The organism is Candidatus Glassbacteria bacterium (assembly GCA_019456185.1).
Lineage (GTDB): Bacteria > Gemmatimonadota > Glassbacteria > GWA2-58-10 > GWA2-58-10 > JAJRTS01.
Genome location: VRUH01000011.1, coordinates 52,098 through 98,516, shown reverse-complemented (window position 1 = coordinate 98,516; position 46,419 = coordinate 52,098). Strand labels below are relative to the sequence as shown.

Below are 46,419 nucleotides of genomic sequence, written 5' to 3'. Positions count from 1 at the left end.
GAGCCGGAAGAGGCGGCGGAAGAGGCTGAGGCTGTGGAGGAAGAAGCAGCCGCGGAGGAACCGGCGGCAGGGGAAGAAGAAGCTGAGCCGGAAGAAGCGGCGGAAGAGGCTGAGGTTGTGGAGAAAGAAGCAGCCGCGGAGGAACCGGCGGCAGGCAAAACTGATAAAAAAGTGAAAGAGGAAAAACCCTCGTCCGGGAAAAAAAAGGAAGACGATGACGGCGACGTGAGTATCAGCCAGGACGAAATCGACAAGCTGTTCGAATGAGACGTATAATTTATTGACAGTACTTGACTTTTGTGGCTCATAATAGTATTTTGAATTCACTTTGGCCCTTAATATTTTGTTAAACCCTATGGCGGGGAGGTATCTGCGTGCCTGAGGTGTATATCGATGAAGGTGATAATTTTGAAAAGGCGTTAAAGAGGTTCAAGAAAAAATGCGAAAAAGCAGGAATTCTCTCCGACCTGCGAAAGCACCGTCACTTTGAGAAGCCCAGCGAAAAACGCAAGCGTAAACTGAACTCCGCCAAAAGAAAAATGAGAAAGGACATGACCCGCAGGTAGTACTGCTGCCGGGAGCAGGGTCCGGGATACACGAATGTACGGATCTGTTCAGACTGTCCTGATAGATTAGCTCTTAACATACTTTTGTTAGGGGCTTTTTTTATTTCGGCCGTATCAACGGCTCTAGAACCCGGAGAAAAACAGAGGATGGTAGTTTCACAGCGAGTAAAGGATATGCTCGAATTCGAGCGGGTGCTGGAGTCGATTGCCGCTCAGGCGGTCAGCGTGCTTGGGCGCCGCATGGTTATGGCCCTGGAGCCGACCGACCGGGAGGAAGAGCTGGCCGCTGAACTCGACCGTCTGGCCGAGATGTGCTCGATCACCTCCGGAGACGCAACCTTCTCGCCGCCTGAGATCCCGGTGTTGGCGGAACAGATCGCACGGCTGGCCAAGACCGGAGTCGTGCTCGAGGCCGATGAGATAGTCGCGTTCAGCCGCCTGTTCGACGGCGCCCAGTCAGTGCGGAGCTATATCCTGCGCCGCGAGGATTCCCTGCCCTCGCTCTGTGCGCTCGCCGGCCGCCTCGAGGGCTTCGAGCAGCTGCACGCCGAAATCAGCCGCACTTTCGACGAGAACAACGACGTGCGCAGCAGCGCCTCGCCGCTGCTGCGCCGCCTGCGCAAGGACGCCCGCAATCTGCGCGAGCACCTGGAAAAACGACTCAATGATATCGCGGACAAGCTTAGCGCCGAAGGGTCGTCCGGGGAGAATTTCGTCACCCTGCGCCAGGAACGCTACGTTATCGCCGTGCTGCGCAACGAGATGAGTTCATGTCCCGGGATTATCCAGGGGGAGAGCGGCAGCGGCAATACGCTCTTTATCGAGCCGGAACAGGTGGTCGGACCCAACAACCGCCTGCGCGAGGTCGAACTCGATATCCGCCGGGAAATCTACCGGATTCTCGCCTCGCTGAGCGCCGAACTGGCCCCGGTCCGCGAGCAGTTGCGCACTGATATCGAGGTGCTCGCCGAGCTGGACAGTCTCTACGCCCGCGCCCGTTACGCCGATATTTTCCGCTGCCACAGACCGGCGATTGGCCGTACGGAACAGCTCAAAATCGTCCGGGCGCGCCATCCCCTGCTGGCCGCCCGCGACGATAAATCGGTGCCGCTGACTCTCGAAATGGATGATGGCGAGCGCACCCTGCTGGTCAGCGGACCCAACGCCGGCGGTAAAACCGTGATGCTCAAAACGGTCGGCCTGACGGCTCTGATGGCCCAGAGCGGAATTTTCCCCCTGCTGGACGAGGGCTCCAGTCTGCCGCTGTTCGGCAACGTGATTGCCGCGATCGGCGATGAGCAGTCGATTGACAAGAACCTCTCGAGTTTCAGCGGGCACGTGATCGAACTCAAGGAAGCCCTGGAGCGGGGGGACAGGCACAGCCTGCTGCTGCTCGATGAGATCGGCGTGGGTACCGATCCGGCCGAGGGCGCCGCGGTGGCTGCCGCAGTGCTGGAGCACCTGACCTGCCGCGGCTGCCTGACCCTGTCGACCACGCACTATGGAGAATTGAAATTACTTTTCGAGCAGGTGCCGGGCCTGGTCAACGGCTCGCTGGAGTTCGACCTGGAAAAACTGCGGCCCACTTTCGAGTTCTGCAAGGGAATCCCCGGCCGCAGCTACGGCCTGGAAATCGCCAGCAATATGGGTCTCAGCCCGGAGGTGCTCGAGCGGGCGCGGGAGTTCATGGGCGGCGAGACTCTGGACAGGGAGTCTTTCCTGGCCGGGCTGGAGGACCAGCAGAAAAAGCTCAGCGAACTGGTTAATTCAGCCCGCGATCGGGACCGTCGCTCAACCGAGCGCGAACGGGAACTGAAACAGCGCCAGGCCGACTGGAACCGTCGCACCCTCAGACTCGAGGAGCAGGAAAAGAGTTTCGAGCGCCGGATGGAGCAAAAGGTCCGCGAGGAGCTGCTGGAGTCGCGCAAGGAGGTGGAAGGAGTTATCGCGCGGCTGGAGGCCGAGTACGAGCGGGATGGCCGGAAGGCCGCGCGGCGCGCCCGTAAAGAGCTGGAAGACAAAATCCGTGATCTGAACCTGGCAGGGGTTGCAGACCAGGAAGCGCCGCCGGTTGAGGCCGCCGGTGTCGATCCCTCGGAGCTTGCCGCAGGCGACCGGGTGCGCGTACCCGGCCTGGGGCTGACCGGAGAGATTGCCGGCGGCCCGGACAGCGGCGGCAGGTTCACCGTCGTGGCCGGCAGGGTGAAAATCAGTGTCGTGCCAACGGAAATGGAGAAACTGGAAAACGCCGGAACTGAAAAGAGGACAGGTTTCGAGTATCTTTCCCCGGATGACGATGCCGCCGGCGGTGAATTGACCCGCCTGGATATCCGCGGGATTCGCGCCGATGAGGTGGGTCTCGAACTCGACCGGTTCATCTCGGGCGCCGTGCTGGAGGGCCTGACCGAAGTCGTGGTCCTGCACGGCAAGGGCACAGGCGTGCTGCGCGCCCGCGTGACGCAGCTGCTGAGCGATGACCGCCGGGTCGAAAGTTACCGCGCCGGTGAGTGGAGCGAGGGCGGCACCGGGGTTACAGTTGTCCGTCTCGCCGACTGAGATTATAGTTAAGCGAAAAGAAATCCTCGTAACAGATGGTTTTACTGCTTTTGACGAACTAAAGGCAGAAAGAAAAATACTAGAAGCTATTTCATAACTTTAAACGGGACAACCCCCGCCTGCTTCGCAGGCACCCCCTTTGTTAAGGGGGAATTGTCCGGTCTCAGGCTTTTTCGCACGGTGGCTGGGGTTAGACGGTTTTAGTCCCCCTTAGAAAAGGGGGAAACAGGGGGTTGTGTTTTTGGGAGTACCTGCCAATGGGCGAAAGTTTGAAATAAAACTCCAGTTGTGAAACAACTTCTAATGAATTAAGAATTACAGGTACCCGACCGGCTGCAACTTGTGAATCAAATGAATTTAAACGGATTCCTCGCGGGCCTCGCCGCGGGCCGGTTCATTCGATACCCGTGTCACTTCCCCTTAACCGCGACCCGATTATGCCCGGCTACCTTCCCGACGAATTTATCGATAATCTCCGCGAGCAGACAGACATTGTCGAGGTGATCGGCCAGCATGTGGAACTTCGCCGCCGGGGGCAGAACTGGGTCGGTCTCTGTCCGTTCCACACTGAAAAGACACCCTCGTTCACGGTCACGCCCTCAAAGGACATTTTCAAGTGCTTCGGCTGCGGCAAGGGCGGCGATGTGTATTCTTTTCTGATGGATCACCAGCAGCTCTCGTTCACCCAGGCGGTGGAGCAGCTTGCCGAGCGGGCCGGCCTGCCCATGCCCCGTCCTACCGGCGAGGTCCGCGAGGACTCCGGCCGCAAACGCCTGTTCTATGCCAATGAGTTCGCCAGGAGTTTCTATCACGAACAGCTCACCGGAAACGAGAGCGGAGCGAAAGCGCTCCAGTACCTGAAACAGCGCGGCCTGAGCGACGAGCTGATCGCCGAGTTCTCGCTCGGCTGGGCGCCCGAGGGCCGTGAACGGGATACGTTCTGCTCCGCGGCGCTGAACCACGGGATCGAACAGGAGGACCTGATCGCCGCCGGCCTGGTCAGTGTCGCGCAGGAAGGTGGCAGGAAATACGACCGGTTCCGCGGCCGCGTGCTGTTCCCGATCAGCGACACCCGGAGCCGGACAGTAGGTTTCGGCGGGCGGGTGCTGGACGACTCGCTGCCCAAGTACCTCAATACCTCCGATACCGATCTGTTCCACAAGGGCGAGGTCCTGTTCGGGCTGGACAAGGCCCGCGGCGCGATCAGCCGGGCGGAGAGCGCGCTGGTGGTCGAGGGCTACATGGACCTACTCAGCCTCTGGCAGTTCGGGGTTCAGAACGCAGTCGCTCCACTGGGCACAGCGCTCACCGCCGGCCAGGCCCGCCTGCTGGGACGCTATGCCAGGGAGGTGTTCCTGCTCTACGACGCTGACCGGGCGGGACTCAAGGCCACTTTCCGCGGCGGCGACGAACTGCTGGCCGCCGGAGTCAATGTCCGGGTGGCGACTCTGCCGGGAGGCCAGGACCCCGATGACTTCATCCGCAGCAACGGGCCGGAGAAATTCGAGGACCTGCTGAGCGGGGCAGTCGACCTGCTGGACCGCAAGATCGAAATCATGCGCGGCAAACTGAATTTGGAGGTTGTCAGTCAGCGGGAGCTGGCCGCGGACAAGTGCCTGGAAACGGTCGCCAGGGTCAGTGACGAGCTGGTACGGGAGCTTTACCTCCAGAAAACCGCCGAGTTTATCGGCGTGCCGGAAAACGTGGTCGCCGGGCGCATGCGCAGAATCTCGGCCGGAGGCCGCCGTAATCGTGCAGGGCAGGCTGCCGCTGCATCTCAAAAACTCACACCGGCTGATTATCTGCTCGCAATCTGCATGCGTAATCCTGAGTTTATCGAAAGGGTGCAGGAGAAACTCGGCCGCGACCCGTTCGAGCGCGAAAACCACGAGCGGGTGTTTGAGGCCATGCTGGCTGCCTGGGAGGACGGTGTGCGCAATATCGGTGAGGCGCTCTATGTCAACCTGCCCGAGGAACTGCACTCCGAGATCGCCAGGCTCCGTGAACTCGAACACTTCGAACCCGCGGAGGAAGTGTTCGACAGGTGCTGGCGCAAAATCGAGATCGGCAGGGTTGACAGCAGGATGAGCGAGATTTTTTATTCCACTGGCTCCGAGGGCACTGGTGCGGCCGATGAGTTGGAGGAACTCCACGCACGCAAGCATCATTTGCAACATGAAATGCCCGGAGCGTTCTGGTTGACAAAAAAGTGATCATACGTTGACAATTACCTGCCGGGTACTTACATTAAACGTGATACGAAAAATTTGCAAAATAGCTGATGCCGTTTAATTTTTACGGTATAAAGAAATCGATCCGGCAGAAACGCCGACCCGGATGGAAGGGGGGCGGTCTGTCGTTAACTTTGCCGGACCAATCCGGGATACACTGTTGACAGCCGGTGCGGCGTGTCTTGTATCCCGGCAACGGTCTTCCCCGAAAGCCGGTTTCCCGCTCAATATTTTACCCCGGTCCGGATATTTAGGGCCGGAGGCGAGTGAACCCTCCAGCAAGGATGAGCGAACCTGATGGACCGGTCGGCCTCCAGTATTCCAAGACGGCAATCAGATAAAACTGCGGAAAACGACAATCACGGAACCGTATCCGTAATCGGGCAGGATGACCTCGACGGGGATCCGCTGCCCGGTCCCAAGCTGGCTCAGCGTAAACGGTTGCTCAGGCGCAAGAACCAGATTGCCGAAAGCTCCGATCCTGTCTCCGACGACCCAGTGAGGATGTATCTTCGCGAAATGGGCAATGTGCCCCTGCTCGACCGCGAGGACGAGGTCGTCCTGGCCCAGGTGATCGAGCGCGGCCGCAAGAAAATTAAGTCCGCAGTGTTCGATTGCCAACTTGCGTTCGGGCTGATGATTGAGGAGAAGAGCAGGATCGAGCAGGAATCGCTGGCGGTGGATGACTTCCTGGACACCGAACTGAGCGACTGGAAGGGCCAGGACCTGGAGCAGAAGGAGAAGACGAAACTCCTGCGCAAGCTGCAGCGCCTCGAAAAGATCTACAACACGGTCCGCGCGCTCAACGCGAAGATCGTCGACACCCCCCCAAAAAACCGTCCCGCCCTGAACAGGGAACTGGAAAAGCAGCAGGGCAACCTCAAGCGGACATTCATGCGGATGCCGCTGACCTATTCCGAGATCAAGCGGATTTCCGATTCGATCCATGATATCAGCGCCGAGTTCGAAGACCTCTCAACCAGGGTCACCTACCTCGACAAGGTGATCGTCCGTCAGAAGCGGGCCAAACGCCCGATGAGCGCCGCCCAGATCCGCCAGTACCTGGCCCGCAAGGCCGGGATGGGCTATTTCGGCGACTCGGCTGTGGAGGACCTGGCCGGCTACCGCGACGAGATCGCCTGCCGCTGCGGCCGTCTGGAGATCGAATACGGGCTGGACAGCTCGGGGTTCACCCGCCTCTGCCGTCGCCTGGACAAGTACGACCAGGCAGTGGAGGGAGCCAAGCAGATGCTGATCAAGGCCAATGTCCGGCTGGTGATCTCGGTGGCCAAGCGCTATGTCAACAGGGGGCTTGAGTTCCTCGACCTGATCCAGGAGGGCAACAAGGGCCTGATGCGCGCCACCGATAAGTTCGACTACCGCCGCGGCTACAAGTTCAGCACCTACGCCACCTGGTGGATCCGCCAGGCGATCACCCGCGCAATCGCCGAGCAGGCGCGCGTTATCCGTGTGCCGGTGCACATGATCGAAACCCTGAACAAGGTCAACCGCGTCAGCTGGAAGTTCGTCCAGGAGTTCGGCCGCGAGCCCAAGGCCGAGGAAATCAGCGCCAAGCTGGGCCTGCCGGTGGAGAAGGTGCGCGAGGTGATGAAGATCAGCCAGGAGACAATCTCGCTCAACGACTTCATCAAGGACAGCAGCGAAAGCTCGATCGAAGACCTGATCGAGGACACCGAGACCGAGTCCCCGGCCCGCAACGCCGCGTTCAGCATGTTGCGCGACCAGATCGCCAACGCGCTCAACACGCTCACCGGCCGCGAGGAGAAAGTGATCCGCCTGCGCTTCGGTATCGATGACGGCTGCCCGCGCACGCTCGAGGAGGTCGGCAGCATCTTCAACGTCACCCGCGAGCGCGTGCGCCAGATCGAGGCCAAGGCGCTGACCAAGCTGCGCCACCCGTCCCGCTCCGGCATCCTGCGCAAGTATATGTTTTTCAGTTGACGGCCCCCGCTGTAAACCATCCGATGAGTCATTGATTTCCTAAGTTCAGCTGCTTATTGTAGTAGTGTATGCTGCTGTGAAAAAGTCCCCCTTTGCAAAAGGGGGATTCAGGGGGATTTGCCTTTAAAGAATTTTACATTACAAGACTTTATCAGGAAGGCAGCAAAACGGTGAAAACCCTGCTTTTGTTTACCGGCTGGTGTATCCTGTTCGTGCTTTCCTGGCCGGTTGCTGTCCTGGCGCTGGTGCTGTTTCCGGTTGTCTGGCTGGTGTCTTTGCCGCTGCGGCTGGTCGGGATTTCTGTCGGCGCGGTGTTCGCGCTGGTGCGGGCGCTGCTGTTCCTCCCGGCGCGGGTGCTGGGCTGGAGGTGAGGGGGGAGATGAGAGCAAGGTGTTAAGGTTAGTGGTATTTAGAAACAATAAACTTTGGATAAATAACAACTAGGTATTTGGAGTACCTTGTTATAATGAATGCACTTTGTTTTTTCCCTTGGTTTGCATTGGATGATGAAATAACAATTGGCAAGTATAGATTGATACCTTATAAAAGGGTAACCCTGCCCGCAGGAAGAGATAATGAAAAGCAAAAGATTCTTGATTCAGTGCTATCGCATTATTATGCGATTTTAAACAAACCTATTAATGAAGCTACTTTGGTATTATTAGATGGAAAGGAATTATTGGAGCAATTGAATCAAGAGGACACCGATTCTATATTTGTTTTCGCCGAATTATTTGCTTTTTCAAATTTAAGCAAAAGAAGTTTTTTTGGAATGCCGCAGTTTGACTACTGTAATAGAGATCTTTTCAGAGTTATGATCACACATTTTAAAGATGCTACCGGAGGATACAACCTAACTCAGCGAAGAAGAGACGGCACGACAAGCACTTTGTATTCAAAAGATGCCTTTAAAGTGTTTAAGTCAAAGCACATATTTAAGCCAATGGCAATACAATTTGATAGTCGATTACTAGAATCATTAACGAATGCCCAAACAAACCTTGCCCAAAATCACTGGGCTTGTATTTATGAGTCCATTGTCAATTTTAACTTTGCAAATACTGATAGCTTGGAAATAACAGAAGCAGTTGAAGTGGTTTTTACAATTGGTGCATTTGAAAGGCTTTTATGTAACAGTAAAGGGAAGATTAATGATTTGGCTAAAGCTTTTACAAAGGTTTTGACTACCAACAATGTCATAATGCCAAAGGATGTGCAAAGATTCGCTGATAATGTTGATCCGAAGAAATTGTATAAGTCAACAAGTGTAAGAGACCTTTGGATTCGTGATTTTTATAGCTTGCGAAACAACTTAGCTCACGGAAAGATTGAGCATGGGTATAATTCTATATGGGTGCTTAAGGACCACCTTTTATTATCTAGCTATATTTTTCCTTTGCTGGTAAAAGCTACTTTAACCGAGCATCAATTATACACCTTTACCGAGGAGGATCGGTTTCAAATAGATGTCTTTGAATCCTTGGCTTGTGAGGAACATTGTATTCCAAAAGAAATCAATACGACAGAAGATGATTCTATCGAGGCAGAGCAACCTTGGCAACGCATTATTAGTAAAGCATACTTTGAGAGGTATTTCTAAGCAAAGAATAGCTTTAATTCTTCAGCTAGGCGATGTATGAGTTATCGAAAAGGCAACCCCCGCCCCCGATTTCATCGGGGCCACCCCCTTTGCTAAGGGGGAATTTGGCGCGCGTCCCATTAGATAGCCACCAGCAGGCAGTCGCCAGGCAGCCGCCGCCTTTAAGTCCCCCTTAGAAAAGGGGGAAACAGGGGGTTGTCGCGCTCCGTCCTCCAGCGGTATCCCGTCGGCGGGTAATCCGCAGTCTGCAAAAAATCCTCAAATTCATAGTTGACAAAAACTCTCCGCCTGCTTAACTTAAATCTCTTGTGTAATTGAGGCACAGCGGCTCGCGAACGGAGCGGAATCACAACAGGGGCCCATAGCTCAGTTGGTTAGAGCAACGGACTCATAATCCGTCGGTCCCAGGTTCAAGTCCTGGTGGGCCCACCAATTTTGACTCGAACAGTGTGGGCGATTGGCTTAGTTGGTTAGAGCGTCCGGTTCACATCCGGAAGATCACTGGTTCAAGTCCAGTATCGCCCACCATAATTTGAAATAAAGCGCTTGTATGGACCGGTCGAAACTAAAATACCTTTACTTGCGAACTCTCGGTTTGAGCATCTAAGCCAGAGTGTACTGTCCGCCCCGGATGGTGCACTTTTTTTTTGCCCGGGCGATGAAGCTGACGGACTGAGGAGAGGAATGACCGAAACAGCAGTCAATGTAAGCGCAGGAGGCGATTGATGGTTGATATGGAGGTCCTGCTAGCGCTGCAGGCTCTGGACCTGGAACTGGACAAATTCCGCCAGGAACGCAAAGACCTTCCGGCCGAGCTGGAAGAACTCGAAGAGGCGTTCAGCCAGGCCGGCAGCGAACTTGAGACCAGGGAAACGGAACTCAAATCCCTGCAAGTGGAAATCCGCGATGCGGAAGGCAAGATTTCCCAGTTGGACGAATCCCAGAACAAGTACAAGCAGCAACTGCTGACTGTCAAAACCAACCGGGAATACTCGGCCCTGCTCACGGAAATCGAGGGCGTGAAGCGGGAGAAGGATGAGCTCGAAGAGGCGGTAATCCAGAAGATGGGCCAGGTGGAGACGGTCGAGGCCACGATTGAGGAAGGCCGCGGCAGTGCCGCTGAAATCGAGAAGCAGTTGAACTCACAGCGCAAGGAGCTCGCCGGCAGGCTGAAGAAGCTCGACGGCGAGATCGGCAAGCGCGAGAAGAAGAGCGGTAAGCTGGCCTCGAAAGTGCCCGGCAACGTGCTGGGTCTCTACCGCAGGATCATGGGTTCCAGGATGAGCCGGGCGGTGGTCAGCGTGCGCAACGGCTCGTGCGCCGGCTGTTTTGCCCATATCCCGCTGCAAAAAGTGGCCGATATCAGGATCGCCCAGCGGGTTTATACCTGCGATCATTGCGGCAGGATGCTATATTACGACGATGGCGATAACAACTGACGGCTGTACATGGACAGTGGATAGCCGCGGCCGCGGTCCGGCATGGCCCGGATCGAGGAAAGTCCGGACTCCACAGGGCAAGGTGCTGGATAACGTCCAGGCAGGGTGACCTGACGGAAAGTGCCACAGAAAACATACCGCCATCCCACGGGGGATGGTAAGGGTGAAATGGTGCGGTAAGAGCGCACCGCTCGTCCGGTGACGGACGGGGCACGGTAAACCCCACCCGGAGCAAAACCAAATAGGGGAGGAGAGACGGCCCGTCTCGCTTGACTCCCGGGTAGGTTGCGCATTCAGCCGCCGGAGTGATCCGGGGCGCAGATGAATGGCCGCTAGACCGCGCGTTTGCGCGGCGAAACAGAATCCGGCTTATGCTCCGCTGTCCTGTCAGCCTTAATCTTTCTCACCTCAGCCGGCAAGGCAGGCAAATTTGCACCGCAGCAATCTTAAGCATCGCTGGATCAGCCCGGCAGTAATTTTCAACGAGGAGATCCTGGCGCTGGAGGAAAAACTGGGCCTCCATCCGCTGGTCTGCCAGATTCTTTCCAACCGGGGATTCTCCAGCCTGGATGAAGTCGAGAAATTTCTCGATCCCAACCTCGGGGACCTCCACGACCCGTTCCTGCTCGACGGGATGGAGCGGGCGGTGGAGCGAGTGGCCTCCGCCCTGCACAACAACGAGCGGATCGTGGTCTACGGCGACTATGATGTTGACGGGATCACTTCGATCTCGCTGATGGTCCGTTATCTGAGGCAGCTGGAGGGGGATGTCGGCTACTATATCCCGCACAGGATGGTGGAGGGCTACGGGGTCAGCGAGGCCGGAATCGACCGGGTGATCGAAATGGGCGCCAGCCTCGTGGTCACTGTCGATTGCGGGATCAGCGCGTTCGATGCCATCGAATACGCCCGCGGCAAGGGCCTGGAAGTGATTATCACCGACCATCACGAGCCGGCCGAGGGCCCGCTGCCCGAGGTGGTGGCGATTCTCAATCCCAAAAAACCCGGCGACCGGTACCCGGAAAAAGAACTGGCCGGGATCGGTGTGGCGTTCAAGTTCTGCCAGGGTCTCAACGAACATCTGGGCGTGGGCCAGAGTCAGCTTTACGAGCACCTCGATCTGGTCGCAATCGGCTCGGTGGCCGATATTGTCCCGCTGCTGGGCGAGAACCGGATTCTCGCCAGCGCCGGCCTGGAAAAACTCTGTACCAGCGAAAAACCCGGAATCAAGGCCCTGATCGAACTGGCCGGAATCCGCGGCAAAAAACTGGGCAGCAGCGATATCGTCTTCGGCCTGGCGCCGCGGATCAACGCCGTGGGCCGGATGGGCGACGCCGAGCGGGGCGTGCGGCTGTTCCTGACCGATGAGATGGACGAGGCCCGGGAACTGGCCAAAATACTCGACTCCGAGAACCGCTTGCGCCGTCAGGTGGATGTCCAGACTCTCGAGGAAGCCCGCGAGGCGATCCGGCGCGATATCAATCTTGACGAGCGCTGGACGATTGTGCTCCACTCCGAGAACTGGCACCCCGGCGTGCTGGGGATTGTCGCCAGCAGGATTATCGAGGAGCACTACCGTCCCACCGTGCTGATCTCGTTCGATGAGACCGGGGAGGGCAAGGGCAGCGCCCGCAGTATAGCCAAGTTCCATATCCACGATGCGCTCAAGGGCTGCGCGGAATACCTCGATGCGTTCGGTGGACATAAGTACGCCGCCGGACTACAGGTGAAACGCGAGCAGCTCGACGGGTTTATCGAACGGTTCGACGAGGTCGCCCACGAGATGATGGATGAGAGCGACCTGGTGCCCGAAATCTCGGTCGATCTCGAAATCGACCTGCTCCAGGCCAACGACAGCCTGCTCTCCAGTATCGAGCGCTTCCGGCCCTACGGTCCCGGCAATCCAAAACCCGTCCTCGTCGCCAGCGACCTGTCGGTTGTCGGCTACCCCAAGGTTGTCGGAACCAACCATCTCAAGATGAGAGTCCGCAAGGACGGCTACCAGATCGATGTGATCGGCTTCGGCATGGCCGACAAGCTAAAGGAAATCAATACGGCGCGCGAGAAGATCAGTATCGCGTTCGTGCTCGAGGAAAATATCTGGAACAATAACCGTCAGCTCCAGGCTAACCTGAGGGATATCAAGGTCAGCGACTGATGCGGATTATCGCCGGCACGTTGCGCGGACACAGGCTCCGCTGCAGGCCCGGAGGGCAGTTGCGGCCCACCGGCGAGCGGATGCGCGAATCGCTCTTCAGCGCCCTGGGCGACACAGCCTCCGGCGCGATTGTGCTCGACCTGTTCTCCGGCAGCGGCGCGCTGGGATTCGAAACCCTGAGCCGCGGCGCGGAACATGTTACGTTTGTCGAGCGCGACCGCAAGCTGGCCGCTCTGCTGGAGCGGACCGCGCGGGACTGGGATGTCGAGGAGAACTGCACGGTCGTCTGCGCCGATGTGTCTGGTTGGCTCGCTGGCAGGGAAGCCGGCGAGTTCGACGTTGTGTTCGCCGACCCTCCATTTGACGGCAGTTTCGGGCCGCGGGTTTTCGAGTGGTGGCTTGCAAGCGCCGCGGCGGCGTCAGTCCTGGTGCTGGAACTCCCCGCCGGATCGGATGACCCGGGTGCAATCACCGGGATAACGCCGGTCAAGCAGGCTTCGTTCGGCGACAGCACCTACCGGATTTACCAGCAGGGATGAGGAGAGCTCCGACGTGAAAACAGCGATCTATCCGGGTACGTTCGACCCGATTACACTCGGTCATCTCGATATAGCCAGCCGGGGACTCAGGCTGGTGGACAAGCTGATTATTGCCGTGGCCGATCTCAGTCATAAGCAGCCGACTTTCTCCTGCAGGCAGCGGGTCGAGATGGTGCGGAGCAGCCTGGACGAGTCGGGCCTGGATCTGGAAGTGGATTCGTTCGACAGTCTGCTGATGGATTACGCCCGTCGCCGGGGAGCGCAGATGGTGATTCGCGGCCTGAGAGCCATGAGCGATTTCGAGTACGAGTTCCAGATGGCGCTGATGAACCGGAAAATGGCTCCTGAAATCGAGGAAGTCTTTCTGACCGGCGACCAGCGGTTTATTTTCCTGAGTTCGAGCATGGTCAAGGAAGTCGCTTCACTGGGAGGGAATGTCGGCGAGTTCGTGTCTCCGTCGGTGGAAAAAGTGCTGAAGGAGCATTTTGCCGCCGGCGGCTGATGACCAGAGTCGCTGGCGGAGCCGCAAGATACTTTAAGCTAAAGTTTTACTTGATTTTTTTTCGCCGCGGGTTTATCTTTAGCTGAAGAGTGGGGCTAGCCCCGCTCTTTTTTTTCAACCGCAGGGCTGTTTAAATGCAAAATAAGTTTCAATCTTTGCGGTGATACCCGGGGAGTGACAGGACCATGGACATTGACCGGCGGCTGTTCGAGTTGTGCGAGCCGGCGCTGGATCGGGAAGGCTATGAGCTTGTCTGGGTTCAGGTTACGGGGACCGGCGGCACCCGCCGTAAAGCGGTTGTCTATATCGACAGCGAACAGGGTGTGGATGTCGAGAGCTGCGCCAGGGTCAGCCGTCTGATCGATCCGCTGATCGAGGAGAGCGAAATATTCAAGGCGGCCTATCTGCTCGAGGTCTCTTCGCCCGGACTCGACCGTCCCCTGTATAAAAGCAGCGACTACGAGAAATTCGCCGGCAGCAAGGCCAGGGTTGTGCTGAAAAGGCCGCTCGAGGGCAGTCGCCGTAATTTTACCGGGATTCTCCGGGGTCTGGACAACGGTAAAATTCTAATCGAGATCGAGGGCGGAGAAACTTTCAGGCTGCCGCTGGAGGATGTGCACAAGGCGCAGCTGATTTACGAGTGGAAATGAGTGCGGCTGGTTCGTGCTGCCGGTGCGGCAACTGGGAAAATAGCTGGAATTTTTGTTATACAATCGACTTAATGATGCGGAGTTGTTCAAATGTCTGTTAATCCGATTCTGGATGCGTTTGGCGAAATCGCCCGGGAAAAGAGTATCGGGCGGGAAGAGCTGGTCGAGATGATCGAGGCCGGCCTGGTGGCCGCGGCCCGTAAGAAATACGGCCAGGGCTGCGAGGTGGATGTCGAGATCGACCCGCTGGGCGGGAGTATCGATATCCATGTCGGCCGCGAAGTGGTGGAAGAAGTGGAAGACCCGACCGGTCAGATCACGCTGGCCGAGGCCCGGGAACTGGACAGCGAACTGGAACTAGGCGATATCCACTGGGAGCAGGTCCCGTTCACCGAATTCGGCCGTAACGCCATCCAGGCCGCCAAGCAGGTCGTGATCCAGCGGATCCGCGAGTCCGAGCGTGACAAAATCCGCGCGGAATACAGCGGCAAGATCGGTGAGTTGCTCTCCGGCTCGATTCAGCAGGTAGAGCGCGGCAACTACGTCATCTTCCTCAACAAGCAGACCGAAGCTATTCTGCCGATGAAGGAAACCAACCGCAAGGACTATTTCAAGCAGGGTGATCCGATACGGGCGGTACTGATCGATATCCGCGAAACCACCAAGGGCCCACAGCTTATTCTCAGCCGTACAAACGAGGCCTTCCTCAGGGCCCTGTTCCAGATCGAGGTCCCCGAAATTTACCAGGGTATTATCGAGATCAAGGGCGTGGTGCGCGAGGCCGGCAACCGCAGCAAAATAGCGGTTTCCTCCAACGATGAGCATATCGACCCGGTGGGCGCCTGCGTGGGTCTCAAGGGCAGCCGTGTCCAGTCGGTGGTCAACGAGCTGGGCGGCGAGCGGATCGACGTGATCCCCTACAGCGATGATCCCCAGGAATTCGTGCGCAGTTCGCTCAATCCGGCCAAGCTCTACCGCACCTCGATCGACCGCGACGAGCACACGGTGACCGCCGTCATCGAGGACGAGCAGTTATCACTGGCTATCGGCCGCAACGGCCAGAACGTCCGGCTGGCCAGCCAACTCACGGGCTGGAAAATAGAGCTGATGGAGAAGAAGGAGTTCATGGCCCAGCGCGACGAGATGCTGACCGGAGTGTTCGGTAAGAGCGATGAGGGGCAGGGTGGCCAGGTGCAGGAAAAGAGCTCGGATTCGCGGGCGAAGGCGGAGGAAATGTTCAAGAAGAAACCCGCGGAGCCGGTGGAAGCCGAAAAGGCGGAAGTGAAAGCCGATGAAAAAGAAGCGGTTGAGGCGGAAACTGTTGATCTGGGCAGGCTCAGTGAGGAGCAGCAGGAGCTTATCGACGATCTCCCGGTGGAGGATTTCCCGGTCGAATTGATCGACTCTTTTACTCCCTCGCTGCGTGAAAAGCTCGAGGAGGCCGGTTACGACACGTTCTACAAGCTCGTGCTGGCCCCTGAGCAGGAATTGACCGGGATCAAAGGTATCGGCAAACAGACCGCGGCCAAGATCAAGGAAATGATCGATTTTCTGGTTGAGCATTACGAGCAGGAATACAACGAGGACGAGGACTGATTTCCGCTGCGTGGAAGCACCCCTCCGGCCCTCGGGAAATTATTTACAAAATTACGTTGAAATGCTATCTTGGTAAGAATTTGCAGTAATTCGGGACGCGGTCTGTCCGGGACGGAGGTTCGTTCCGGCCGGCGGAAAGATTTCCCGGCTTCACCATCGGATCACACAGGAGTGCAATTTGAGTGGTTTGAGAGTTTACCAGGTCGCAAAACAGTTCGATATTTCCAGTGAAGCGCTGGTGAAGTTGTTGGCCGATATCGGTCAGGAAGTCCAGAGCCACATGAGCACCATCGACGAGAAAACTGTCGAGCTGGTGTCGCAGAAGCTGGCGAGAGAAAAAGCCACTGCGCGCGAAGAGATCGAAAAAAAGAAGAAGATGAGCGGCGACCGCATGAAGGGTAAGAAGGGCCGGGATGAGGACAAGCCGCGAGGACCGGGCAGGAAAAAACGTAAAAAGAAAAAAGTCAGCCAGAAAGTTGTTGCGGAGAATATCAAGAAAACGCTGGCCAAGATCGATGCGGGCGGGGTCAGGCGCAAGAAACGCCGTCGCGGCACGGGAGGAGTCAACCAGCAGGAGGAGCCGGAGGTCGATCTCAAGCAGATCAAGGTGATGGAGTTCATTTCCCTCGCCGAACTCAGCGACATGATCGAGGTCCCCTCCAGTAAACTGGTCAGCACTTGTATCGAGTTGGGGCTGATGGTGACTGTCAACCAGCGGCTGGATTTCGACACGATCAGCCTGATCTGCGAAGAATTCGGCTTTACCGCCATCCGCGACGAGGAATACGGGCACGACATGCTCGAGAAAGCGGCCCGGGTGCAGCAGGCAAAGCACGGCGATGAGCGCGGGCGCGCCCCGATCGTGACCGTGATGGGACACGTGGACCACGGAAAAACCACTCTGCTCGACCATATCCGCAAAACGAACGTTATCGCCAGCGAGGCCGGTGGAATCACCCAGCATATCGGCGCCTACCTGGTTAAGAACGACAGCGGCCCGATCTGTTTCCTCGACACGCCCGGCCACGAGGCGTTTACCGCCATGCGTGCCCGCGGCGCCCAGGTGACGGATATTGTCATCCTGGTGGTGGCGGCCGACGACTCGGTGCAGCCGCAGACCGTCGAGGCGATCAACCACGCCAAGGCCGCCGGTGTGCCCCTGATCGTGGCGATCAACAAAATCGATCTGCCCACCGCCAACCCGGACAAGGTCAAGCAGGAGCTTTCCGCCCATGAGTTGCTGGTCGAGGACTACGGCGGCAGCGTGCTGTGCACGGAAGTCAGCGCGAAAAAAGGCGATGGGGTGGACCGCCTGCTGGAACTCGTGCTGCTCCAGGCGGAGATGATGGAACTCAAGGCGATGTTCAGCGGCCCCTCGCGCGGCGTTGTGGTCGAGGCCCGTCTGGACAGGGGCATGGGCCCGGTGGCAACCGTCCTGCTGACCGATGGCAGCCTGGCTGTCGGCGACCCGTTTATCTGCGGGCTGGTGGCCGGAAGGGTGCGGGCCATGCGCGATGAGCGGGGCGATGCGATCATTGAAGCCGGGCCGGCCATTCCCGTCCAGATTCTGGGCTTCGATGGAGTCCCCCAGGCCGGAGACAGTTTCTACGTGGTCGCCGAGGAGCGCGAGGCCAAGGATATCTCCAACATCCGCCAGCGGCTCAAGCGCGAGCAGGATTTCAGCCGTCACCGCAAGATGACGCTGAACCAGTTGTTCGAGAGAATCGAGGCCGGCGAGGTGCACAACCTCCCGCTGATTATCAAGGGTGATGTGGACGGCAGCGTGGAAGCTCTCAGCGATTCGCTGGAAAAACTTTCCACCGACCAGGTCAAGGTGGCGGTTGTCCACCAAGGCGTGGGCGCGATTACCGAGAACGACGTCATCCTGGCCTCGGCCAGCAACGCGATCATTATCGGCTTCCATGTCCGCCCCGACTCGCGCGCCCGCCAAACCGCCTCGCGCGAGGGTGTGGACATCCGTCTCTACCGCGTGATCTACGAGGCCGTGGACAATGTCCGCCTGGCGATGGAAGGCATGCTGGCGCCGGAGGAAAAAGAGAAGATCGAGAGCACTGTCGAGGTGCGCGAGCTGTACAAGATCTCCAGGATAGGCACCGTGGCCGGCTGCCATGTCACCGAGGGTAAGATCAACCGCAACCACAGGGCCCGTCTGGTCCGCGATGGTGTCGAGATCTGGGAGGGCGTGCTGGCCAGTCTCAAGCGGTTCAAGGAGGATGCCCGCGAGGTGGCCAGCGGCTACGAATGCGGTATCCTGCTCGACGCTTATCACGACATCAAGGTCGGTGACGTGATCGAGACTTATACTATCGAGGAAATCAAGCGCCAGCTCACTCCCAGCACCGGCAAGTAAACCGGATATCAGGGACTGGGGATTCAGGGCGATGATGGTAATCGGAGTCTGTACTTTCGAACTTTACCTGGGCGGCATCCACTCGCTGAAGGCAAAACGCGGGGTGCTCAAACGTCTCAAGGCTCGGATAGTCAGCAAGTTTAATGTCTCTGTGGCCGAGATCGGCTCGATGGACAGCTGGCAGCGCAGCACGATCGCGGTGGCGATTATCAGCAACGACCAGCGTTTCGCCAACCAGGTACTGTGCAAGATTGCGGCGATGGTCAACTCCAACGGCGAAGTGACGATGGTCGGCCAGGAAATGCAGTTCCTCTAATGAGGCGGTATTCGTACAAAAGAAGTGACAGGCTGGGTAGCCAGTTGCACCGCGAGGTCAGCAACGTTATCCACTACGACATAAACGATCCCCGGCTGCAGTTCGTCACTGTCACCGAGGTCCGTCTCTCCGACGACCTGAAAGACGCCACGGTGTTTATCTCCGTGATGGGCGATGACAAAGACGAGATTTTTGCCAGCCTGGTGCATGCCGGCGGTTTCATCCGCCGCCGGACCGGAGAGCGCTGCTACCTGAAATACGTGCCCCTGCTCAATTTCAAGCTGGATACGAGCAGGGAGCGCGCGGAGCGGATCGACAGTCTGCTCAACAAGATCAGGTCGGAGCACAACCCGGACTCACCGGGCGGGGAATGACGGGCGGGGAAAGGACGGGGCCGCGATGAGCCGACGAAAACACCCGGGAAGCGGATTCTGCGGAATCCTGCCGGTGAATAAACCCGCCGGCATGACCAGCCACGACGTGGTCGACCGGGTCCGCCGGATACTGGGCGAACGCAAGGTGGGGCACACAGGCACTCTCGACCCTGCCGCAGTCGGCCTGCTGCTGTTGTGTGTCGGCGATGCAACCAGGTTTGCCCGCTATCTGGGCGGCTGCGCCAAGACTTACCGGGCTGTGGTCCGCTTCGGCAGGACCACCGATTCGTGTGACGGCGACGGCGAAACGCTCAGTGTGTTCGATGGCGATCTGGCCGGAGTATTGACCGAAGACAACCTGCGCCGGTCGCTGGAGAAATACAAAGGCGAGTTCGAACAGCAGCCGCCCTCGTTCAGCGCCAAGAAAGTCGGTGGGGTGCCGGCCTACCAGCTCGCGCGCCAGGGTATCGAACCGGACTTAAAGCCGGCCGCCGTGCGGGTCGATGATATCAGGGTGAGCGGATTCGCGCCGCCCGATGTAACACTGGAGCTGGACTGCTCCGCCGGATTCTACATTCGCGCCTTCGCCCGCGATCTGGGCCGTGACCTGGGGACCGGAGCTTATCTGGAATCGCTGGTGCGGACCAGGGTCGGCGCGGTGAAGCTGGACAGGGCGTTTGACCTGGAAAAGCTGGCCGCGATGGGACCGCAGCAGGCTGTCGCCGAAGCGATGATCGGTTTTGACGAGGCGCTGGCTTTCATGCCCGCTGTCAGGCTGACGGAAACGGCGGTGGAAGACGTTTTTTTCGGAAGGCAGGTGGAGCTGACCGGCGGCAGTGGTCTCGTCGAGGGAGAGCCGTCGGGGACCGGTGTTACGGCTGTCAGGGTGCGAGACTGCGAGGGAGCCTTTCTGGGAGTCGGCGAGCTCGACAGGTTGCGCGGCAGCTCGGACGTACTGAAACCCAGGCGCTTGCTGACCGGCTCGTTCCCGGTCAAACTCCGCGCACGGAACCGGAACGAACAGGCCGATTAATTGGACCGAACGGTTTGCATAAATGACACAGGACCGAGCGCAGGTGGTTCCCGAGTTGCCCGACGGGGTGAAGACCGCGGTGACGGTTGGGACTTTCGACGGGGTGCACAGGGGCCATCTGGCAATCCTTGAACAGTTGTGCACGGCGGCGGCCGAGAGGGACCTGCGCGCGATGGTGATTACGTTCGATCCCCATCCACGCCAGGTGCTCCAACCGGAGAGCGATATCCGGCTGCTGACCTCGACCGCGGTCAAGCTGAAGCTGCTGGCCGAGGCCGGTATAGATTTCACCGCCGTGCTGGCTTTCAGCCGGGAATTCAGCCGGGTCAGCGCCGAGCGGTTCGTGATCGACTACCTGATCGGGCGGTTCAACATGGGCTGCCTGGTGATGGGTCACGACCACGCTTTCGGTAAGGACAGGGCTGGCGGCGAAAAAGTGCTGACCGGGCTGTCGAAGGTATACGATTTCGACCTGATCAAGGTGCCGCCGGTTATTTCCGACAGCCGGCCGGTATCGAGTTCATGGGTCCGCAAAGCGATCGAGGACGGCCACATGCAGCAGGCCGCCGGTCTGCTGAACCGGTTTTTCACGATCAGCGGCAAAGTTGTGCGGGGAGCCGGCCGGGGCAAGGGCCTGGGTCATCCCACCGCCAACCTCAGGCCCCTGGAGCCGGGCAAGGAACTGTTTCCCCACGGGATCTATGCCGCCGCGGTGGACCTCGGCGGCAAGATGATGCCCGGGGCGTTGCATTTCGGACCGCGCCCCACGTTCGGCGAGGAAGAGTCCACCCTGGAGCTTAACCTGTTCGACTTCCATGGCGACCTTTACGGCCGGACCCTGGAGGTGGCGATTGTCGAGCGGATCAGGCCGATCATGGATTTTAGCAGCGCCGAGGAGTTGGTGCGCCAGATGGACAGGGACGATGAGGATATCAGGAAGGTGTTCGAGCGGATCGGGCCGCAGGTGAACCCGGTCAGCCACGCGGTCTGACAAGATTCGGAAAACTTAAGCGAGAGTATCGTCATTTTAACCGCAAGTTGCTTTGGAGGAAGCTAGATGAGCATAACCAGGCAGGCCAAGGAGAAGGTGATCAAGAAATTTCAGAAGCACGACTCGGATGTCGGCAGCGCCGAGATCCAGATCGCCGTTATCACGGAACGGATCCGTAATCTGACGGAGCATTTCAAAAGCCACAAAAAGGATTTCCACTCCAGGCGCGGTCTGCTGCAGATGGTCGGCCGACGCAAAAGGCTGTTGGAATACCTGCATAAGAACGATTACAACAGCTACAAAAACGTAATCGGGAGTCTCAAGCTGCGTAAGTAAGCGCAAGCGGGAAAAGAAAAACTAATCGCCGGCATCGTGCCGGCACTCTGCGGAATTTATCTGTATGTGGAAGGGAAGATGATCCATAAGGTTGAGAAGGAATTCGCCGGCAGACAACTGAGTCTGGAGACCGGCAGGATGGCGAAGCAGGCGCACGGTTCAGTATTCCTGCAATTCGGGGAAACTTCGATTCTGGCCACCGTGGTCGAAAGCAAGGAACCTAAATCGGGCGCTAATTTCCTGCCCCTGTTTGTCGACTATCGCGAGCGCGCCTATGCCGGCGGCAAGGTCCCCGGTGGTTTTTTCAAGCGCGAGGGCCGTCCCGGCGACCGTGAAGTCCTGTGCGCCAGGCTTATCGACAGGCCGATCCGGCCGCTGTTCCCCGATGGCTATCGCAACGATATCATCGTGATGATTACCGTGCTCAGTTCGGACCAGGAAAACCCGGCCGACATGCTGGGGCTCCTTGGCGCCTCCGCTGCGCTGAGCCTGAGCAAGATTCCGGTCACCGAACGGGTGGCGGCCGTGCGTGTGGGTTATATCGATAGCCAGTACGTGCTGAACCCCACGTTCATGCAGCAGGAAGAAAGCTCGCTGAACCTGGTGGTTGCCGGGACCCGCGATGCGATCGTCATGGTTGAGGGCGGCGCCGACGAGCTGCCGGCCGATGTTGTGCTGGGCGGGCTGAAGTTCGCTCATACCGGGATCAACCAGCTGCTGGACATGGTCGAGGAACTGTCCACCGCGGCCGTGCCCAAGCGGGATTGGCAGCCGGTGGATGACGAGGACCCCGAATTGCGCAAGAAAGTTGTCGCGAAAGTCGAGGGGCCGATCGCCGAGTTGCTCAATATCGCCGACAAAGCCGAACGCGAGAGCCGCTACCACGACCTGGTTGCCGAGACCCTCGAGGAGTTCAGCGAGGAATTCCCGGAGCAGGAAGGCGCGATCGGCAAGCTGGTCCACGAGATCGAGAAAGCCAAGATACGCGCGATGATCCTGGAGGATGGCCGCCGGATCGACGGGCGCAAGCTGGACGAGATCCGGGATATCACCTGCGAGGTGCAGGTGCTGCCCCGTGTCCACGGCTCGGCGCTGTTCACCAGGGGCCAGACGCAGGCCCTGGCGGCAATCACCCTGGGTACCGCGGTCGACAGCCAGGTGATCGACAATATCGAGCAGCCCGAGTACCGCAAGAAGTTCATGCTGCACTATAATTTCCCGTCCTTCAGTGTCGGCGAGGCGGGAATCCCGCGCGGTCCCGGCCGTCGTGAGATCGGCCACGGCATGCTGGCCGAGCGGGCGATCAAGCCCGTAATCAAGATCGACGATGATTTTCCGTACACGATCAGGCTGGTCAGCGACATCCTGGAGTCCAACGGCTCCAGCTCGATGGCCTCGGTCTGCGGCGGATCGCTGGCGCTGATGGATGCCGGCGTGCCGCTCAAACGCCCGGTGGCCGGAATTGCGATGGGCCTGATTCACGAGGAAGGCAAAGGCACCGCGATCCTCAGCGATATCCTCGGCGCCGAGGACCATCTCGGCGACATGGATTTCAAAATTGCCGGCTCCAGCGAGGGAATAACCGCCTTCCAGCTCGACAGCAAAATCGGCGGCATTTCGCTGGAAGTGCTCGAGCGGGCCATGAACCAGGCGGTCCAGGGTTACCGGCACATCCTCGGTATCATGGAGCAGACACTGGCCGAAAGCCGGCCGGATATCAGCCCCTATGCCCCGCGCATCATCACGATCAAGATCGATCCGGAGAAGATCCGCGAGGTGATCGGCCCGGGCGGTAAGATGATCCGCAGTATCACCGAGGAGAGCGGCGCCAAGATCGATATCGAGGACGACGGTACCGTGACAATCGCCTCGGTCGACGAGGAAGCCTGCCGGAAGGCTATCAGCCGGATCGAGGATATCACCAAGGACCCCGAAGTCGGCCGGATTTACGAAAGCGAAGTCAAGAACGTGACCTCGTTCGGCGCGTTTGTCGAATTTCTGCCCGGCAAGGAGGGGCTGGTCCATATTTCCGAGCTGGAAGAGGGCCATGTCAAGGATATCGAGTCCGTGGTCAAGGTGGGCGACCGGTTCCCGGTCAAGCTTGTCGCTATCGACAAGCAGGGCCGCGTGCGGTTGTCCAAGGTAGCAGCCCAGCGCGAGATGAGCCATAAGGGCCAGCAGCAGGACTGAGCCATCTATCGGAACCCCGGGAGATAAATGCAGGAAGACGTCAGGCGGATAGTCGAAGACAGCGGAATGCGGATTGTCCTGGAGCATATCCCGCACGTGCGCAGTTGTTCGGTGGGCGTGTGGATCGGCCGGGGCAGCAGGCATGAACCGCCCGAGAAAGTGGGAATCAGCCATTTTCTGGAGCACATGGTGTTCAAGGGAACCGAACGCCGTAATGCCCGCGAGATCGCCAGCTCGATCGAATCGGTGGGCGGCAGTATCGATGCGTTCACCGGCCGCGAGTACACCTGCTTTCACGCCAGAGTCCTGGATGAGTATATGGACCTGGCGTTCGATGTGCTCAGCGATCTGATTTCCTCGCCTACGCTTAACGATGAGCACATGGAGCGCGAAAAGCAGGTGGTCTTCGAGGAGATCCGCAACATGGAGGATGCGCCGGACGATCTGGTGCACCAGCTTTACAGCGAAACGGTCTGGGGCGACATGCCCCTGGGCTATCCGCTGCTGGGCACCTACGAAACAGTGCGCGGCCTTCGCTCCGAAGATATCCGCAACTACCTGCACAACGAATACATCGCCCCCAATTTCGTAATCTCCGTGGCCGGCAATATCGATTACGAGGCCACACTCGACCTGATCCGCCGCAATTATGCCTTCCTGGACGGGCGCAACAACAATGCTTCCGGCGGCGGTAACGGCCGTGACGGAGAGATCAAGCTCGAAAACTGCAGCCCGGTGGTGCGCCATCTGGACCGTGACTGCCAGCAGACCCATATCTGCATGGGCACGGTCAGTTTCGCCCATTCGGACTCCCGGCGCTACGCGCTGCTGCTGTTGAGCAACATCCTGGGCGGGGGCATGAGTTCCCGCCTGTTTCAGCGGGTGCGGGAAGACGAAGGTCTGGCCTATGTGGTCTACACGTTCCAGCAGTTCTATATGGACGCCGGGCTTTACGGGGTCTATGTGGGTACCGAACCCAGCCAGCGTCACAGGGCGATCGATGTCGTCACCGAGGAGTTCGACAAGCTGCTCGCCGATGGGGTGACCGAGCAGGAGCTGGAGCACGCCAAGAACCAGCTTAAGGGCCAGCTGCTGATCGGCCTGGAAAGCACGACCACCAGGATGTTCAGGCTGGCGAATTTCGAGCTCAACGGCGAGGGGTACCAGCCGGTCGACAAAGTGATCGAGCGGATCGAAGCGGTGACGCCGGAGCAGATCTACGGCGTGGCCAGGGTGATACTCGATCCCGAAAAACAGTTTGCCGTTTCGCTGGGCCCGGAGCGCGTTTAACCCTGCCGGAAGCGAGATCAGGACAATTACGCCCCGGGATTCGTCAGCGGACGAGCCCCGGGGATTTTTTTCTCAGCGAAAGAGGCGGGGAGATGAGCCGAGGCGGGATAGCGGGCCGTGGACGAACCCGTACCCAGCGGATGGGTCAGAATTTTCTGGCCAGCCGGGAGGTGTCCTCGCGGATAGTTGACAGCCTGGGCGATCTTTCGGGGGCGCACGTGCTGGAAATCGGTCCAGGCCGGGGCGCGATTACCGGACTGCTGGCCGAGAGGTCCGCCGGACTGACCGCGGTAGAGCTGGACAGCCGGCTTGCCGCAGCGATGGCTGATTATTACGCCGCCAGTGAGAAAGTAACGATCCTCAACCGTGATATCCTGCAGTTCGATCTGGCCGGCTGGGCTCGCTCCTGCGCACCCCTGGAGCCGATCGTGGTCGGTAATATTCCATACTCGATCACCAACGATCTCCTGCACGGACTGATAGCCGTCCGCGACGATTTAGGCAGGGTGGTGCTGATGGTGCAGGAGGAAGTGGCCCGCAAGGTGACGGCAACGCCGGGCGGCAAGCCGTACGGGATGATCAGCGTGCTCTGCGCCTGCCATGCCAGCCCCGAGTACCTCTTTAGCGTCAAACGGGGAAATTTTGTCCCGCCGCCGAAGGTCGATTCGGCCGTTATCCAGCTTGATTTCAACTCGCCGTCCCGGTCCAGGCCCGCGGATTACAGCCGTTTCGACTATCTTGTCCGCCGCCTGTTCGAGGACCGCCGTAAACAGGTACAGAAAGTGCTTCGTAAAGGAAGCAGGTTCAGCTTGAGCGCGGAGGATATCGAACAGCTGGCCGTTTCAAGCGGGGTAGAGCTGAGCCGGAGGCCGGAGGAACTGTCGGTGGATGATTTCGCGCGCCTGGCGGACAGCCTGGCTCCGTTCGACACTCCAGCTTGATATTTTCCCCTAAAATCGTATATAATGGTATAGATATTGCAGTTTTACCGGTTCAATACCGGTCTTCCGGGCCGGTGAGAGCGGAGAATTGTCTCTAAATCCACGGGATTCGGACAGCCATGGACGATCAGCCCAGGATAAACAAACTTAAGCTCGATCAGTTGGGCGAGGGGAAGCGCTCGGAACGTGAGTTTGAACTCACGCAGCTCAATGACGTCAGCCTGCAGTTGAAGGCAGAGTTGGGGCGGGCCAAGATACCCCTGCGAGAAATTCTCGCCTGGAAAAAGGATGCGATAATCCAGCTCGAGAAGCTGGCCGGCGAGAATGTGGACGTCTACATCCACGGCGTCAGGTTCGCCAGCGGCGAAGTGCTGGTTGTGGAGGACAATTTCGCCATAAGGCTGACCGAAATGCTCAGTTATATCGAAAGAGTCAAACTCGGCCTGGGACGGGCTGCGGAGTAGGATTGTCCTCCCCGGCGTTCAGATCCCTGTTGTCTCCCGCCGATTTTTTCCTGTCACCTCCAGGTGGTTTGTGAAAATGGACCTTGAAATCAAAAGCCTGGTCGTAACCATCTCTTTCGCCATCGTGCTGCTGATTCTTTTTATCTGGCTGCTCCGTGCCCTGATGCCCAGTACGCGGAAAGAGGCGCATCAGGCAGCCCGTGACGAGTACGACACCGCCGGTTACGAAACCATGGACCAGATCCGGCGCAAGGAATACTCCGTACTGGGCCTGGGCGGATTCGTGATCCTGCTCAGTGTGGCAATGGTGGGCGGCCTCGGTTATCTGCTCTGGACTTCCGGGTTCTCGTCCGACCCGTCCGACCAGGAGGGGATGAACACGATCCTCGTCTTCATCCCGGCGATTGTGATGCTGGTCATGATCGTGATGGGCAGCAGGCGCTACATCCGGCATCAGGAGGGCGTGCTCCACGAATACCGGGTATTCAAATCCAAGCGGGAAAAAGCGATTCAGGAATATGAAGCCATGCGGTCGGGTAAGGATAAAGAAGATAAAAAGCCCGGCGGAAGTAAGGTGCAGACCGGGACCAGGCGGGAACGCGGCCCACAAACAACCGGTCAGCAGAAAAGGCGCGGGCCGCCGAAACGGTAAGCGGTTATTAAAAGAAAAATCGAAAGAAAGGGACGCAGGATGCACGATTTTTCGCATCCAGCGTCCCTGTTTGTTTTCCGCTGACAATCAAGTCAGTCTTTACGGTATTTTTCGATACCCTCGCCGAACAGGTCGCCGCCATGGCAGTCGTTGGCCACGACCACCTGGAAGTCTTTTACCTCCAGCCGATGGATAGCCTCGGCGCCAAGGTCCTCGTATGCGATTACCTCACAAGCTGTTATCCACCTGGCGATCAGGGCGGCAGCGCCGCCGGTGGCGGTGAAATACGCCGCCTTGTGCTTCTGCATGGCATCCAGCACGTTGCCGCCGCGGTTACCCTTGCCGATCATCCCTTTCAGGCCCAGCTCGATCAGCCTGGGGGCATAGGGGTCCATCCGGTAGCTGGTGGTCGGACCCGCCGACCCGATCACCTCTCCCGGCCTGGCCGGGGTTGGGCCAACGTAATAGATCACCGCGCCGGCAACGTCGAATGGCAGCTTTTTGCCCTTGTCGATCAGTTCCACCAGCCGTTTGTGAGCCGCGTCGCGGGCGGTATAGATCACACCGTTGAAACTGACCTGGTCGCCGATTTTCAACCCCTCGACATCATTGTCGCTCAGCGGGGGAGTGAGAGAGACAGCCTCGCTCATCGTGCATGCTCCTGGCCGGCGCACGGTGCGAGCGCGCCGGCAACAGTGGATGTTTACAAGGTAACGCTCATGTGACGGGCGCTGTGGCACTGCATGTTCAGCGCAACCGGCAGGCTGGCGATATGGCAGGGATATACCTCCACCAGCACGTCCAGCGCCGTGGTGGTGCCCCCCAGGCCCTGCGGGCCGACACCGGTGCGGTTCACCAGCTCCAGCAGTTCCTCTTCCAGCTCCGCGTAGTATTTGTCGGGGTGACGGGAACCGAGTTTACGCAACAGGGCCTTTTTGGCCAGCCAGGCGCTTTTCTCGAACGTTCCGCCGATACCCACGCCCACGATCACGGGCGGGCAGGGGTTAGCTCCTGCCCGGCGCACTGCGTCGACCACGAAATCCTTTACTCCCTGCACGCCGTCGGCCGGCTTGAGCATCGCCTGGCGGCTCATGTTCTCGCTGCCGCCGCCCTTGGCCGTGAACGTGATTTTCAGCTCGCTGCCCGGGACCTGGGTGATATGCACCACCGCAGGCGTATTGTCACCGGTGTTGATCCTGTTCAGCGGGTCGCGGACAATCGACTTGCGCAGGAACCCGCTCTGGTACCCGTCGGCAACTCCCCGGTCGATCGCCTCCTGCAGCGTGCCCTCGCTCTCGAATGCCACATCCCGGCCCAGTTCCACAAAGAACACGGCGAAACCGGTATCCTGGCACAGCGGGGCCTGCTTGCCGCGGGCGATATCCGCGTTATCCAGGATCTGCTCAAGAATCCTGCGGCCGGTGGGAGACTCCTCTTTCTCCAGCGCGTGCCTGAGCGCATCCAGGACGTCATCGCCCAGGTCCCAGTTGGCCTGCCGGCAGAGCTGGCTGACCTGCTCGGAAACCTGTCCCAGATCGATAATTTTCAACCTGAAAACTCCGGGTTGGGGTGGCTTAGAAGGCCAATTTAGCGATATTCTCCTTAACATCTGCGGCTGACTTGTGCAGCAGTTCCTGCTCCCCGGCGCTCAGCTCCAGCTCAACAATCTCTTCCACACCCTTGGCTCCGAGCTTGGCCGGCACACCCACGTAAACGTCATCGAGCCCGTACTGGCCGGTGAGATAGCAGGCGCATGGCAGCAGGCGTTTCTTATCGTAAACCACCGAATCCACCATCTCCACCGCCGCTCCGGCGGGGGCGTAGTAGGCGCTGCCGGTCTTGAGATACTGAACGATCTCGGCCCCGCCGTTCTTGGTCCGGTCGATCAGCCGGTCGATAGTATCCTGGCTCAGCAGTTCGGTGAGCACGATTCCGCTGACCGTGGTGTAGCGGGGCAGGGGCACCATCGAGTCGCCGTGGCCGCCCAGCACCATCGCGCTGATATCGCGGACCGAGACGTTCAGTTCCAGGGCGATGAAGGAGCGGAAACGGGCGGTGTCCAGCACCCCGGCCATCCCGAACACGCGCTCGGCCGGGAACCCGGTAACCTGCTTCATCGCGAAAGTCATCACGTCCAGCGGGTTGGAGACCACGATCACCGTGGCCTCGGGGCTGACCTGGCGGATATTCTCAGCCACGCTCTTGACGATCTTGAAATTGACGTCCAGCAGGTCGTCGCGGCTCATTCCCGGCTTGCGGGGCAGGCCGGCGGTGACCACGTAGATATCGCTGCGGGCGGTGTCCTGGTAGTCATTGGTTCCCGTGCAGCGGGTGTCGAACCCCTCGATCGGGGCGCTTTCCCACAGGTCCAGGGCCTTGCCCTGGGGTATGCCTTCGATGATATCCAGCAGAACGACCTCGTTACCGATACCTTTTTCCACCAGCTTCGCGGCGGTTGTGGCCCCGACATTGCCGGCGCCGATTACTGTGATTTTCATCTCGAAATCCTCCATGCATACTTGGAAATGACTCTTGCGGATTGACGTCCATCGAGTTTGAATATTACCGGATAGCGAGTCGAGATGCAAGACTTAGCGGACGAGGAATTACCAGAATTATGGAGATACGGATCGGACTGGAAAAGCAACAGTTGTTTCGCGATAATTGGCAACACAGCGGGAAGGAGCGGCTTGCGGCTCAGGTGACTTTGCCCCAGGGGTAGTTCTTCTCGAACGCCTCGGTGAAATCGAACACGTTCTTGAAATCCTGCTTGCTGTCTTCCTCGGTCTTGGTGAGCTGTTTGGCCTCGATCAGGTTGAACACGATCTCGCCGATATCATCGGTCCGGTAGATTCCCCAGTGTTCGAGCACGGTGCGGGCCAGCGGGCCGTAGAGTTCCAGGGCGCGCCTGCGGCAGCCGTCGCTCAGTTCCCGGCCCGAAACATGCCGCACCTCTTCCAGGGCCTCGATCAGGTTACGCAGGCTGTCCAGCACGAAAACGTAGGCTTCCTTGCTGTACTGCGTATCCTTGTCGACCAACTCGTCGAGGAAGTCGTATTTTTCGGGGAAATCCCACATCTTTTCGCAAGCCCGCCAAGTTGACTCGTCATGGTTCGAACCGGGCCGGATCGAGTTTCCTGCACCCGATTCCAATATTAGTCGCAAACGGTCGGCTTGTCAATGGAGTGGGTTGGCGGCAGGGGTCCGGATACCCTTGCTTGTTACTCCTCATCGCGTTCCAGAGCTATCTCCAGTGCCTGACGGACATCGTCCACGAGGCTGAATGTCAGCTCCCGGCTGACCTCCACAGGCAGATCGGACAGGTCTTTTTCGTTGTCCGCGGGCAGGATTACTTTCTTGATTCCGGCGCGATGGGCGGCGAGGACTTTCTCCTTCACTCCGCCCACGGGCAGCACCTTGCCGCGCAGGGTTATCTCGCCGGTCATCGCCACGTCGTGGCGGACCGGCACGCCGCCCAGCAGGCTGGCCAGGGAGGCGAGAATGGCCACGCCGGCCGAGGGTCCGTCCTTGGGAGTGGCCCCGCTGGGTACGTGAAGATGGACGTCGCAGGCGGCGAACGTCTCCGGGTCGATCCCCATGCTGTGCTGGTTGGCGCGAAGATAGCTGAACGCGGCCAACGCCGACTCCCGCATCACCTCGCCCAGCTGGCCGGTGAGGTCGAAATTTTTCCCGCCATCCATTTTCAGCGCCTCGACAAACAGGATCTCGCCGCCGTAGGCGGTCCAGGCAAGCGCAGTGGCCGTTCCCACTTCCGGGCTTCGTCCCGCTGTCTCGGGCAGGAACTTGGGCACTCCCAGAAACGAGTTCAGCTCCTGGGGCAGGATTTTGGAGTGGAAGCCGCCCTCCAGCAGAGTCAGTGCGGTTTTACGGCAGAGAGTGGCCAGACAGCGTTCCAGCTCCCTGACTCCGGATTCGCGGGTGTAGCTGCCGATAACTTTCAGGACCGTTTTTTCGGGCAGCTTGAGCATGTTCTCGCCGGCAAGTCCGTTTTCTTCGAGCTGACGGGGGATCAGGTGCCGCTCGGCGATCCGCCATTTTTCGGCGGGCGTGTAGCCGCTGATCTCGATTATTTCCAGGCGGTCGCGCAGGGCGTGGGGAATCTGGTGCTGGAGGTTGGCCGTGGCGATAAAGAAGACATTCGAGAGGTCGAAATTGACCTCGAGATAGTGGTCGCTGAACTGGCTGTTCTGGGCCGGATCGAGCACCTCCAGGAGCGCGCTGGCCGGGTCGCCGCGGTCGGTGCCCAGCTTGTCGATTTCGTCCAGCATCACCACCGGGTTGTTGACCCCGGCCCTGCGGATCACCTGGATCAGCCAGCCGGGCATCGAGCCGATATAGGTCCGGCGGTGACCCCTGATCTCGGCCTCGTCGCGGATGCCGCCCAGGGCGATCCGGCAGAACTTGCGGCCCAGCGCGCGGGCCACCGACTTGCCAAGCGAGGTCTTGCCCACACCCGGAGGTCCGGTGAAACAGATAATCGGACCCTTGCTGTCTGGTTTGAGCTGGCGCACGGCCAGGAACTCGATAATCCGCTCCTTGACCTCGTTCAGGCTGTAATGGTCCTCGTCAAGGATCCGGCGGGCCTCGTTGATATCGATCCGCTCCCGGCCGAATGTCTGCCAGGGGAGATTGATCAGCCAGTCGAGCCAGGTGCGCGAGACGTGGTATTCGGAGGCCGAGGGCGGGATTCTCCTCAGCCGGTCGAGTTCGCGGCGGGCCATCTCCAGTGCTTCCTCGCTCATCTCCGCGCCCTCGATCTCCTCGCTCAACTGGTCGAGTTCGCGCTTGTGCGGATCGTCCTCGCCGAGCTCGAGGCGGATCACGCGCAACTGCTCGCGGAGGTAATATTCACGCTGTTCCTTGTCCAGCTGGCTCTTGACCTTGGTCTGAATCTGACGGCTGAGTTCGATCAGGTTGCGTTCGCGCACCAGCAGGTCGATAACCATCTGGGCCCGGTCGCGGGGGTTGAGCGTGAGAAATACCTGGCGTTTTTCCTGCAGGGGCAATTCGATATTGGCCGAGACGAAATCGGCGAGGTCTCCGGCCAGGGCGATAATGTCGCTGGCCTCGCGAAGGTCCTCGCTGAGGTTGGGGTTCAGATCGATCATCTCGTAAAACAGCAGCAACAGGGCCTTGCGCAGGGCCGCCAGCTGCACCTGCGGCTCCGGGCTGAACCTGATTTCGGTGGGAGAGCAGTAATAGATTACGCCCTCGGAGCGGATATCTTTCAGCCTTATGCGCCGCACCCCCTGGATCAGCAGCCGGATCGAGTCGTCCTGCATCCGCATCATCTTCAGCACGCGGCCCAGCGTGCCAACCGGCAGGAACGGGTTTTCCGGCCGGTCGCCGTCGGCGCGGCCGGCATTGTTACCCGGGAAGCCCAGGGCGACAAGCTGCCTGTCCGAGATATTGTTTTCGACAAGCTGGGCGAACGACCCCTCAGGCACCATCACTGGCACCACGACATTGGGGAAGACAACCCGGTCGGTCAGCGGGAGAAGGGGGAGAGAATCGGGCAGGTTATCTTTGGTGTTTGCGGTCTGCTTTATCTCTGTGCTTGGCTTCATCAATCACCGTCCCTGGCGAAAGATTCCATGTTGAAAACTGCTCATTTATCGACCGCGAATACCGTGCGGTATCCCAGGCGCTCGATCCCGGCGCGCCCGGCGGTGATTTCAGCCACCGATTCGGCGAAACGCCCGGCCCGGCTCGATGAAACTGCAATATTCAGGCCGACATTGTCCGTGAACTCGCGCCCGGTCACCATCACGGGAAAACTCTCCAACAGGCGGTTTACGGCCCTCAACTGTGCGTAATCGACTGTAATCAGGAACATTTCGGCATGCATTCCTTGCCGCAGGCCGGAATTTTCTACCGCACCGGCCGCCGCCTCGCCGTAGGCCCGGGCCAGTCCGCCGGTACCGAGTTTAGTACCACCGAAATAGCGGGTAACCACCACGACGGCTCCGCGGAGCTTGGCGCTGTCCACCGCGTTCAGGATCGGCTGGCCGGCCGTGCCCGAGGGTTCCCCGTCATCGTCCCAGGCAAACGCCGCCTCGCCGGGTGCAAGCTCGCGCCAGGCCCAGCAGTGATGGGTGGCGCCGTGGTAGCGCCTGCGTTCACCGGCTACGAAATTTTCCGCGGCGCCCCTGTCGGCCGCAGCGGCGCAGATGGCGATAAACCGGCTGCCTTTTACTTTGGTTTCGCAGTGGCCGGCAGCGGCCGGAGCGACAATCCGGTCTTCGGCGGGGATCTCGATCAACGGGACGTAACCTTGCTCAGATTAAGCGAAACAGCGGGTCTGGAAACTCGGTGTCAACAAAATATAGTTGACATACCTCAGGAGCAAAACTATCTTTCTCATCCCCTTGCGGAGCAAATGAGGCGGAGTAGCTCAGTTGGTTAGAGCAGCGGAATCATAATCCGCGTGTCGGGGGTTCGAATCCCTCCTCCGCTACCAGATAAGAGGGCCGCATATTGTTGAATGTCAACAGTACGCGGCCTTTTTGCGTTGACCCGAATATCAAATGTTGCGCTCGATGACGGGCAGGGTAAATCCCGGATGTCACTGATGGAAAAAAATTGCTTTTACGACCTGACCGCGAGAAATTGATAAAACCCCGGATATATCTTCTAATTCAGCAAGGATTCAGACCATGCGCAGACTTACGCCTTTATCTTTACTGCTGGTTCTGCTCACTGCACCCGCATTCACGCCGGTAACGGCCGAAACCGGCTATGTTCCCTCCGCCGAAAACATAGAGGCGCGCGAATGGTTCCGCGATGCCGGCTACGGGATGTTCGTCCACTGGGGAGTGTACAGCGTGCTGGGCCGCGGCGAATGGGTGATGCACAACGAAGACATTCCGATCGAGGAGTACGAGAAACTGCCGGTCCGGTTCAACCCGGTCAATTTCGACCCGGACTCGTGGTGCGAACTGGTGAAAAAGGCCGGGATGCGCTATATCACGATCACCAGCAAGCACCACGACGGGTTCGCGATGTTCGGCAGCCGCCACTCGGAGTACGACGTGGTCGACGCCGCACCCTATGGCCGCGATATCCTGGAGATGCTGGCCGGGGCGTGCCGGCGGCACGGCCTCAAGCTGTTTTTCTACCACAGCCAGCTCGACTGGCACCACCCCGACTACTGGCCTCGGGGCGGAAGCTACGCCCACGGCCGTCCGGAGTCGGGGGACTGGAACAGCTACCTGGACTACATGGATTCCCAGTTGAGCGAACTGCTGACCAATTACGGTCCTGTCGGCGGGATCTGGTTCGACGGGATGTGGGAAAAGCCGGACGCCGACTGGCGCCTGGAGCGCACCTACGGCCTGATCCATCGCCTGCAGCCGGCCGCCCTGGTTGGCAGCAACCACCACGTGGCCCCCTTTCCCGGCGAGGATTTCCAGATGTTCGAGAAAGGGCTGCCGGGCCAGGACCCGTATAACAAGGGTTCGGGGATCAGCGATCTGCCGCTGGAGATGTGCCAGACGATCAATAACTCGTGGGGTTACGACCAGCGGGACAAGAAAGCCAAGAGCGTGCGGGAATTGGTGCACACGCTGGCCCGCGCCGCCGGCTACGGGGCGAACCTGCTGCTGAATGTCGGCCCCAGGCCCGATGGCACGATCCAGGAGGACCACAGACAGCGCCTGCTGGAGGTGGGCGAGTGGCTGGAGCGCAACGGGGAGGCGATTTACAGGACGCGCAAGGGACCCTGCCCGCCGCAGAGCTGGGGCGCCGCGACAATTTCGGCGGATGGCCGGAAGGTCTACGTTCACGTGCTCGATGAATCGGCGCGGGTAGTGGCTCTTCCGGTAACGGAGCTGGAGATAGCCCGGGCGCGGACGCTCGACGGCGCGGCGGTGGATATCGCCAGGACTGATATCGGCACGCTGGTCCGCCTGCCTGCTGAACTCAGCGACCCATATGACCGGATAGTGGTGCTGGAACTGAACTAGGGAGGGCGGCTCAGACGTTCCACAGGTAGGTCAGTTTCAGCAGGACCTGGCGGTCGCGGAGGTGGTTACGGGTGAGCAGGTTACGGTCCCGGTTATCGTTAAACACGAAATAGAAGTGACAGCGGGGACGGAAGATATAGTCCACGAGCAGATTCGAGGAAAAGTGACGGTCGGCGTCGTTCCACTGCACGTAATACTTGGCGAACAACTCGGTGGTGAAAGAGTAGATGAACCGCCCCCCGATCACGTTGGCGGTTACCGAGCCCTGGCTCAGGTCCAGCTCCTCGCGTTTGTAGGTCAGGTCGATATTGAAGCTGTTGCTGATCTTGGTCTGGTTGGTGACACTTAAGCTGGTGGTAGTGCCATCGAGCAGCGCTCCCCAGCGGTAGCTGAGTGAGCCGGAAAATTTCCTGCCCCTGTAAGAGTTGAACCTGACGTGTTTATGGTAGCCGGTGTAGCCTCCGGCGGCGATCGGGATCTCGCGGATCTCGTCATCGAACGGCAGGTATTCGTGCAGCTTGTGGACCGAGAAAAACAGCTTGTCCTCGCTGGCCAGGGTGGCGTAGAAATTATAGCGGTTTTCCCTGCGGACCAGCGTGTTGTGATGGTCGGTCTTGTACTCGATATCCTTGACCGCCGACAGGCTCCTGAGCACGCCGTTGTTGAGCCACTTGGTCAGGGCCAGGATGGCGTCGTAGCTGCGGATGTTGCCTCGCTGGATAAAACCCATCTCCGGATCGAACAGGCTGTCGAGATGGGTGTAGCTCGCCTGGAAATCGATCCACTCCTTGTTGACGATAAACCGCGTTTCGCCTGCCCAATGGTTGCCGCCTCCAGCGGGTACGAATGAGCGCGCCAGCGAACCGTTGAAAATCACCTCGGGAGTGAAGGCCAGGAAATAATCCGCTCCCACAGTCCGCGAATACAGGTCGGGATTGCTCTGTTTGTTAAGCAGCAGCATCCCCACGTAACTGTTGGTCAGGAAGTCACGCTTGAGCCGGGCGACAGTGAAGTTGGTCGAGGGCACGGTGGTGGTGTCGTCCAGGATAGCGTGCTTGCTCTGCATGTTCATCACGCCCAGCGAATACCTGCCGGCGCGGCCGGCCAGTTTGGCTCCGCCCCACATCGGCACCTTGCGGCCGTCGTGGATCCCGATCGTGCGCGACTCGAAGAGCTTGTAGCTCTCTCCCCGGCGAGCTCCCACCAGCGTGCCGCCCGCGCTTTGACCCCCGCCGAAATTGAAGATCCCGGCGCTTTCGAGGAAGAACTCCCGTTTTTCCTTGAGGTTGATGTTGAACCTGGTCAGGTTGGCGATCTCCTCATCGGCCTCGGCCTGGGCGAAATCGGTCTGGTAGCTGAAATCGAAATTGAGCTGGGGCGTAAATTTGTAGCGGATGTCGAATCCGCTGCCGAGTTCGTTGTCGCGCTGGTCCGTCTCGTAAAGCCAGCTTCGCCCTGAAGTCAGATATGGCTGGACCTCGAGGTTCAGGGCCGACTCAGGCGGGCGGATACCGCGCAATGTTGCAAACAGCGAGCCCTTGAACTTGCCGTTGTGCCCCAGCCCCCGCGGGATCGGCGCCAGATAGGTCACTTCCTTGCTGTGCTTGATCTCGCGCGTGATATTGAGGCCCCAGTCAACTGTCTCGCCGTGCTTGTATTTGAGCGATTTGAACGGGACGGCTATTTCGATTATCCAGCCGCGCTCGTCAACCGAGGTCTTGCAGTACCAGATACAGTCCCAGCTTTTGTTGATATGGTTTCCTTCATCGCTGATGATCGCATCAATCTTGGCCCCGAACGGGTTGGTGCCGAACGCGAAACTGTTGCGTTTGTCCTGGAACGTGTCGATCAGCAGCTCGAAAGCGTCGTCTGAAAGGAAGCTGCCGTCACGACGCTTGACCGTGGCGAAAATCTGCGAGGGGTCCTGTTCATAGCAGATTGCCCCGAAATAGATATAGGCACCGTCCTGCAGTACTCTCAGTTCGGTTTTCTGGCTGCTGGGAGCCCTGTCCAGCGGTTCCTGCTGGAAGAAATAGTCGAGGTAGGGAACGGCGTCCCGCCAGGCCGGTTCATCCAGTCTGCCGTCAACCGTGACCGGCTTTTGAGTTGTCGACACCTGGATGATTATATCGGCTCCGCTGACAGGCAGGCTGTCAGACCCGGTTTGACCGGCGGCCGGGGAAAGAACAGCCGGCAGCAGGCAGAGGAGGGGAGATAGAATCTTATCAAGCCGCTTCATGCCGATCCGCGATACTGAATTTAGGCTTTGTTTGGGAAAATTGAGTCCGAATGTTCAAAAAGCCGACAAAAGATATTACCGGTTGGCGCTGATGACAAGGTTGATAAGCAGATGGGCGGGCGGGGCAATCTTAACAGGCTGTTCTAGCTGAAATACTTCATCGGATCGGTAACCAGGATTTCTTCCTTGAGCTGTTGATAAGTCGTCATAACAGCGTTTTTCTGCTCGGTCCATTTTTCGGTTATCCGCAACTCTTCCTCCTCCCGCGCATTGAGTTTTTGCCTGGCCTCGGCGCACGTATTTTCAGCTTCGAGGCAGACTTTTTTCCTGGCGTCGGTATGAGCCCATTTTTCGGCGAGGTCGTTTTCCATCTGGGCAATAGTGCGCTTGTCCAGTTCACTGTTTGTCGAGGTCGCGCGTTGTTTGCGCAAATGCTCGATCTGAATCCGCATCTCCTGGTGGTAGTTGTAAATTTCCGCCTTGAGTGATTTCGGCTTTTCCTCGAGCCGTTCCACTTCCTGGAGAATCTCGCGGGTAGTCTGCAGGGCCTGGGTGTATTGATAGCGGGTCACCCGCGCATCCCGCAGCAGGTTCTCGTAATCCTGGCTCTTTTTCAGCAGAGCCCTCTGCTGGTAGAGGCGGTAGGCTACAATGCTCAGGAAAATAACGATCACCAGAACCAGTATGACGATTTTCATCCGTCTACCCTTCGGACTTCGGTGACGTGTGGCTAATCCGTAAGACATCTTACGGATAAGTCGGCAAACCTACCGGCGGGCAATCACGGCTTCCATGCTTTTGCGCAAACCATCTACATTAAACGGTTTCGTCACGACCCCGTCGAATCCGTACCGGCTGTGATTGGTCAGAACCGGATCGTTGGAATATCCGCTGGAAACCAGAGCTTTAACTTCCGGGTTGATTTCGCGCAATCTAACCACGGTCTGTTTGCCCCCCATGCCGCCGGGGATCGTCAGGTCCAGAATCACCAGGTCGAACGGCTTGCCGTTGTTTTCGGCCTGGCCGAACAACCGGACCGCTTCTTCGCCCTCGTACACAAACTCGGCCGAATGTCCCAGGTGGGTCAGGATGTGTCCGGCGATATCGCAGACCATCTCGTCGTCATCCATGACCAGGATATTCAAGGCCGGCGAGTTGTTGTCGCCGGCTGCTTCTTTTGTTTCACTCCGGCCGGCGGAGGAAGTTGGCAGGTAAATTTCGAAAACCGAGCCGTTGTCCGGTTCGGATTCGATTGTGATGTGGCCGCCGTGGCGTTTCACGATTGACCATGCCGTGGCGCTGCCCATCCCGCTGGCGGACTCGCGGGTGGTGAAAAACGGGTCGAAAATATGGGGCAAATCTTCCGGCGAGACCCCGTGGCCCCTGTCGGCGATTGAAATCTTGATATAGTCGCCGGGCGCCAGTGAGAAGGCGTTATTCTTTTTCAGACTGACATTGCCGGCGTTAACATTGATCACGCCCCCCTCCGGCATCGACTGGGCAGCATTCAGCACGAGGTTATTAATAACCTGGGTAATCTGCTCCTCGTCCACGTCGACGTTCTTGAGGTCATCGGCGATTTCAAAACAGGAGCGAACATTGCTTCCGCTGAGGGCGAACCGGGTGATTTCCTTGATCATCTCGCGCAGGGAGGTCGTTTTCTTGACAGGCGTGCCGCCGCGGGCAAAGGTCAACAGCTGCTGGGTCAGGTCCTTGGCCTTCAGGCAGGCGTCTTCCGCGTTTTTCAGTCTGCGGAAAATCTCGTCTTCGTGTTCCACCATGGTCTGGCTCAGAGAGATGTTACCCAGGATGGCTGTCAGGATGTTGTTGAAATCGTGGGCGATACCGCCGGCCAGTACACCAAGGGATTCAAGTTTGATAACCTTGCTCTTTTCGTATTCGAGCTGGCGATGATCGGTGACGTCGAGGGCGAAACCGACAATACCCACCGTTTTTCCTTCGTCGCCGTGGTAGGGCAGTTTGGTGACCAGCAGGTCCCGCTCTCCCCTCGTGGTACTGACATTCACGCTCTGGTCGACTACCGCTTCACCTGTGCTGATTACGGTACTGTCGTCGGCGACAAACCCGCTGTCGGCGCTTTTGAATACCTGGTCGTTGGTTTTGCCGATAATTTTTTTGATCGGCATTCCGGTGAATTCCGCGAAAGCCTTATTGACGCGAACGTATCTGCCTTTCGAGTCCTTGTAGAATATCATCGCCGGCGAGCAGTCGATCATCACCTGAAGTTCCTCGCTTTTCTGCTGGAGGACTTGCTGGGTTTTCTCCAGCTGTTCGGTGCGGCTTGCCACCAGCTTTTCGAGGTTTTTCTGCAGATCTATCAGCTGCTCGTTCTTGTTCTTGAGTTCGACCAGGATATCCAGGTAACGGCGGGAGGTGGATTCATACTCCTCGCGCGTCAGCTCGAAATCGTTCTGCAGATGCTTGAGCTTGATCCGCAGCGTTTCCTGTTCATCCCGTGCGGCAGGCTTACCCATTCATTCAACCCCTAATCGAACTTATCCAGCTCGTCGAGCTTTTTCAATTCGGCCCGGACATCTTCCATCACCAGGTTCAACGACTTTTCGCTGATTCCCAGTTCGCTCAGGTATTTATGGTACCTGGTGGCATCCCGTTTGTTGACTTCGATAAAACCGATCTTGTCGCGCTGACAGATATAGTTGGCCAGGTAAACGGTGTATACGAACTGTTTTTGATCTCTTTTACACGCGGACGGGTCGTGGTGCATCCCGATCGCCTGGATCAGATCGTCGGGAAATTCCCAGTCCTCCCCGATAGTCCGCCCGATCATGGCGTGGTCGATTTTCAGAATTTCCCTTTCGATATCGTCCAGATTGCGTTCGCCCCGGCAGAACGTTTCCAGCGCGCTGTTGAACAACTCGGGAAAAAACTGGTCCTCGACTATTATGCCGATATCGTGCAGCAGGCCGGCCACGTAGATGTCATCGCCCCTTTTCCGGAATTCGCGACGGTAGATCATTTTACTGGTCACGGCCACGGCGGAGCTGTGTTTCCAGAGTTCCCAGCGGGAATAGCAGTAGCGGACATCCTCCTGCTTGAAGAGCTCGCAGACTTTCTGGTTGAGGGCCAGTTCACGGACCGCATCGAAACCGATACAGATAATCGCTTCCTGGATGTCGCTGATGGTTTTCGCATACCCGTAGTGGGCGGAGTTGGCCAGCCTGAGCAGCCTGGCGCAAAGGGGCGGGTCCCGCTCGATAATGTCCTTGAGGTCCTTGGCGCTGGAATCCTCGTCGCGGATAACTTCGAGGATCTCGGATACAATCTGCTTTATCGAAGAGATGTCCGATTTGTTCACCAGATTGATAATCAGTTCGAGAACTTCCTCGCTGCCCTGACCGTTACTGATCTCGTCGCTCATCGTTCCCCTTGCCGGCAAGAAAATATCGAGTTCACATCACAGCTAGATGGCTCGTTTCTGCAATTCCCGGGTAAGAATTATACATGATCGGCAGCCGGATGTCCAATCGCAGCGCGACTGGATCAATTGCGGACGACCGGGAATTTTTTGAAAATACGGATAAGTATTGCGCAATATCGCAGTAACTTACTAAAAGACGTATGGTTGTATAATTTAATGGAAAATAGCTGAATTGCATACGGGATGGAAGGTTTTTTTCAGTCGGAACTAATCTTATCTGGAAATAACAATTGATTGAATTCCAGCTTGAAAAGTTATATCTCAAGACCGGGATTCAATGCCAATAGAGAGAAGGAGATTTGCGAATGATAGTGTCGGGTACGTTCAGTGGGGAAGGGAGCCTTCGCGGGAAAATACAGCGCATGACCACGGCGGCCGTTATTTCAGTAGCCTTGGCCTGGCTACCGGCCAGCGCCCAATACGACCTCACCGTGAATATGACCAGTTTCACGCCCACCCACGAAAACCAGCTTTTCAAACTGCGGCTTGTCAATACGTCTACCGGCCAGCAAGTTGCGGAATACGAACTCGCGGGGATAGTTGATGGCGATTTCAGCACCACGTTCAGCAATATCCTCGCCAGCGGAGTAACCTACAACATCGATGCGTTCGCGGATTTCAACGACAATAAGCTCTACGATCCTCCTCCGGCAGACCATGCGTGGCGTATCATACTGGCTGGCGTTACGAGCGATACCACGGTAACTCTGGTGCACAACGCCAACTGGGTGGACATCCAGTACCCGAACCCGGGGCAGCAGCCGGAACCTGCCGATACGTGCGACTGCGACCTCAACGGCGACGGTGGTGCCGATATCGGCGATGTGGTCGAATGGGTGGCGCGGGTACGCGATGGCGCCGACGATCCATGCCTGGACTACAACGGTGACGATCGGCTCGGGATAGCCGATCTTATCCGCCTGCTGTTGGATATCAGGGCGGGCGGCTGCCTCGAAGAGTAGTCCGTTCCGTCCGGACAGTTGAGCGACCAGGTTACAGACCCGCCGTAAGACGGGTCTTTTTTCTTTGCAGGCTGGTCGTCCGGCACGGAAAGGATAGAGGCCTGACCGGGCCATCCTGGACGACGGAAAACTTTCCGACCCTGCTTGCGCCGCGATCCCCCCGACTCCTTTGACAAGCCGCGCTCCGCGCTCTATTATTGGCCTTGTCCGGTCTCCGTCGCGCTGCGGAGAGTCCACCGGCATTATCCTTTGTTGCGAATACTTTTATTTTCATCGAGAACCGATGGAGGAAGATAACATGCTGTGGAACCGGAACGTGAAAGCCATTCTGCTGTTTTGTCTGACACTGATATTCACGGCCCGGCCCGCGGCAGCGGAAGTCGGGATGGAGGTCGATCTGTCGGACTCAGGCCGCAGGATGTTCCACGCCGAACTCACGTTTCCGGCAAAGGCCGGAGAGCTGGCGCTTGTCTACCCTAAATGGATTCCGGGAGAGCACGGCCCGACAGGACCGATTACCGATCTGGCCGGTATCAGGATCAGCGCGGGAGACAAGCAGCTCGACTGGTGGCGCGACCCGACCGACATGTTCACGGTCCGCGCGGAAGTCCCCTCCGGCGTTACCGTTGTCCGGGTGGAACTCGATTTCCTCTCGGCTCCGCCGAACGCAGGGCGTTTTACCGCCTCGGCCTCGGCTACCTCCAGGCTGGCCGTGGTCAACTGGAACCAGTTGCTGCTTTACCCGGCCGGCGCCCTGGCCGCTGATCTGGAATACAAAGTCACGCTGCGTCTGCCGGAAAACTGGGACTGGGCCGCGGCTCTGCCGGTGCACTCGCAACTCCCCGGCCTGGTGGAATTCGCCCCTGTTTCACTGCAGCGCCTGATCGATTCGCCGCTGGTCGCCGGCCGTCACTATCGGCGGGTCGATCTGACTCCCGAGGGCGGCGTACCGCATTATCTCGAGCTTTTCTGCGACCAGCAGGCCGGTCTGGAGATCAGCGATCAGCAGGTGGAAGACTACAAAAAGCTGGTGACTGAGGCGCTGGCCCTCTTCGGTGCGAGGCACTACGATTCTTACCGGTTCCTGCTGACCATGAGCGACTATATCGCCCATTTCGGGCTGGAACACCACCAGTCGAGCGATAACAGGGAGGGCGAGGAAATGCTGATCGACGATGATCGGCACAAGCTGGCCTGTTCGCTGCTTGCTCACGAGATGATCCATTCCTGGAACGGCAAGTACCGCCGGCCCGCGGGGATGGCTACCGCCGATTACCAGCAGGAGAAGGTGACCGGTTTGCTGTGGGTCTACGAGGGCCTGACCCATTACCTGACGATGGTGCTCACGGCGCGCAGCGGCTTGTGGAGCGAGGACTGGACGCGGCAGGTAATCGCGGCCTACGCTCAGTGGATCGAGAACCGCAAGGGGAGATCGTGGCGGCCGCTGGAGGACACCGCTGTCAGCGCGCAACTGCTGTTCGGGGCGCGCAGCGACTGGGCCGCCTGGCGTCGCGGAGTTGATTTTTACCGCGAGGGTGTGTTTATCTGGATGGAAGTCGACGGGATAATCCGCACCCGGAGCGGGGGGCGGAAATCGTTGGATGATTTCTGCCGGCTGTTTTACGGCGGACAGGAATCCGGACCACAGGTGTCGCCGTACACTTTCGACGACCTGGTGGCGGCGCTGGAGACGGTGCAGCCCTACGACTGGCGCTCCCACCTGACGGGGCGGGTTCGCTCCAGGGCGCCCCACGCTCCGCTGGCCGGACTGGAACTCTGCGGCTGGCGGCTGGTGCTCGGTGAAAAACGCAGCGAATACCAGAAAACGAGCGAGGGCATCAGCGGCGCGGCCGACCTGTCGGCGTCGGTGGGGATCGAAGTCGGAGGCAAGGGGATAATCGCCGACGTGATCCCAGGCACGGCGGCCGATGAGGCCGGACTGGCCCCGGGGATGGTGATCCAGGCCGTGAACTCGAGAACATTCTCCGCCGGGCAGCTACGCCGGGCCGTGGAGCTGACTCGCAAGTCCGGCGGGCCGATCGAACTGCTTGTCGAAAACAGCGGATTCTTCAAGACAGTGAAACTGGAATACTGCGAAGGCCCGCGTTACCCGGACCTTCAGCGCATGGACGGCAGCGACGACCTGCTGGGCCGGATCCTGGCCCCGATCAGCAGGGCGAACTAAAATCGGTAGCCCACGTTGACGTAGTTCAACAGTTCACTGCGCCTGTTGCCGTAACTGACAGTATACTCCAGCGGCCCGATCGGACTGTGCCAGCCGAGCGTCACACCCGCGCCGGCCTCCTCCAGAACCTTGAGCACGCCGATATGCGAGAAACCCTTGGCGCCCCCTCCAGAGAGAGCGAGACCGATTCGGGGACGGGCGCTGCCGGTCTGGGCACCGAGAACGCCGGGGCAGAGAACGCAGGCGCAGCTTATCAGCGTCAGCAGAACAAGTTTTACGGCATTCATCGGCTTAACCGGTGTTAATACGATTGTGCGAAACACTCTCAGGTAAGTTAATATATCGGCGGGATTGGCGAAGCAAAAGGAATGCCGTAAAAAGCCCCGGATGAATTCTAACCGCCGGGCACGGGGGTGAGCTATTTATGCTGCGGATTCTGCTGCCTGGCTATTTTAGCCCACGAGTCGCGCAGCTCGACAGTCCGGTTGAAAACCAGGCGGTCGGCTGTCGAGTAGTCGTCCACGTGGAAATATCCCTTGCGCTCGAACTGGACTGTCCGCCCCGGCTCGAATTCGGCGAGCGACTGCTCCACGCGGCAGCCGGTGAGCACCTGCAGCGAATCATGGTTGAAATTGTTTTTCCAGTCCTCGCCGTCGCCAACCTCGCCGGGGTACTTGCAGCCGAACAGGCGGTCGTAGAGCCTGACCTCGGCCGGCAGGGAGTGCTCCGCGCTGACCCAGTGGAGCGTACTTTTCACCCTGCGTCCGTCGGGAGCGTCCCCGCCGCGGGTTGCCGGGTCGTAGGAGCAGCGCAGTTCCGCAACTTCGCCCGTGTCCGGGTCCCGGATCACTTCGTTGCAGGTGATGAAATAGGCGTAGCGCAGCCGCACCTCGCGGCCCGGAGCCAGCCGGAAAAACTTGCGCGGCGGGTCTTCCATGAAATCCTCGCGCTCGAGATAAATTTCCCTGGAGAATTTCACTTTCCGCGTGCCGCCCGCGGGGTCCTCGGGGTTGTTGATGCATTCCAGCTCGTCGGTCTTGCCCTCGGGGTAATTCTCGATAACTACTTTCAGCGGATCGAGCACGGCAAAGCGCCGCTGGGCGTGCTCGTTGAGGTATTCGCGGACGTGGTGCTCAAGCAGGGCGATATCCACGGTACTCCCGGTCTTGCTGACTCCGATCCGGTGGCAGAAGGCGCGGATCGCCTCGGGGGGGTAGCCCCGGCGGCGCATCCCGCTGATAGTCGGCATGCGGGGGTCGTCCCAGCCGTCGACAAACTTCTCTTTCACCAGTTCGATCAGCCGCCGCTTGCTGAGGATCGTATAGGTCAGGTTGAGCCGCGCGAACTCGATCTGCCGGGGGTGGTAGATTCCGAGCTGGTCGAGATACCAGTCGTAGAGCGGGCGATGGTCCTCGAACTCCAGTGTGCAGATCGAGAGAGTCACTTTTTCGATCGAGTCGCTCTGGCCGTGAGCGAAATCGTACATCGGGTAGATACACCAGTTGTCGCCGGTGCGATGGTGGTCGGCTTTGAGGATTCGGTAGATCACCGGGTCGCGCATGTTGAGGTTGGGGTGCGCCATGTCGATCCTGGCGCGCAGGGTGTGGCTGCCCTCCTCGAACTCGCCGTTTTTCATCCGTTCCAGCAGCGCCAGGTTTTCCTGTGCGGGACGGTCGCGCCAGGGGCTGTTCCTGCCGGGCTCGGTGAGCGTCCCCCGGTACTCGCGCATCTGTTCGTTGTCGAGCTGGCAGACAAACGCCTTGCCCGCCTCCACGAGCTGGACGGCCCACTGATAGAGCTGGCCGAAATAATCGGAGGCGTAGTACTCGTGCCCGCCCCAGCTGAAACCCAGCCAGCTCACATCGCGCTTGATCGACTCGAGATACTCCTGCTCTTCCTTGATCGGGTTGGTGTCGTCGAAGCGCAGATGGCAGGTGCCGCCGTTCTCCAGCGCGATCCCGAAATTGAGCGCGATACTTTTGGCATGGCCGATATGCAGGTAACCGTTGGGTTCGGGTGGGAAACGGGTAACCACCCGCCCGTCCCACTTGCCGGTTTCATTGTCTTTGGCCACGATCGCCCGGACGAAATCCGGGCCCGGTGATGGTTTTGTTTCACTCATTGATTAATATTCCCGTCAAATCCAACTTTGGGCACTTTGATACCTGGAGACACAAGGCCCAGGTTTTCCGGACAAAGAATAAAACAGTAAAGCAAAACTTTAAAACTTTGGCCGGCCCGGGTCAAGAAGGACAAGTAATACTCACTAGCTGATTCGCTCCCCGAACAGAGAAAACCCGGCGCAGACGATTTGCACCGGGCCGATATAATCCGCTCGCAACTATTTGTATCAGGTTCAGAGCGCCACCCGGAACAGCGGCTTGAAAGCCAGGGCAAACACCAGCACGAGCACGAAATAAACTATCAGGGAATCCATCTCCCACCACAGCAGTTGATATTGCTGACGCCGATATTCGATCCTCACGCTCTCGAACTGCGAGTCCGCAGGCAGGAAACCCTCGGCGTTGTGCGCCAGCCCCTGCGCCCACGACCAGCGTCCCAGCAGCGGGTCGAACCGCTCCGGCGACGAGCCGCTGAGCGCCGCCTGCTTGCGGATTTTTTCCTGCGCCTCACCCAGCCCGATAACCAGAGCGCTTTCCAGCGAGTCCCCGGTTACGCCCACCCGCCAGTAAACAGCCGCTTCGCCGGGAATCCGCAGCGCCGGGGTCTGGATTTCGAGACCGCCCTCGGTCGCCAGCTCGACCCGCTGCAGCAATTCGAAGTTGTTACCGCCCGTTTCGCCGGACATCACCACGCGCACGGTCACCCGC

At 58.7% G+C, this 46,419-nt stretch carries 39 protein-coding genes, 3 tRNA genes, 1 other RNA gene and 1 pseudogene (1 of these 44 cut by a window edge); 30 read left to right on the top strand and 14 right to left on the bottom strand.

The annotated features are described in order from the left end of the window. Positions 1 to 374 precede the first annotated feature (374 nt). The 26 genes from rpsU to FVQ81_06260 all read left to right on the top strand — a co-directional run bounded on the left by rpsU (position 375) and on the right by FVQ81_06260 (position 26,757). Entirely contained in the window at positions 375 to 566 is a 192-nt protein-coding gene (rpsU, locus tag FVQ81_06385; GenBank protein MBW7996187.1) for a 30S ribosomal protein S21, read from the top strand. Between the two features lie 147 nt (positions 567 to 713). Continuing rightward, positions 714 to 3,122, top strand: coding sequence for an endonuclease MutS2 (locus FVQ81_06380; protein MBW7996186.1), 2,409 nt, complete (start codon positions 714 to 716; stop codon positions 3,120 to 3,122). A gap of 407 nt (positions 3,123 to 3,529) precedes the next feature. Continuing rightward, a complete protein-coding gene (locus FVQ81_06375) occupies positions 3,530 to 5,335 on the top strand; it encodes a DNA primase (protein MBW7996185.1) in 1,806 nt (601 codons plus the stop codon). A 315-nt stretch (positions 5,336 to 5,650) separates the two neighbouring features. Further along, a complete protein-coding gene (gene rpoD / locus FVQ81_06370; GenBank protein MBW7996184.1) occupies positions 5,651 to 7,315 on the top strand; it encodes an RNA polymerase sigma factor RpoD in 1,665 nt (554 codons plus the stop codon). Between the two features lie 170 nt (positions 7,316 to 7,485). Continuing rightward, entirely contained in the window at positions 7,486 to 7,686 is a 201-nt protein-coding gene (locus tag FVQ81_06365) for a hypothetical protein (protein MBW7996183.1), read from the top strand. A 95-nt stretch (positions 7,687 to 7,781) separates the two neighbouring features. Further along, on the top strand, positions 7,782 to 8,915 hold the full coding sequence (locus FVQ81_06360; protein ID MBW7996182.1) for a hypothetical protein: 1,134 nt from the start codon (positions 7,782 to 7,784) through the stop codon (positions 8,913 to 8,915). A gap of 355 nt (positions 8,916 to 9,270) precedes the next feature. Then, positions 9,271 to 9,347 (top strand) — tRNA-Ile (locus FVQ81_06355). A gap of 19 nt (positions 9,348 to 9,366) precedes the next feature. Then, a tRNA-Val gene (locus FVQ81_06350) sits at positions 9,367 to 9,443 on the top strand. Positions 9,444 to 9,640: 197 nt separating this feature from the next. Continuing rightward, positions 9,641 to 10,354, top strand: a complete 714-nt coding sequence (locus FVQ81_06345) for a hypothetical protein (protein ID MBW7996181.1) — start codon at positions 9,641 to 9,643, stop codon at positions 10,352 to 10,354. Between the two features lie 12 nt (positions 10,355 to 10,366). Beyond that, positions 10,367 to 10,742: RNase P RNA component class A (rnpB, locus tag FVQ81_06340), an RNA gene on the top strand. A gap of 42 nt (positions 10,743 to 10,784) precedes the next feature. Beyond that, positions 10,785 to 12,512 carry a single-stranded-DNA-specific exonuclease RecJ gene (gene recJ / locus FVQ81_06335; GenBank protein ID MBW7996180.1) on the top strand — a complete coding sequence of 576 codons (1,728 nt, stop codon included), beginning with the start codon at positions 10,785 to 10,787 and terminating at the stop codon, positions 12,510 to 12,512. Next, positions 12,512 to 13,051, top strand: a complete 540-nt coding sequence (locus FVQ81_06330; GenBank protein MBW7996179.1) for a methyltransferase — start codon at positions 12,512 to 12,514, stop codon at positions 13,049 to 13,051. Before recJ ends, FVQ81_06330 begins: the two co-directional genes overlap by 1 nt. A 13-nt stretch (positions 13,052 to 13,064) precedes the next feature. Then, positions 13,065 to 13,553, top strand: coding sequence for a pantetheine-phosphate adenylyltransferase (gene coaD, locus FVQ81_06325; protein MBW7996178.1), 489 nt, complete (start codon positions 13,065 to 13,067; stop codon positions 13,551 to 13,553). A gap of 185 nt (positions 13,554 to 13,738) precedes the next feature. Further along, entirely contained in the window at positions 13,739 to 14,203 is a 465-nt protein-coding gene (locus tag FVQ81_06320; protein MBW7996177.1) for a ribosome maturation factor RimP, read from the top strand. 90 nt (positions 14,204 to 14,293) lie between these two features. Next, positions 14,294 to 15,799, top strand: a complete 1,506-nt coding sequence (gene nusA, locus FVQ81_06315) for a transcription termination factor NusA (protein MBW7996176.1) — start codon at positions 14,294 to 14,296, stop codon at positions 15,797 to 15,799. 178 nt (positions 15,800 to 15,977) lie between these two features. Then, positions 15,978 to 18,170: a translation initiation factor IF-2 gene (gene infB / locus FVQ81_06310; GenBank protein ID MBW7996175.1), complete on the top strand. Its 2,193-nt coding sequence runs from the start codon at positions 15,978 to 15,980 to the stop codon at positions 18,168 to 18,170. 31 nt (positions 18,171 to 18,201) lie between these two features. Next, positions 18,202 to 18,486: a DUF503 domain-containing protein gene (locus FVQ81_06305; GenBank protein MBW7996174.1), complete on the top strand. Its 285-nt coding sequence runs from the start codon at positions 18,202 to 18,204 to the stop codon at positions 18,484 to 18,486. Further along, positions 18,486 to 18,860 (top strand): 30S ribosome-binding factor RbfA, encoded by a 375-nt coding sequence (gene rbfA / locus FVQ81_06300; GenBank protein ID MBW7996173.1) that lies wholly within the window; start codon positions 18,486 to 18,488, stop codon positions 18,858 to 18,860. Before FVQ81_06305 ends, rbfA begins: the two co-directional genes overlap by 1 nt. Positions 18,861 to 18,885: 25 nt before the next feature. Beyond that, positions 18,886 to 19,893 (top strand): tRNA pseudouridine(55) synthase TruB, encoded by a 1,008-nt coding sequence (gene truB / locus FVQ81_06295; protein ID MBW7996172.1) that lies wholly within the window; start codon positions 18,886 to 18,888, stop codon positions 19,891 to 19,893. Positions 19,894 to 19,915: 22 nt separating this feature from the next. Beyond that, the gene (gene ribF / locus FVQ81_06290) at positions 19,916 to 20,884 is read left to right on the top strand and encodes a riboflavin biosynthesis protein RibF (GenBank protein ID MBW7996171.1); all 969 of its coding nucleotides are present in this window, start codon (positions 19,916 to 19,918) and stop codon (positions 20,882 to 20,884) included. A 66-nt stretch (positions 20,885 to 20,950) separates the two neighbouring features. Then, a complete protein-coding gene (gene rpsO / locus FVQ81_06285) occupies positions 20,951 to 21,220 on the top strand; it encodes a 30S ribosomal protein S15 (protein ID MBW7996170.1) in 270 nt (89 codons plus the stop codon). 78 nt (positions 21,221 to 21,298) lie between these two features. Further along, the gene (gene pnp, locus FVQ81_06280; GenBank protein MBW7996169.1) at positions 21,299 to 23,410 is read left to right on the top strand and encodes a polyribonucleotide nucleotidyltransferase; all 2,112 of its coding nucleotides are present in this window, start codon (positions 21,299 to 21,301) and stop codon (positions 23,408 to 23,410) included. A 27-nt stretch (positions 23,411 to 23,437) separates the two neighbouring features. Then, positions 23,438 to 24,700, top strand: a complete 1,263-nt coding sequence (locus tag FVQ81_06275) for an insulinase family protein (GenBank protein MBW7996168.1) — start codon at positions 23,438 to 23,440, stop codon at positions 24,698 to 24,700. 92 nt (positions 24,701 to 24,792) lie between these two features. After that, complete coding sequence (rsmA, locus tag FVQ81_06270) at positions 24,793 to 25,641, top strand: ribosomal RNA small subunit methyltransferase A (protein ID MBW7996167.1); 849 nt, start codon at positions 24,793 to 24,795, stop codon at positions 25,639 to 25,641. 119 nt (positions 25,642 to 25,760) lie between these two features. Further along, the gene (locus tag FVQ81_06265; protein ID MBW7996166.1) at positions 25,761 to 26,105 is read left to right on the top strand and encodes a flagellar motor switch protein FliN; all 345 of its coding nucleotides are present in this window, start codon (positions 25,761 to 25,763) and stop codon (positions 26,103 to 26,105) included. Between the two features lie 76 nt (positions 26,106 to 26,181). Continuing rightward, positions 26,182 to 26,757, top strand: coding sequence for an MFS transporter (locus FVQ81_06260; GenBank protein ID MBW7996165.1), 576 nt, complete (start codon positions 26,182 to 26,184; stop codon positions 26,755 to 26,757). Positions 26,758 to 26,849: 92 nt separating this feature from the next. Here the strand turns inward: FVQ81_06260 and FVQ81_06255 are convergent, their stop codons facing one another. The 6 genes from FVQ81_06255 to FVQ81_06230 all read right to left on the bottom strand — a co-directional run bounded on the left by FVQ81_06255 (position 26,850) and on the right by FVQ81_06230 (position 33,040). Further along, on the bottom strand, positions 26,850 to 27,407 hold the full coding sequence (locus tag FVQ81_06255; GenBank protein ID MBW7996164.1) for a Fe-S-containing hydro-lyase: 558 nt from the start codon (positions 27,405 to 27,407) through the stop codon (positions 26,850 to 26,852). Positions 27,408 to 27,460: 53 nt separating this feature from the next. Continuing rightward, entirely contained in the window at positions 27,461 to 28,306 is an 846-nt protein-coding gene (locus FVQ81_06250) for a fumarate hydratase (protein MBW7996163.1), read from the bottom strand. 25 nt (positions 28,307 to 28,331) lie between these two features. After that, positions 28,332 to 29,255, bottom strand: coding sequence for a malate dehydrogenase (gene mdh, locus FVQ81_06245; GenBank protein MBW7996162.1), 924 nt, complete (start codon positions 29,253 to 29,255; stop codon positions 28,332 to 28,334). 199 nt (positions 29,256 to 29,454) lie between these two features. Continuing rightward, positions 29,455 to 29,835 (bottom strand): hypothetical protein, encoded by a 381-nt coding sequence (locus tag FVQ81_06240; GenBank protein ID MBW7996161.1) that lies wholly within the window; start codon positions 29,833 to 29,835, stop codon positions 29,455 to 29,457. 143 nt (positions 29,836 to 29,978) lie between these two features. Beyond that, positions 29,979 to 32,345 carry an endopeptidase La gene (lon, locus tag FVQ81_06235; protein ID MBW7996160.1) on the bottom strand — a complete coding sequence of 789 codons (2,367 nt, stop codon included), beginning with the start codon at positions 32,343 to 32,345 and terminating at the stop codon, positions 29,979 to 29,981. A gap of 41 nt (positions 32,346 to 32,386) precedes the next feature. Continuing rightward, entirely contained in the window at positions 32,387 to 33,040 is a 654-nt protein-coding gene (locus FVQ81_06230) for a DUF1949 domain-containing protein (GenBank protein ID MBW7996159.1), read from the bottom strand. Between the two features lie 121 nt (positions 33,041 to 33,161). On the opposite strand from FVQ81_06230, the gene FVQ81_06225 reads away from it, so the two are divergent. Both FVQ81_06225 and FVQ81_06220 read left to right on the top strand, forming a co-directional pair. Next, positions 33,162 to 33,238, top strand: a tRNA-Met gene (locus FVQ81_06225). 196 nt (positions 33,239 to 33,434) lie between these two features. Continuing rightward, positions 33,435 to 34,742, top strand: a complete 1,308-nt coding sequence (locus tag FVQ81_06220) for an alpha-L-fucosidase (protein MBW7996158.1) — start codon at positions 33,435 to 33,437, stop codon at positions 34,740 to 34,742. A gap of 10 nt (positions 34,743 to 34,752) precedes the next feature. On the opposite strand, the gene FVQ81_06215 is transcribed toward FVQ81_06220, so the two are convergent. The 4 genes from FVQ81_06215 to FVQ81_06200 form a co-directional block, all read right to left on the bottom strand. After that, a complete protein-coding gene (locus FVQ81_06215; protein MBW7996157.1) occupies positions 34,753 to 36,981 on the bottom strand; it encodes a carbohydrate binding family 9 domain-containing protein in 2,229 nt (742 codons plus the stop codon). Between the two features lie 143 nt (positions 36,982 to 37,124). Further along, on the bottom strand, positions 37,125 to 37,679 hold the full coding sequence (locus tag FVQ81_06210; protein MBW7996156.1) for a hypothetical protein: 555 nt from the start codon (positions 37,677 to 37,679) through the stop codon (positions 37,125 to 37,127). Between the two features lie 69 nt (positions 37,680 to 37,748). Further along, positions 37,749 to 39,476: a response regulator gene (locus FVQ81_06205; protein ID MBW7996155.1), complete on the bottom strand. Its 1,728-nt coding sequence runs from the start codon at positions 39,474 to 39,476 to the stop codon at positions 37,749 to 37,751. Positions 39,477 to 39,487: 11 nt separating this feature from the next. Beyond that, positions 39,488 to 40,381 carry an HDOD domain-containing protein gene (locus tag FVQ81_06200; GenBank protein MBW7996154.1) on the bottom strand — a complete coding sequence of 298 codons (894 nt, stop codon included), beginning with the start codon at positions 40,379 to 40,381 and terminating at the stop codon, positions 39,488 to 39,490. Between the two features lie 365 nt (positions 40,382 to 40,746). Here FVQ81_06200 and FVQ81_06195 point away from each other — a divergent pair, with 365 nt between their 5' ends. Next, the gene (locus FVQ81_06195; GenBank protein ID MBW7996153.1) at positions 40,747 to 41,403 is read left to right on the top strand and encodes a hypothetical protein; all 657 of its coding nucleotides are present in this window, start codon (positions 40,747 to 40,749) and stop codon (positions 41,401 to 41,403) included. A gap of 283 nt (positions 41,404 to 41,686) precedes the next feature. Further along, complete coding sequence (locus tag FVQ81_06190) at positions 41,687 to 43,588, top strand: M61 family metallopeptidase (GenBank protein MBW7996152.1); 1,902 nt, start codon at positions 41,687 to 41,689, stop codon at positions 43,586 to 43,588. Here FVQ81_06190 and FVQ81_06185 read toward each other — a convergent pair. From FVQ81_06185 to FVQ81_06170, 4 genes and pseudogenes are all read right to left on the bottom strand, one after another. Further along, on the bottom strand, positions 43,585 to 43,875 hold the full coding sequence (locus FVQ81_06185; GenBank protein MBW7996151.1) for a hypothetical protein: 291 nt from the start codon (positions 43,873 to 43,875) through the stop codon (positions 43,585 to 43,587). The two genes, FVQ81_06190 and FVQ81_06185, sit on opposite strands and share 4 nt — an antisense overlap. 131 nt (positions 43,876 to 44,006) lie before the next feature. Further along, positions 44,007 to 45,710, bottom strand: a complete 1,704-nt coding sequence (locus tag FVQ81_06180; protein ID MBW7996150.1) for a glutamine--tRNA ligase/YqeY domain fusion protein — start codon at positions 45,708 to 45,710, stop codon at positions 44,007 to 44,009. A gap of 234 nt (positions 45,711 to 45,944) precedes the next feature. Next, a complete protein-coding gene (locus FVQ81_06175) occupies positions 45,945 to 46,397 on the bottom strand; it encodes a hypothetical protein (GenBank protein ID MBW7996149.1) in 453 nt (150 codons plus the stop codon). Between the two features lie 14 nt (positions 46,398 to 46,411). Continuing rightward, a pseudogene (locus FVQ81_06170) lies at positions 46,412 to 46,419 on the bottom strand (hypothetical protein); it runs 379 nt beyond the window's last position.

Excerpts from the sequence above, each read along its gene's own strand:
- FVQ81_06210 (MBW7996156.1), bottom strand. The coding sequence starts at position 37,679 with ATGAAAATCGTCATACTGGTTCTGGTGATCGTTATTTTCCTGAGCATT.
- FVQ81_06200 (MBW7996154.1), bottom strand. The coding sequence starts at position 40,381 with ATGAGCGACGAGATCAGTAACGGTCAGGGCAGCGAGGAAGTTCTCGAA.
- nusA (MBW7996176.1), top strand. The coding sequence starts at position 14,294 with ATGTCTGTTAATCCGATTCTGGATGCGTTTGGCGAAATCGCCCGGGAA.
- FVQ81_06265 (MBW7996166.1), top strand. The coding sequence starts at position 25,761 with ATGGACGATCAGCCCAGGATAAACAAACTTAAGCTCGATCAGTTGGGC.
- FVQ81_06360 (MBW7996182.1), top strand. The coding sequence starts at position 7,782 with ATGAATGCACTTTGTTTTTTCCCTTGGTTTGCATTGGATGATGAAATA.
- FVQ81_06380 (MBW7996186.1), top strand. The coding sequence starts at position 714 with ATGGTAGTTTCACAGCGAGTAAAGGATATGCTCGAATTCGAGCGGGTG.
- FVQ81_06275 (MBW7996168.1), top strand. The coding sequence starts at position 23,438 with ATGCAGGAAGACGTCAGGCGGATAGTCGAAGACAGCGGAATGCGGATT.
- rsmA (MBW7996167.1), top strand. The coding sequence starts at position 24,793 with ATGAGCCGAGGCGGGATAGCGGGCCGTGGACGAACCCGTACCCAGCGG.
- FVQ81_06240 (MBW7996161.1), bottom strand. The coding sequence starts at position 29,835 with ATGTGGGATTTCCCCGAAAAATACGACTTCCTCGACGAGTTGGTCGAC.
- FVQ81_06190 (MBW7996152.1), top strand. The coding sequence starts at position 41,687 with ATGGAGGAAGATAACATGCTGTGGAACCGGAACGTGAAAGCCATTCTG.
- FVQ81_06180 (MBW7996150.1), bottom strand. The coding sequence starts at position 45,710 with ATGAGTGAAACAAAACCATCACCGGGCCCGGATTTCGTCCGGGCGATC.
- FVQ81_06305 (MBW7996174.1), top strand. The coding sequence starts at position 18,202 with ATGATGGTAATCGGAGTCTGTACTTTCGAACTTTACCTGGGCGGCATC.
- FVQ81_06320 (MBW7996177.1), top strand. The coding sequence starts at position 13,739 with ATGGACATTGACCGGCGGCTGTTCGAGTTGTGCGAGCCGGCGCTGGAT.
- FVQ81_06255 (MBW7996164.1), bottom strand. The coding sequence starts at position 27,407 with ATGAGCGAGGCTGTCTCTCTCACTCCCCCGCTGAGCGACAATGATGTC.
- FVQ81_06205 (MBW7996155.1), bottom strand. The coding sequence starts at position 39,476 with ATGGGTAAGCCTGCCGCACGGGATGAACAGGAAACGCTGCGGATCAAG.
- FVQ81_06215 (MBW7996157.1), bottom strand. The coding sequence starts at position 36,981 with ATGAAGCGGCTTGATAAGATTCTATCTCCCCTCCTCTGCCTGCTGCCG.
- FVQ81_06260 (MBW7996165.1), top strand. The coding sequence starts at position 26,182 with ATGGACCTTGAAATCAAAAGCCTGGTCGTAACCATCTCTTTCGCCATC.
- FVQ81_06185 (MBW7996151.1), bottom strand. The coding sequence starts at position 43,875 with ATGAATGCCGTAAAACTTGTTCTGCTGACGCTGATAAGCTGCGCCTGC.
- FVQ81_06175 (MBW7996149.1), bottom strand. The coding sequence starts at position 46,397 with ATGTCCGGCGAAACGGGCGGTAACAACTTCGAATTGCTGCAGCGGGTC.
- ribF (MBW7996171.1), top strand. The coding sequence starts at position 19,916 with ATGACACAGGACCGAGCGCAGGTGGTTCCCGAGTTGCCCGACGGGGTG.
- FVQ81_06330 (MBW7996179.1), top strand. The coding sequence starts at position 12,512 with ATGCGGATTATCGCCGGCACGTTGCGCGGACACAGGCTCCGCTGCAGG.
- FVQ81_06345 (MBW7996181.1), top strand. The coding sequence starts at position 9,641 with ATGGTTGATATGGAGGTCCTGCTAGCGCTGCAGGCTCTGGACCTGGAA.
- lon (MBW7996160.1), bottom strand. The coding sequence starts at position 32,345 with ATGAAGCCAAGCACAGAGATAAAGCAGACCGCAAACACCAAAGATAAC.
- mdh (MBW7996162.1), bottom strand. The coding sequence starts at position 29,255 with ATGAAAATCACAGTAATCGGCGCCGGCAATGTCGGGGCCACAACCGCC.
- FVQ81_06195 (MBW7996153.1), top strand. The coding sequence starts at position 40,747 with ATGATAGTGTCGGGTACGTTCAGTGGGGAAGGGAGCCTTCGCGGGAAA.
- truB (MBW7996172.1), top strand. The coding sequence starts at position 18,886 with ATGAGCCGACGAAAACACCCGGGAAGCGGATTCTGCGGAATCCTGCCG.
- rpoD (MBW7996184.1), top strand. The coding sequence starts at position 5,651 with ATGGACCGGTCGGCCTCCAGTATTCCAAGACGGCAATCAGATAAAACT.
- FVQ81_06220 (MBW7996158.1), top strand. The coding sequence starts at position 33,435 with ATGCGCAGACTTACGCCTTTATCTTTACTGCTGGTTCTGCTCACTGCA.
- pnp (MBW7996169.1), top strand. The coding sequence starts at position 21,299 with ATGATCCATAAGGTTGAGAAGGAATTCGCCGGCAGACAACTGAGTCTG.
- rbfA (MBW7996173.1), top strand. The coding sequence starts at position 18,486 with ATGAGGCGGTATTCGTACAAAAGAAGTGACAGGCTGGGTAGCCAGTTG.
- rpsO (MBW7996170.1), top strand. The coding sequence starts at position 20,951 with ATGAGCATAACCAGGCAGGCCAAGGAGAAGGTGATCAAGAAATTTCAG.